Below are 57,671 nucleotides of genomic sequence, written 5' to 3'. Positions count from 1 at the left end.
AGACCGGCACCGGTTCGGTGACGGCCGCGCCGACGCCCTCGTGCTCGGCCTTGATGGATGCCTCCTGCGCGAGGAGCCCGGTCAGCCCTTCGTCGAGGGTCTTCGCGTTGGCCGCGAAGTCCGCGGCGGCCGACGGGTCGGCGGCGGACAGTGCGGTGACCAGCGCGGCGGACACCTTCTGCACGCTGGGCACGTCGTACCAGACGTGCTCGTTGAGCTCGCCGCCGGCCGGGGCGGTCCTCCCGGACACCTCGACCGCGTTGATCACCTCGGCGTCACTGCCCGCGGCGGCCAGCAGGTTGGTCATGAAATCATCGTAGCCACCGCCGTTCTCGATGACGATGGCGGCCTTGGAGACCTGCAGCTGGGTCTGCGCGCTGGCCTCGTAGGAGTGCGGGTCCGCGGACGGGTCGCTGATCACCGAGCTGACCTCGACGTGGTCCCCGCCGATCTGCGCCGCGATGTCGCCCCAGACATTGGTGGAGGCCACCACGGCGATCGTCGTGCCGGTGGCGCCGCCGGTCCCGCTGCCTGCGGCGGAGGTCGTGCCACCGGAGTCCGACGAACCACAGGCGGTCAGGGCGAGGAGGGTGGCAGCCGTCAGCGCGGTCAGCGCGGAGCGTCGGGATGGTGCGTGCACGTGCGGGGTTCCCTTCGGTGCGGTAGCAGGCGCCGCCGCGATCAAGTTGATAACTGTTCTCGTTACCGACTCACGATAGCGCACCGACGGCGAGGTCCTCGACCGGCACCTCGGACACCAGCGGGGCACCCGACGACGGCAGCATCCGGACCCCCCGCCGGTCCCCGGTCAGCAGCACCTCGACCGACCTGCCCGGACCGGCGGCACCACGACCGCCGACCTCGACCCGCATCGTCCGCCCGCGCAGCCGGCCGTGACCGGTACCGACACCCTCCCACCGCCCGATCCCGGTGCGCAGCACCAGGTCCGCACCGGGCCACGGTCCGGCCACCAGGAGTACGGCGCCGCGCTGACGCAACCGGCCGGTCAGCACCCGGAGCCGGGCGGCGCCACCGAAACCGCGCTCCGGCGGCGCCACCGCCAACAGGTCGACGCCGTCCGCCAGCACCGAGAGCACCTGCAGCACATCCGGTCCCGGATCCGGCACCAGGGCGATCCGGTCCAGGTCGACACCGAACTCCGCCGCCGCCTGCAGGCCGATCCCCGGCATCCCGACCAGCGCCGACCAGGCGCCCGGCGGGGCGGCCAACAGGGACAGCAGCAGGCTGGTGGTGCCCCGGCCACCGGAGAGGCTGACCACACCGCCCCGCGGCAGACCACCCCGCGGCAGCACACCGGCCAGCGCCCCGGGTACCGCGAACACCTTGCCGGCACCCTGATCCACACCAGCACCGACCGCGGGAACCTCTGCGACAGCAAGGATCCCGCGATCCCTGTCCGGAACGGCAGCGAGCGCGGGCGGTTCCGGCACCTGCCCCGACCCCGACCGCGGATCCGGCTGGAGATCCGGCTCGGCCCGCAGCGCCGGGCCCACCTTCTCCCGCCCCGGCCCGACCGCCGTCATCCGGCGGCGCAGCTCGTCCAGCACCTGCGCGCGGGTACGCACAGCACCATCGGCGCCCTCGGGCGTGGCCAGCATGTCGAACACGCGTTCGATCCTAGCTCTCACCCCTCCCCCGGTCGACCCCCGTCCGGCCACCGGCAACCGGATCGGCCGTCACCCCTTCGCCAGAGCAACAAAAACCCTGCCGCCTGAGATCGGCACACCACCGGACCACCCCGTTGAGCGCATTGCAAAGAAATGGCACAGCCCGAATGGTCTCCGCACCTGTAGAAACCACTCTTTTCGCTTGTGCTCGTCATCTAAAAGAGGTGGATCGGCGAACCACCGAAGTGGTACGCATCAGCCGGACCGCGTGGGCCATATGTGTAGTTCTCTCCTGTTGCCGCAGTTCACAGGCAACAACGACGAACCGTGACGCTGTGACGGTGCGTAGCCGAACAATGGCGGGAACGACGGGGAATACCGCCATTCGCGATAGGCAACCGGAATGAACTCTGTGTAAGACTCCGTGCTGTGTTCACGGATGCACTCTGCGTGAGCACCATTCATGGGCGGCGGACCTGCAGGAGCATCTGGTGAGAATCGGACAAAAAGCGGCCGGTTTCTTCTTCGGTACTCGTACCTCCGGGACGGCGCCCAGGCGTTCCACCGGGCAGGCCGGCAGGGCGGGGACATCACTGTTCTCGGTGCTGGTGCTGGTCGCCGCCACGCTCACCTTCATGACGGCCACCGCGGTGGTCGCGCCGACACCCGCGAACGCCGCGATCCCCGGTCAGGGCACGCCGTTCGACTGCTACGGCGGCATCATCTACAACACCCAGCAGGGCAACCCGGCGAACAACACCACCACCGGGACGATCAACGCGATCACCACCAGCACGCTGACCGGTGCCACCCCGGTCACGGTGACGACGACGGCGGTCACCACCATCCCGCAGGGCGGCCGGACCAACTCCTTCGGCATCACCCGCGGCGGCTCCTACGGCTACGTGATCGACCAGGTGACCGCAGTCGGGTCGGCCACCACCACGGTGCACCGCTACGACACCACCAGCCAGAGCTGGAGCGTCTACACCGGTACCGCCACCGCCGGTACCGCGGCGCAGAGCTTCGTCGCCGGCGCCGTCGACCCGTTCAGCGGGATCTACTACTACGCCCAGTACCTCAACGGCGTCGCCACCGTCTACGGCTTCAACACCAACACCAACACCGCGATCCCCGGCATCATCGCCACCATCACGCTGCCGATCGCCGGCACCGGCAACGGCGACATGGCGTTCGACCAGGCGGGCAACCTCTACCTGGTCGAGTCGATCGCCCCGTCCGCCGCCGTCGCGGTGGTCAAGGGCCCGCTGCCGTCCACCGGGTCCAGCACCGGCACCGCGCTCACCTCCACCACGCTGCAGACCTACACGGTCGCCACCGGTGTCAACTACAACGGCATCGCCTTCGACAACGTCGGCAACCTGTACGCGCAGTACGCGGACACCACCGCCATCACCACCTCGCTGGTCTCCCTCAATCCGAACACCGGCGCGATCACCGGCGGCCCGAAGCTGGAGAGCATCACCGGCACACTGGGGACCGACATCGCGGCCTGTTCGCTGAACCCGACGCTGAGCGTGGCGGAGAACGTCGTCGCCCGCGCCAACACCGGGGACCAGTTCTCCACCTCGATCACCGGCGGCAGCATCACCGCCAACAACACGGCGACCACCACCGGCACCGCCACCGGCCTGCAGAACGAGATCGCCGGCCCGGTCATCGGTTACAGCGGCACCTCCTACACCGTCGCCCAGACCGCCTCCGGCGGAGGGAATCTCGCCGACTACATCACCACCTACAGCTGTACCGACGCCGCCGCGTCCAACCGCGTGGTGGCCTCCGGGACCGGGTCGTCGTTCACCCTGAACTTCCCGACCCCGGCCACCAACGCCACCGGTCCGTTCGTCACCTGTACGTTCACCAACACCCCGAGACCGACCATCACGGTCACCGCCGCCCTCGGCGGCACCCGGGCCAACACCGGCGACCAGTTCACCACCGCGATCCGCACCGGCGGCGTGTCCGGCACCGTGGTCAACACGACCACCAACTCCACCTCGACGGGCACCGGCAGCACCATCACCGCCGGCACCGGCACCACCGGTGAGTACACCGCAGCCGTCGGCACCACCTACACCATCACCGAGGGTGCTTCCGGCGGAACGAACTTCGCCCAGTACACCCGGCTGATCACCTGTGTCGACGCCAACGGGTTCCAGACCGGGCTGCCGACCAACCAGGCGTACTCCGCGGCGAACGGACTGAACATCACACCGGTGGCCGGCGCGGCGATCTCGTGTGTCATCACCAACACCCCGATCAGCCCGACCATCGTGCTCTCCAAGGTGCTGGGCGGCCCCCGCGCGGTCGCCGGTGACCAGTTCACCGTCGCCATCCGCACCGGCTCGGTCACCGGCACCGTGGTCAACAGCACCGCGAACTCGACCACCACCGGCACCGGCTCCACGGTCACCGCCGGCACCGGCACCACCGGCACCTACACCGCCACGGCGGGCACCACGTACTACCTGACGGAGACCTCGCCGGCGAACTACAACTCGCTGGTCACCTGTACCGACACCAACGGGGTGCAGACCTCCGGCCTGCCGACTGCCGCGGCCCTGGGCACCGGCATCGCGGTCACCCCGGTCGCGGGCGCCGCGCTGAGCTGCACCTTGACGAACACCGGTACCGCGGTGAACCTCTCGCTCGCCAAGACCAACCCGACGCAGCTGGTGGTCGGCACCGCGGCGAACTACACCCTGGCCGTCACCAACAACGGCGGCACCACCGCCACCACCGCGCGCGTCGTCGACGTACTGCCGGCCGGCCTGCAGTACAACTCGGTGGCCGGCACCGGCTGGACCTGTTCCGCCGCCGGCACCGTCGCCGCCGGCCAGACCGTCACCTGCAACTTCACCGGCAGCATCGCCTCCACCGCGACCTCGACGTTCACCATCAACGTCACCCCGCAGGCCGCCGCCGCCGGCACCACGCTGCAGAACCGCGCCGCCGTCGACCCGACCGGCGGCACCTCGCCGGTTGCGCCTGGCACCTGCACCGCCACCGGCACCCCGGCCGGGTGCGCCGTCGCCGCCGCGCAGACCATCGACCTGATCACCGCCACCAACGACACCGCGATCACCGCCCCGGCCACCGCCGTGGTGATCGCCGTGCTGTCGAACGACACCACCAGCAGCGGCTACGCCCTCGTGCCGTCCACGGTCACCGTCACCACCGCCCCGGGCAACGGCACCACCTCGGTGAACGCCACCACCGGTGCGATCACCTACACCCCGAACACGAACTTCTCCGGCGTCGACACCTTCGTCTACCGGGTCTGCGACAACTCGACGCCGACCGCCGTCTGCGCCACCGCGACCGTCACCGTGAACGTGCCCAGCACGGTCACCGCGGTGAACGACACCGCGACCACCCCGCAGAACACCGCCGTCACCACCGCGGTGCTGGCCAACGACACCCGCACGGCCAACGGCGCCCCGCTGAACCCGGCGAGCGTCACCGTCACCAGCGCGCCGGCCAACGGCACGACCAGCGTCAACACCGGCACCGGCGCCATCACCTACACGCCCAACAACGGCTTCACCGGCACGAACACCTACACCTACCGGGTCTGCGACAGCTCCTCCCCCACCCCGGTCTGCGCCACCGCCACCGTCACCGTCACCGTCGGCGCGAACACCGTGACCGCCGTCAACGACTCGGCCACGACCGCGCCGGGCACCGCCGTCTCCATCAACGTCCGGGCCAACGACTCGACCTCGACCGGCCAGCCGCTGGCCAACCCGACCATCACCGTCGCCCCGACCAACGGCACCGCGGTGGTCAACGCCGGTACCGGCGCGGTGACATACACGCCCAACAACGGGTTCTCGGGCACCGACACCTTCCGCTACCAGGTCTGCGACACCTCGAACCCGACCCCGGTCTGCTCGACCGCGCTGGTCACGGTCTCGGTGCCGAACACGGTGACCGCGGTCAACGACACGGTGACCACCCCGCAGAACACCGCCGCCGTCACGAACGTCCTTGCCAACGACACGGTCTCGCCCAACGGCGCCGCGCTGAACCCGGCCAGCGTCACCGTGCAGACCGGCCCGAGCCGCGGCACGACGAGCGTCAACACCACCACCGGCGCCATCACCTACACGCCCAACAACGGCTACACGGGGACCGACACCTACACCTACCGGGTCTGCGACAGCTCCAGCCCGACCCCGGTCTGCTCCACCGCGACGGTGAACATCACCGTCGGCGCCAACACCGTCACCGCGTCGAACGACACCGACACCACGGCCCCGGTCACCCCGGTCACCACCAACGTCCGGGCCAACGACTCCAGCTCGACCGGCCAGCCGCTGGCCAACCCGACGGTGACCGTCGCCCCGGCCCGCGGTTCCACCTCGGTCAACGCCACCACCGGCAACATCACCTACACCCCGGCCTCCGGCTTCTCCGGCACCGACGTCTACACCTACCGGGTCTGCGACACCTCGAACCCGACCCCGGTCTGCGCCACCGCCACCGTCACCATCACCGTGCCGAACACCGTCACCGCGGTGAACGACACATCGACTACCCCGCAGAACACCGCGGTCACCACGCCGGTGCTCGCCAACGACACCATCACCGCCGGCGCCGCCCCGCTGAACCCGTCGAGCGTGACCGTCACCGCCGCCCCGACACGTGGAAACACCGCTGTCAACACTTCGACGGGCGCCATCACCTACACGCCGAACAACGGCTTCACCGGCACCGACGTCTACACCTACCGGGCCTGCGACACCTCCACCCCGACCCCGCTCTGCGCCAACGCGACGGTCACCGTGACCGTCGGCGCGAACACCGTGGTGGCCAACCCGGACAGCGGCACCACCACCCCGGTCACCGCGATCACCACCAACGTCCGGGCCAACGACACCACCTCCACCGGACAGCCTCTCGGCCTCCCCACGGTGACCACGAGCGCCGGTAACGGCACCACCGCCGTCAACGGCACGACGGGCGCCATCACCTACACGCCCAACTCCGGCTTCTCCGGGGTCGACACCTACGGCTACACCGTGTGTGACACCTCGAACCCGACCCCGGTCTGCTCGAGCACCACGGTGACGATCACCGTCCGGAACACGGTGACGGTCAACGACGACATCGTCGCCACCCCGCAGAACACCGCCACCACCACCAACGTGCTGGCCAACGACACGGTGACCACCGGCGGCGCGTCGCTGAACCCGGGCTCGGTGGTCGTCGCGACGGCGGCCGCGCACGGCACCACCACCGTCAACGCCACCACCGGTGCGATCACGTACACCCCGGCGAACGGCTACACCGGGCCGGACAGCTACACCTACACGGTCTGCGACCGCTCCACCCCGACCCCGGTCTGCGGCACGGCGACCGTCAACATCACCGTGGGCGGCAACGTCGTCACCGCCACCCCGGACACCGGCACCACGCCGCCGGTCACCCCGATCACCACCAACGTCCGGGCGAACGACACCTCCTCCACCGGGCAGCCTCTCGCCAACCCGACGGTCACCGCGCAGCCGGCGCACGGGACCGCCTCGGTCAACGCCGGCACCGGCACCATCACCTACACACCGGCCGCCGGCTTCTCCGGCACCGACGTGTACACCTACCAGGTCTGCGACACCTCGAACCCGACCCCGGTCTGCGCGAGCACCACGGTCACCATCACCGTGCCGAACACCGTCACCGCGGTGAACGACAGCTCCACCACCCCGCAGAACACCGCGGTCAGCACCAACGTGCTGGCCAACGACACCATCACCACCGGTGGCGCCCCGCTGAACCCGGCGTCCGTGACCGTCACCAGCGCGCCGGCCTCCGGCACGACGAGCGTCAACACCACCACCGGCGCCATCACCTACACCCCCGCCGCCGGTTTCACCGGCACGGTCACCTACAACTACCGGGTCTGCGACACCTCGGACCCGACCCCGGTCTGCGCCACCGCCACCGTGACCGTCACCGTCGGCGGCAACACGGTCGTGGCGAACCCCGACAATGCCAGTACCGCACCGGGTGTCGCGACCACCGTGAACGTGCTGGCGAACGACACCCGGTCGGCCAACGGCGCGCCGCTGAACCCGGCGAGCATCACCGTGACCACCGCGGCCGGCCACGGCACCACCACCGTCAACACCACGACGGGTGCGATCACCTACACGCCGGCGAACGGCTTCTCCGGCACGGACACCTTCGTCTACCGGGTCTGCGACTCCTCGACGCCGACCCCGGTCTGTGCCTCGGCCACCGTCACCGTCCAGGTGCCGAACACGGTGACCGCGGTCGCCGACTCCGCGACCACCACGCAGAACACCCCGGTGACGCTGAACGCCCCGGCCAACGACACCGTCTCGACCAACGGCGCGCCGCTGAACCTGGCGTCGGTCACCGTCACCGTCCCGGCCCTGCACGGCACCACGGCCGTCAACGCGACCACCGGTGCGATCACCTACACCCCGGCCAACGGCTACGCGGGCACGGACACCTACACCTACCGGATCTGTGACACCTCGACGCCGACCCCGGTCTGCGCCACCGCCGTCGACACCATCACCATCCCGGCCAACGTGGTCACCGCGGTCAACGACTCGTACACCACCCCGCCGGTCACCGCCGTCGCGAACGACGTGCGCGCCAACGACTCCAGCGCCACCGGGCAGCCGCTGGCCAACCCGACGGTGATCACCGCACCGGGCCACGGCAGCACCTCGGTCAACGCCGGCACCGGCGTCATCACCTACACCCCGGCGTCCGGCTTCTCCGGCGTGGACACCTACCAGTACCGGGTCTGCGACACCTCGGCGACCCCGGTCTGCGCGAACGCGACCGTCACCATCACCGTGCCGAACACCGTCACCGCGAACGACGACGTCCGCACCACCCCGCAGAACACCGCGATCTCCGTCCCGGTGCTGGGCAACGACACCATCACCACCGGCGGCGCCCCGCTGAACCCGGCCTCCGTGGCGGTCACCACCGCCGCGACCAACGGCACCACCACCGTCAACACCACCACCGGCGCGATCACCTACACGCCGAACACCAACTTCTCCGGCACCGACACCTTCCGGTACCAGGTCTGCGACACCTCGACGCCGACCCCGCGGTGTGCCACCGCCCTGGTCACGATCACCGTCCCGGCCAACACCATCACCGCCAACCCGGACTCCGGGACCACGCCGCCGGTCACCCCGATCACCACGAACGTGCTCGCCAACGACACCGTCTCCGGTGCCGCACTCAACCCGGCCAGTGTCGCGGTGACCACCGCCCCCGGCCGCGGCACCACCGCGGTCAACACCACGACCGGCGCCATCACCTACACGCCGGCGAACGGGTTCTCGGGCGTGGACACCTACCGCTACCAGGTCTGTGACACCTCCACCCCGACGCCGCTCTGTGCCTCGGCGCTGGTCACCATCACGGTGCCCAACACGGTCACCGCGGTGAACGACACCTCGACCACCGCACAGAACTCGCCGGTGTCGATCCCGGTGCTGACCAACGACACCATCACCACCGGCGGCTCCCCGCTGAACCCGGCCTCCGTGACCGTCACCGCCGCTCCGGCGCACGGCACCACCGCGGTCAACACCACCACCGGTGCCATCACCTTCACCCCGACCACCGGCTACTCCGGCACCGACACCTTCACCTACCGGGTGTGCGACAGCTCCAGCCCGACCCCGGTCTGCGCCACCGCCACGGTCACGGTCACCATCGGGAACAACACCGTGACCGCCAACCCGGACGCCCGCACCACGCAGCCGATCACCGCGACCACCACCAACGTGCTGTCCAACGACACGGTGGCCGCCGGCGGCGCCCCGCTGAACCCGGCCAGCGTCACCGTGATCACCGCTCCCGGCCACGGCACCACCTCGGTCAACACCACCACCGGATCGGTGACGTACACGCCGGCGAACGGCTTCTCGGGCGTCGACACCTACGTCTACCGGGTCTGTGACACCTCCTCGCCGACCCCGCAGTGCGCCACCGCCACCGTCACCATCACCGTGCCGAACACCGTCACCGCGGTGAACGACACCTCGACCACTGCACAGAACACGCCGGTCTCCGTCCCGGTGCTGGGCAACGACACCATCACCAACGGCGGCGCCCCGCTGAACCCGGCGAGCGTCACGGTCACCGCGGCGCCGGCCAACGGCACCACCGCGGTCAACACCACGACCGGCGCCATCACCTACACGCCGAACGCCGGCTTCTCCGGCAACGACTCGTTCACCTACCGGGTCTGCGACGGCTCGACGCCGACCCCGGTCTGCGCCACCGCCACCGTGAACGTCTCCGTCGGCGCGAACACGGTGACCGCGGCGAACGACACCGCCACCACCCTGCCGATCACCCCGGTCACCACCGACGTCCGGGCGAACGACTCCTCCTCCACCGGACAGCCTCTCGCCAACCCGACGGTGACCACCGCCCCGGGCCACGGCACCACCTCGGTGGACGGCGCCACCGGCAACATCACCTACACGCCGGCCTCCGGCTTCTCCGGCGTCGACACCTACGGCTACACCGTGTGCGACACCTCCGCGCCGACCCCGGTCTGTGCCACCGCCACCGTGACGGTCACCGTGCCGAACACGGTGCGGGCCAACGACGACGCCGCCACCACCGCGCAGAACACCGCGGTGCCGGTGAACATCCTGGCCAACGACACCGTGTCCGCCGGCGGCGCGCCGCTGAACCCGGGCACCGTCACGATCCTGACCGCCGCCCTGCACGGCGGGCTCTCGGTGAACACCACCACCGGGGTGACCACCTACACCCCGGCCGGCGGCTACACCGGAGCGGATTCGTTCCGGTACCGGGTGTGTGACACCTCGACCCCGACGCCGACCTGTGCCAACGCCACCGTCCGGATCACCGTCGGCGCGAACACCGTCGTCGCCAACCCGGACAGCTCGACCACCCAGCCGATCACCCCGGTCTCGATCACGGTGAAGGCCAACGACACCACGTCCACCGGCCAGCCGCTGGGCAACCCGACGGTGACCACCACCGCGCCCAACGGCAGCACCTCCGTCAACGGCACCACCGGCGCGATCACCTACACCCCGAACTCGGGCTTCTCCGGGGTCGACACCTTCGGCTACACCATCTGCGACACCTCGAACCCGACCCCGGTCTGCTCGAGCACCACCGTCACGGTGACCGTGCCGAACGTGGTGACGGTCAACGACGACATCGTCGCCACCGCACAGAACGTCGCCACCACCACCAACGTGCTGGCCAACGACACCATCACCACCGGCGGCGCCCCGCTCAACCCGGCCTCGGTGGTCGTGGCGACCGCCGCGGCCCACGGCACCACGTCGGTGAACACCACCACCGGTGCGATCACCTACACGCCGGCCGCCGGCTACACCGGTCCGGACAGCTACACCTACACGGTCTGCGACCGGTCGACCCCGACCCCGGTCTGCGGCACCGCCACGGTGAACATCACCGTCGGCGCGAACACCGTCACCGCGACCCCGGACACCGGCACCACGCAGCCGGCCACCCCGATCACGGTGAACGTCCGGGCGAACGACACCACGTCCACCGGACAGCCTCTCGCCAACCCGACGGTCACCACGCCGCCGGCGCACGGCACCGCGACGGTCAACGCCGGCACCGGCACGATCACCTACACCCCGGCCTCCGGGTTCTCCGGCACCGACGTCTTCAACTACCAGGTCTGTGACACCTCGAACCCGACCCCGGTCTGCGCCTCGACCACCGTCACCGTCACCGTGCCCAACACCGTCACCGCGGTGAACGACACCTCGACGACACCGCAGAACTCCGCGGTGAGCACCAACGTGCTCGGCAACGACACCATCACCGCCGGCGGCGCCCCGCTGAACCCGGCGTCGGTGACCGTCACCGTGCCGCCGGCCTCCGGCACCACCAGCGTCAACACCACGACGGGCGCCATCACCTTCACCCCGGCGACCGGGTTCTCCGGCACGGTGAACTACACCTACCGGGTCTGCGACACCTCGGACCCGACACCGGTCTGCGCCACCGCGACGGTGACCGTCACCGTCGGCAGCAACACCGTCGTCGCCAACCCCGACAACTCCACCACCGAGCCGGGTGTCGCGGTCACCACGAACGTCCTCGCCAACGACACCCGGTCCGCCAACGGTTCTCCGCTGAACCCGGCGAGCGTCACCGTGACCGCTGCGCCGGCGCACGGCACCACGTCGGTCAACACGACGACGGGCGCCATCACCTACACGCCGGCGAACCAGTTCTCCGGCACCGACACCTACACCTACCGGGTCTGCGACTCCTCGACGCCGACCCCGGTCTGTGCCACGGCGACCGTCACCGTCCAGGTGCCGAACGACGTGGAGGCGGCGAACGATGCCGCGACCACCGCCCAGAACACCTCCGTGGTGATCCCGGTGCTGGCCAACGACACCGTCTCGCCGAACGGCTCCCCGCTGAACCCGGGCTCGGTCACCGCGACCACCCCGCTGCACGGCACGGTCACGGTCAACCCGACCACCGGGGCGATCACCTACTCCCCGACCACCGGGTACTCCGGCCCGGACTCGTTCTCCTACACCGTGTGTGACTCCTCGACCCCGACCCCGGTCTGCTCCACGGCACCGGTCTCGGTGTCGGTCGGCACCAACTCGGTGGTCGCGGTCGACGACACCAACACCACCGCACCGATCACCGCCATCACCACGAACGTGCTCGCCAACGACACGATCTCGGCCGGCGGCTCCGCCCTGAACCCGGCGAGCGTCACCGTCACCACCGCGCCCGGGCACGGCACCACCTCGGTCAACCCGGCGAACGGCGCGATCACCTACACGCCGGCGGCGAACTTCTCCGGCGTCGACACCTTCCAGTACCAGGTCTGTGACAGCTCGGCGACGCCGGTCTGCGACATCGCGCTGGTCACGATCACCGTCCCGAGCACGGTGACCGGCGTCGACGACACCGACACCACCCCGCAGAACACGGATGTCACCACGCCGGTCCTGGACAACGACACCGTCACCACCGGCGGCGCCCCGCTCGACCCGGGCTCGGTCACCGTGGTCACCGCGCCGGCCCACGGCACCACGGCGGTGAACCCGAACGGCAGCATCACCTACACCCCTGATGCGAACTACTCCGGCACGGACACCTACGTCTACCGGGTCTGCGACGGCTCCACCCCGACCCCGAACTGCGACCCGAGCACCACCGTCACCATCACCATCGGCGCCAACACGGTGACCGCGGTGAACGACGCACGGACCACGCAGCCGGTCACACCGGTGACCGTCGACGTGCTGACCAACGACACGGTGGCCGGCGGCGGCGCCTCGCTGAACCCGGGCTCCGTCGCGGTCACCCGCGCCGCGGGCCACGGCACCACCACGGTGAACGCCACCAACGGCGACATCACCTACACCCCGGCCAACAACTTCTCCGGGGTCGACACCTTCGACTACCGGGTCTGCGACCGGACCACCCCGACCCCGCTGTGCGCCACCGCCACCGTCACGATCACCGTGCCCAACACCGTGACCGCGCGGGCGGACACCGCCACCATCCGGCAGAACACGCCCACGCCGATCCCGGTGCTGGACAACGACTCGGTGACCCCGGGCGGCGCCCCGCTGAACCCGGCGTCGATCAGCATCCCGACCCCGCCGGCCCACGGCACGGTCTCGGCCAACACCACCACCGGCGTCATCACCTACACCCCGGATCCCGGCTACTCCGGCCCGGACTCGTTCTCCTACACCGTGTGTGACAGCTCCACCCCGACGCCGACCTGCTCCACCGCGGCGATCGTCACCGCGACGGTGGCGGACAACGTGGTGACGGCCACTGATGACACTGCTGACGCCTCCCCTATCACGGCGGTCGTGGTGCCGGTGCTGGGCAACGACACCGTCTCCACCGACGGCGCCCCGCTGAACCCGGCGAGCGTCACGGTCACCACCGCCGCCGGCCACGGCACCACCACGGTCAACCTGACCAACGGGGCGATCACCTACACCCCGGCGAGCGGCTTCTCCGGCGTGGACACGTTCGTCTACCAGGTGTGTGACACCTCGACGACGCCGATCTGCGACACCGCGACCGTCACGGTCACGGTGCCGACCACGGTGAACGCCGTCGACGACAGCGCGACCACCGCGCAGAACACCGCGGTCAGCACCCCGGTGCTGGGCAACGACACCGTCACCACCGGTGCGGCGCCGCTGGCCCCGGCCTCGGTGACCGTCACCAACCCGCCGGCCAACGGCACCACCGCGGTGAACACCACCACCGGGGCGATCACCTACACCCCAACGACCGGGTTCTCCGGCACCGACAGCTACACCTACCGGGTCTGCGACACCTCCACCCCGACCCCCGTCTGCGACACCGCCGTGGTCACCGTGACAGTCGGCAGCAACACCGTCACCGCCACCCCGGACAACGCCGCCACCACCCCGGGCAACCCGGTGACCACCAACGTCCGGGCGAACGACTCCAGCTCCACCGGGCAGCCGCTGGCCAACCCGACGGTCTCCGTCGCGCCCGGGCACGGCACCACCTCGGTCGACCCGACCACCGGCAGCATCACCTACACGCCGAACTCCGGGTTCTCCGGCACCGACACCTACACCTACCGGGTCTGCGACACCTCCCGGCCGACCCCGGTCTGCGCCACCGCGACCGTCACCGTGCAGGTGCCGAACACCGTCACCGCCGTCGACGACGAGGTGGCGACGCCGCAGAACGTCGCCGTCATCACGCCGGTGCTGGGCAACGACACGATCGCGGCCAACGGCGCCCCGCTGAACCCGGCCTCGGTGACGGTCACCGTGGCCCCGGCGAACGGCACCACCACGGTCGACACCTCCACGGGCAACGTGCGGTACGTGCCGGCGACCGGCTTCTCCGGCACCGACACGTTCACCTACCGGGTCTGCGACACCTCCACCCCGACCCCGGTCTGCGACACCGCCGTGGTCACCGTGCAGGTCGGCGGCAACGTGGTCGTGGCCAACCCGGACACCAACACGACCGCGCCGATCACCTCGATCAGCACGGAGGGCCGGGCGAACGACACCTCCTCCACCGGACAGCCTTTCGCCTTCCCGACGATCACCTACCAGCCGGCGCACGGCACGGCCTCCATCGGTGCGGCGACCGGCGTGCTGGTCTACGTCCCGGAGAACGGCTTCTCCGGCGTCGACACCTTCGGCTACCAGGTCTGCGACACCTCGACCCCGGTGCCCTACTGCGACACCTCGACGGTGACCATCACCGTGGTCGACGTCGTCACCGCCAACCCGGATGTCGTGTCCACCCCGCAGAACACCGCGGTGACCACCCCGGTCATCGGCAACGACACCGTGTCGACCGGCGCCTCGCCGGTGAACCCGGCCAGCGTCACCGTGACGGTCCCGGCCGCCCACGGCACCACGTCGGTGAACACCACCACCGGCGCGATCACCTACACCCCGGAGGCCGGCTACTCCGGTCCGGACAGCTACGGCTACCGGGTGTGCGACCGGTCCATCCCGACCCCGGTCTGCGACACCACGACGGTGAGCATCACCGTCGGCGGCAACGTGGTGACCGCCACCGACGACACCGAGATCACCCAGCCGATCACGTCGGTCACCACCAACGTCCGGCTCAACGACACCTCCTCCACCGGGCAGCCACTCGCCAACCCGACGGTGACGGTGCAGCCGGGCCACGGCACCGCCGCGTTGAATGCCGCGGGCAACATCGTGTACACCCCGGCGAACGGCTTCTCCGGGACGGACAGCTACACCTACCAGGTCTGCGACACCTCGGAACCGACGCCGGTCTGCGACACCGCGGTGGTCACCATCTCCGTGCCCACCACGGTCACGGCGATCAACGACGCCGGCACGACCGCGCAGAACACCCCGATCACGCTGACCGTGCTGTCCAACGACGAACACCAGACCGGTGGCGCCGCACTGGATCCCGCCTCGGTGGTGATCACCCGGCAGGCCGAGCACGGCACGCTGGTGGTCAACACCAACGGCACCATCACCTACACCCCGGACCGCGGCTACTCGGGCACGGACAACTACATCTACCGGGTCTGCGACCTGTCCACGCCGACCCCGGTGTGCGACACCGCCGGCGTGGTGATCACCATCAGCGGCAACACGGTGACCGCCAACCCGGACAACGCCAACACCCCGCCGGGTGAGGCCGTCACCACCCCGGTGCTGGCCAACGACTCGGCGGCCACCGGTGGGCAGCCGCTGAACCCGGCGAGCGTCACCGTGACCGCGGCCCCGGGCCACGGCACCACCTCGGTGAACACCACCACCGGCGCGATCACCTACACACCGGCGGCCGGCTTCTCCGGCACGGACAGCTACACCTACCGGGTCTGCGACACCTCCACCCCGACCCCGGCCTGCGCCACGGCGACCGTCACCGTCCAGGTGCCGAACGTCCTCGACATCGAGAACGACAACGCCTCGCCGCGGCAGAACACCCCGGTGCAGATCTTCGTGCTGGGCAACGACTCGGTGTCGCCGAACGGTGCCCCGCTGAACCCGGCGTCGGTCACCTTCACGCCGCCGTCGCACGGTGCGGCCACGGTCGACCCGACCACCGGGATCATCACCTACACCCCGGCCACCGGGTACACCGGTCCGGACTCGTTCACCTACACCGTGTGCGACACCTCCACCCCGACCCCGGTGTGCGGTACCGCCACGATCTCCGTCCTGGTGATCGGCAACGCGGTGACCGCGCGGCCGGACACCGCGAGCACCGCGCAGAACACCCCGGTGACCACGACCGTGCTGTCCAACGACACCGTCTCGGCCGGCGGGCAGCCGCTGGACCCGGCCTCGGTGACGGTCACCACCGCACCGCTGCACGGCACCACCACGGTCAACCCGACCGGCACCATCACCTACACCCCGGCGGCCGGGTTCTCGGGCACGGACACCTACACCTACCGGGTCTGCGACACCTCCACCCCGACCCCGGTCTGCGGGTCCGCGGCGGTGACGGTGAGCGTCGGCACCAACACGGTGAACGCGGTGTCCGACACCGCGTCCACCACCCCGACGACCCCCGTCACCACCCCGGTGCTGGCCAACGACACCACCCCGCCGGGTGGCGCCCCGCTCGACCCGGCGTCGGTCACCGTCACCTCGGCCCCGGCGCACGGCACCACCACGGTCAACACCACGACCGGCGCGGTGACGTACACGCCGGCGACCGGGTTCTCCGGTACCGACAGCTACACCTACCGGGTCTGCGACACCAGCAACCCGACCCCCGTCTGCGACACCGCGATCGTGACGATCACCGTCACCAACACGGTCACCGCCGCGCCCGACAACGGCGGCAGCACGCCGCAGAACACGCCGAAGACCATCGACGTGCTGGCCAACGACACCGTCGCGCCCGGCGGCGCGCCGCTGAACCCGGCGAGCGTCACCGTGCCGACCCCGCCGGCCCACGGCACCGTCACGGTCGACCCGACCACCGGGGCGATCACCTACACCCCGGCCGCCGGTTACAGCGGCACGGACACCTTCACCTACCGGGTCTGCGACACCACCACCCCGACCCCGGTCTGCTCGACCGCCGCGGTGACGATCACCGTCGGCGCGAACACGGTGACGGCGACCGACGACTCGGCGACCACCACGCCGGTCACCCCGGTCACGGTGCAGGTGCTCACCAACGACACGATCACCCCGAACGGTGCGCCGCTGGATCCGTCCTCGGTCACCATCACCTCGACGCCGACCCACGGCACCGTGGCGGTGAACACCACCACCGGTGCGGTGACGTACACGCCGGCGAACGGCTTCTCGGGCAGCGACACCTTCACCTACCGGGTCTGCGACACCAGCAACCCGACGCCGGTCTGCGACACCGCGGTGGTCACCGTCACGGTGGTCAACACGGTCGACGCCGTGGCCGACGAGGTGGCGGTGGCCCAGAACGGCACGGTCACCAGCCCGGTGCTCGGCAACGACCGGGTGTCCGCCGGCGGCGCGCCGCTGGACCCGACCTCGGTGACGATCACCGTGCCGCCGACCCACGGCACCGCCACGGTCAACCCGACCACGGGTGCCGTGACCTACACCCCGACCGCCGGCTACACCGGCGCGGACAGCTACACCTACCGGGTCTGCGACACCTCCGACCCGACCCCGGTGTGCGACACCGCCACGGTGACGATCCAGGTGGGCACCGACGTGGTCGTCGCCAACCCGGACACGGCCACGGTCACCCCGGGCAACCCGGTGACCATCGACGTCCGGGCGAACGACTCCACCTCGACCGGGCAGCCGCTGCAGGTCCCGACCGTCACGGTGGCGCCGGCCCACGGCACCGCCACGGTCGATCCCACCACCGGTGTGGTCACCTACACCCCGGCGGCCGGGTTCTCCGGGACGGACACCTTCACCTACCAGGTCTGCGACACCAGCACCCCGACCCCGGTCTGCGACACCGGCACGGTCACCGTGTCCGTGCCGAACGTCGTTGCGGCGGGCGGTGACTCGGCGACCACCCTGCAGAACGCACCGGTCACCGTGGACGTGCTGGCCAACGACACCGTCTCGCCGAGCGGCGCGCCGCTGAACCCGGCCTCGGTCACCGTCACGGTGGCCCCGGCGCACGGCACCGTGTCGGTGAACCCGACCACCGGCGCGATCACCTACACGCCGGCGTCGAACTACAGCGGTCCGGACAGCTTCACCTACCGGGTCTGCGACACCTCCACGCCGACCCCGGTCTGCTCCACCGCGACCGTCTCGGTGACGGTGTCCGGCAACGGGATCGTGGCCCAGGACGACGCCTCGACCACCATGCCGATGACCGCGGTGGCGATCGACGTGCTGGCGAACGACACGGTCTCGGGCAGCGTGCCGCTGAACCCGGGTTCGGTGACCGTCACGGTGCCGCCGGGCCACGGCAGCACCTCGGTGAACACCACCACCGGTGTGATCACCTACACGCCGGAGGCGAACTTCTCCGGCACCGACACCTTCACCTACCGGGTCTGCGACAGCTCGACCCCGACCCCGGTCTGCGACACCGCCGTGGTCACGGTGACCGTGCCGAACCAGGTGGTGGCGAACGACGACACCGTCGCCACCGGCGAGAACGACGCCGTGGTCATCGATGTGCTCGCCGACGACACCCACATGACCGGTGGCGCACCGCTGGATCCGTCCTCGGTCCGGGTCACCCGGGCGCCCGCGCACGGCTCCATCGAGGTGGAGGCGGCCACCGGCCGGATCACCTACACCCCGACCGCCGGCTACTCCGGCCCGGACTCGTTCGACTACGAGGTGTGCGACACCTCGGAGCCGACCCCGGTGTGCTCGACCGCGACGGTGAACATCACCGTCGGACCGAACACGGTGACCGCGAACGACGACTCCGGCACCACCCCACCGGTGACGCCGATCGTCACCGACGTGCTGGCCAACGACACCGTGACCATCGTCGGCACCCCGCTGAACCCGGCGTCGGTGACCGTGGTGGTGGCGCCGCAGCACGGCACCACGTCGGTGGACCCGGCGACCGGGGCGATCACGTACACGCCGGAGAGCGGCTTCTCGGGTGTGGACACGTACACCTACCAGGTGTGCGACACCACGACGCCGACGCCGATCTGCGCCACTGCGGTCGTGACGATCACCGTGCCGAACACCCTGCGGGCCATCGACGACACGATCGCCACCCCGCAGAACACGGCGATCCGGACGAACGTCCTGGTCAACGACACGGTCTCGACCGGCGGCGCGCCGCTGGACCCGGGCTCGGTGACCATCACCGTGCGCCCGGCCCACGGCACCGTCGCGGTGAACCCGACGACCGGGGTGGTCACCTACACCCCGACCCGGGGGTACACCGGCCCCGACAGCTACACCTACCGGGTCTGCGACACCTCCACCCCGACCCCGGTCTGCGACACCGCGGTGGTCTCGATCACCGTCGGACCGGACGTAGTGGCGGCCTCGCCCGACGCCGCGACCACCCTGCCCGGCACCGCCGTGGTGATCCCGGTGCTCGGCAACGACACCACCACCACGGGTCTGCCGCTGGACCCGGCATCGGTGACCGTCACCGGTGACCCGGAGCACGGCACGGTGACGGTCGACCCGGACACCGGTGCCATCACCTACACCCCGGATGCCGGCTTCACCGGTGAGGACACCTTCACCTACGAGGTCTGCGACACCTCGACGCCGACCCCGGTCTGCGACGAGACCACGGTGACCGTCACGGTGGCCGAGTCCATGCTGTCCCTGGTGAAGACCGCCTCGGTGAGCGACACCAACGCTGACGGGGTGGTGTCGGTGGGCGACACCATCGACTACACCTTCGCCGTCACCAACACCGGCCAGGTGGGGGTGACCGGCGTGACCGTGGTGGACGAGATGATCGGCACGGTCAGCTGCCCGTCCGGTGCGCTCGCCGCCGGCGCGACGATGGAGTGCACCGCCGACAACGGCCACGTCATCACCGCGGCCGACGCCGAGGCCGGTGGGGTCACGAACTCCGCTCTGGTGCAGGCGCAGCCGGTCTGCCCGCCGGGCGCGCAGGACTGCACCGGTGTGCAGTCCGGGACGGTCACGATCATCACGCCGGTCAACACCCAGGACCGGCTGTCGATCGCCAAGTCCGGTGGCTGGACGGATGTCGACGGCGACGGCGGCGCGAGCCCCGGGGACCTGGTCTCCTGGAGCATCGTGGTGACCAACGCCGGTGACACCACCATCTCCGACATCGATGTGGACGACCCGACGGCCGGCACCGTCAGCTGCCCGGCGACCGAACTGGCCGCCGGCGAGCAGATGACCTGCACCGTGGCCGACCACGTGGTCACCGCCGTCGACGTGGCGGCGGGCGAGGTGGGCAACACCGCCCTGGCCTCCGGCACCGGCCCGTCCGGTGACGTGGTCTCGCCCACGGTCACCGCCGTGGTCGACCTGACCGCACCGCCGGCCCCGCCGGGACCGACGCCGCCGGCGCCGAACCCGCCGGTCGGTCCGCAGCCGCCGCTGTCCTACACCGGCCTGCCCGGTCAGGAACTGCTGTGGGTCGGTCTGCTGCTGCTGCTCGCCGGCCTGCCGCTGCTGGTCATCGGACGGCGTCGCCGGAACCGTGGACAGGCAGGGGGCTGAACCTGGGAGACCCGGTCCGTCACCACCTCTCTCGCGACAAGGAGCAGCACCGCATGTCGGCTTCCCGACCGTTGATCGCCGCCCTCGGCCTCGCCGCCGCGGCCGTCCTGACCGCCTGCACCACCAGCACCGCCGGCCCGGCCCCGACCCCCCTGACGACCGCATCGTCGTCAGGGGGATCCGGGACCACCACGCCCACGTCGTCGTCCTCGACGACGACCGGCGGCAGCGATGCGACCTCGAGCAGCAAGGTGACCCCGATCCCGCCGGTCACCGCGCAGCACGAGATCCCGGCGGACAAGGACATCGACGACACCCCGGAGCTCCGGCTCTCGGTGCTGCTCACCGGCTGCGGGAAGACGGACGGGGGGTGGCGCGCGCTGGGCACCGCCGCCAACCCCGGCCGGTCCGCCGCCGACTACACGATCCTGGTCTTCTTCACCGACAAGTACTCGCGGGTCGTCGATTCCGCCGAGACCACGGTGAAGGTCGAGCCGGGCGCGAAGAAGTCGTGGCAGGCCGCCCAGAAGTTCGAGCCGCCCGCCGGGACCCAGTGCGTCCTCCGCGCCGTCTCCGCCTCCTGACCCCCCCTCCCGGCGCGAGGATCAACTTCGCCGACGCGTAGGAAGTTGCCGTCTTTGGGACGGGTGGGACGGTTGTCGCCACCTTCGTACGCGCAGGCGAAGATGATCCTCGCGCGGGGAGGGGTTCAGGAGGCGGGGGTCTCGTCCATCGACCACAGCGTCCACAGCGCGGTCCGCACCCGGCGGGGCTGGGCCAGCACGGTGACCACGGCGCCGGCGACGTCGGACGGCAGCAGGAAGGTGTCCTTCACCGGGTCGCCGGCGACCCGGCCGAGCCCGTCGGCGAACCCGGTGTTGACCGCGGCCGGGGCGATGGTGCTGACCCGGATCCCGCGGTGCCGCAGCTCCCGGTCCAGGGAGATCGCCAGCCCGACCTGACCGTGCTTGGCGGCGGCGTAGACGCTCTCGTTGCCGCCGGCACTGCCCAGGCCGGCCACCGACGCGACGATCACCAGATCACCGCCACCGGGCCGGGTGTCGAAGTGCCGGACCGCTGCGCGCACCGTCCGCACGGTGCCCATCAGGTTGACATCGACGATGGCGTCCAGCATCTCGTCGGCGACGTCGAGTATCCCGCCGAAGGCGCCGATCCCGGCGTTGCACACCGCGGAGTCGAACCGCCCCCACCTGGCCACCGCCGCGTCGACGGCGCGGTCCAGGTCCGCGGCCACCCGGACGTCGGCCTGCTGCACCAGCACCTGGTCGGCGGGCCAGGTCGCGGCGACCGCCGCCGCGGCGGCCGGGTCACGATCCACCAGCACCACCCGGGCGCCGGCCTCCAGCAGCAGGGTGGTGATCGCGGCGCCGATCCCGGCGCCGGCGCCGGTCACCAGCACCACGGTCCCGGTGAGATCCCGTGTCTCGACAGGCAAACGAACACTCCTCGATCGGCAGTGCAACAGCGACGGGCTCAGCGGAGCGAGGCGACCCAGCGGGACAGCACCTCGGCACCGGCGTCACCGGACTTCTCCGGGTGGAACTGGGTCGCGGACAGCGGGCCGTTCTCCACCGCTGCGACGAACCGGTCCCCGCCGTGCTCGGCCCAGGTCACGCTGGGCGGGGTGAACGGCTCGTGCACCTCCAGCTCCCAGCGGCGCACGCCGTAGGAGTGGACGAAGTAGAAGCGGGTGTCCGGGTCGAGACCGTCGAACAGCACGCTCTTCTCGCCCGGCTGCAGGGTGTTCCAGCCCATGTGCGGCACGATCGGGGCCTGCAGTCGCTCCACGGTGCCCGGCCACTCGCCGACCCCCTCGGTGCGCTCGCCGTGCTCGACGCCCTCGGCGAACAGGATCTGCATGCCGACGCAGATGCCCAGCACCGGCCGGGACCCGGCCAGCCGCCGGCCGATGATCCGGTCGCCGCGCACCGCGGTCAGTCCGGCCATGCACGCGGCGTACGCGCCGACCCCGGGGACGACGAGACCGTCGGCGGCCAGGGCCTTGTCGAAGTCGGACGTGACCTCGACCTGCGCGCCGGTGCGGCGCAGTGCCCGCTCCGCCGAGGCCAGGTTGCCGGAGCCGTAGTCGAGGACGACGACGTTCACAGCATCCACAGGATGCCTCCGGCGATGGCGGCGGCGGCGAAGACCCCGCACAACACCGCCGGCGGCCGGGCATCGGCCCGCCACAGCGACACCACGCCGCCGATCAGGAACCCGCCGAGCGCGATCAGCGCGATGGGCAGCCAGTTCACAGCACACCCTTGGTCGACGGCACCCCGGTGAGGCGGGTGTCCGGTTCCACCGCGGCGCGGATCGCGCGGGCGATCGCCTTGTACTGCGCCTCGCAGATGTGGTGCGGGTCCCGGCCGTACAGCACCCGGACGTGCAGGTTGATCCGGGCATGGAAGGACAACGAGTCGAAGACGTGCCGGTTCAGCACCACCGGGTAGTTGTTCCCGACGGTGAAGCCGAGGATGTTCTCCGGCTCGCCGGTGTGCACCGAGTACGGGCGCCCGGACAGGTCGACGGCGGCGTGCGCGAGGGTCTCGTCCATCGGGACGAAGGCGTCGCCGAACCGGCGGATGCCCTTCTTGTCACCCAGCGCCTGACCCAGTGCCTGGCCCAGCACGATCGCGGTGTCCTCCACCGTGTGGTGGGCGTCGATGTCGACGTCACCGGTGGACCGGACGGTCAGGTCGAAGGCACCGTGCACGCCGAACGCCGTGAGCATGTGGTCGTAGAACCGTACGCCGGTGGAGATCTCCACCTGGCCGGTGCCGTCCAGGTCCAGGTCGACCAGCACGGACGACTCGCTGGTGGTCCGCTCGATCCGGGCACGCCTGCTGCTCTGCGTCGACATCGCTTCTCTCTCAGACCTTCTCGACAGATCCCCGGGCGGCCCCGAGGACGGAACGGCTCACCTGCAGGAACCGGTCGTTGTCCGACTCCGTACCGATGGTCGCACGCAGGTACCCGGGAATTCCCACGTCGCGCAGCAGCACACCCTCGTCCAGGTAGCGCTGCCAGGTGGCCGGGGCGTCGTCGAACACCCCGAACAGCACGAAGTTGGCATCCGAGGGCACCACGGTCAGGCCCATCCGGGTCAGTTCGGCGGCCACCCGCTTGCGCTCGCCGACCAGCCGGGCCACCGAACCCAGGGTGTCGTCGCCGTGCCGCAGCGCGGCGATCGCCGCCGCCTGGGTCAGCACCGACAGGTGGTAGGGCAGCCGGACCAGCAGCAGCGCGTCGATCATTGCCGGCGAGGCGGCCAGGTAGCCGAGCCGGCCACCGGCGAAGGCGAACGCCTTGGACATGGTGCGCACCACCACGACCTGCGCCGGGAACTCGTCGATCAGCGCGATCGCGCTGGGCCGCTCGGAGAACTCGGCGTAGGCCTCGTCCACCACCACGATGCCGCGGGCGGCGCCGACCAGCTCGCGGATGTCCGACAGCTCCAGCGACCCGCCGGTGGGGTTGTTCGGGCTGGTCACGAACAGCACGTCCGGGTCGTGCTCGCGGATCACCTGCAGGGCCGCCGGGACGTCGACCGAGAAGTCGGCCAGCCGCGGCGCGGGCAGCCAGGTGGTCCGGGTGCCGGTGGAGATGATCGGGTGCATCGAGTAGGACGGCTCGAAGCCGACGGCCGTCCGCCCCGGACCGCCGAAGGCCTGCAGCAGTTGCTGCAGGATCTCGTTGGAACCGTTGGCGGCCCAGACGTTCTCGGCCAGCAGCGGCACCCCGCTGACCCGCGCCAGGTAGCCGGCGAGCTCACGGCGCAGCTGCACCGCGTCCCGGTCCGGGTAGCGGTTCAGGCCCACCGCGGCCGCGGCCACCGACGCCGCAAGGTCGGCGACCAGCGCCTCCGACGGCGGGAACGGGTTCTCGTTGGTGTTGATCTGCACCGGCACCGCCAGCTGCGGCGCGCCGTAGGGGCTGCGCCCGACCAGGTCCTCGCGCAGCGGCAGGTCGGACAGCTTCGCGCCCGCACCGATGGTCATCGCACACCGTCCGGGAACCGGGCGGACACGGCCTCGCCGTGGGCCGGGAGGTCCTCGGCGGCGGAGAGCGCCAGCACGTGCGGGGCCACCGCCGCCAGGGCCTCCTTCGAGTACTCCACCACCTGCATCTGCTTGAGGAAGGTGGTGGTCGCCAGACCGGAGGAGAACCGGGCGCAGCCGGCCGTCGGCAGCACGTGGTTGGACCCGGCGGCGTAGTCGCCGAGGGACACCGGCGACCAGCGGCCGACGAAGATCGCGCCGGCGTTGCGGATCCGGCGGGCGACCACGGGGGCGTCCGCGGTCTGGATCTCCAGGTGTTCGGCGGCGTAGGCGTCGGCGACCTTGATCGCGTCCTCCAGGTTGGCGCAGACGACGATCGCCGACTGCTGACCGGTCAGCGCCGCGGTCACCCGGTCCCGGTGCCGGGTGCGGACGACCCGGTTGATGACGGCGTCCTCCACCGCGTCGGCCAGCGCCTTGGAGGTGGTGATCAGCACCGACGCGGCCATCGGGTCGTGCTCGGCCTGGGACACCAGGTCGGCGGCGACGTGCTCGGGATCGGCCTTCTCGTCGGCGAGCACCGCGATCTCGGTCGGCCCGGCCTCGGCGTCGATGGACACGATCCCGCGCATCAGCCGCTTCGCGGCGGTGACGTAGACGTTGCCCGGGCCGGTGATGACGTCGACCGGCCGGATCGAGGTGCCGTCGGTGTCGACCGTGCCGTAGCCCAGCATGGCGATCGCCTGGGCGCCGCCCGCGGCGTAGACCTCGGTGACGCCGAGCAGTCCGCACGCGGCCAGCACGGTCGGGTCCGGCCAGCCGGTGGCCTGCTGCGGCGGGGAGGTGACGGCGATGCCGCGGACCCCGGCCACCTGGGCCGGCACCACGTTCATCACGACGCTGGACGGGTACACCGCGAGCCCGCCCGGCACGTACAGGCCGACCCGGCCGACCGGCACCCAGCGCTGGGTGACGATGCCGCCGGGGACGATCTGGGTGACCCGCTCGGTGGGGATCTGCGCCCGGTGACCGACCCGGACCCGGGTGATGGCCTCGTCCAGCGCGGCCCTGACCTCCGGGGCCAGCCCGGCGACGGCGTCGTCGATGACCTGCTGCGGCACCCGCAGGGTGGCCGGGCGGACGCCGTCGAACTTCTCGGTGGCGTCCAGCACCGCCTGCGCCCCGCGCCGCCGGACATCGGAGACCAGCGGTTCGACCTGGTCGATCACCGAGGCGACGTCCGCCGCGGCACGGGGCAGCAGCCCGTTCAGCGATCCCAGGCCCTGCCGCAGGTCGATCCGGCGCAGCATCCAGTTCTCTCCTTCGTTCCGGCTTCCGCGGGGCGACCACCGGCCGCACGCGCGGGCGTCGCCGGGCAGCACTCGGCCCCGCGATCCGGACACCAGCCTAGGACGCCCGCACACCCGGTTCCGCCACGGTGACCGCTCGAGCCCCCGAAGGGCTCAGCCGATGGTGGCGACGGCCACCCCGGCTGCCCCGGCCAGCCGTTCCACCGGCTCACCTCCCGGGGCCCAGATCCCGCTGCCGCCGCAGGCCGGGCCGCCGCCGGTGCCGCCGCAGTACTGGGCCAGCACCGTCCACAGGCCGAGCCGGGCGGCGGTGGTCATCTGGGACTCCAGCCGCGACTCCGCGCCGATCAGGAACAGCGCGCCGACCAGGTACGCCTCGGCGCCGGCGTGCGCGGCGGCGGCCGGGTGGCGCTCGTCGGCCGCGTCGGCGCACACCGACAGCGCGAGCCGGTGTCCGCCGATCGTGATCCGGCCGGCCGGGCCGCCGGTGCCGAACAGGCCCAGTTCCATCGGGGTGAGGTGCTGCTTGGAGTAGGCGTGGCCGACCCGGCCCTGCGGGTCGATGTGCAGCACGCCGATCTGCGGCAGGCCCGCGGCCCCGTCCGGCCCGGACACCGGCGCCCCGACGAACGCGTGCAGTCGCGCCGCGGTGCAGTCGGCGACCAGCGGCGCCAGCGCCGGGTGGTCGGCGTCCACCCGGATCCGGTGCAGGTCGATGATCTCCGGCTCGTAGCCGGTCAGCGACAGCTCCGGGAAGACCACCAGCTGCGCGCCGCGGTCGGCGGCGGCGGCCAGCAGTTCCCGGTGCTCGGCCACCGCAGCGGCGACGTCGCCGCCGTGCGAGTGCAGCTGCGCGGCGGCCACCGTCAACGGGGCGGGCGCGGCGGTGGAACCAGAGCGGCCGGACGGGAGTGCCATGCCCTGATCCAACCGCACCCTCCGGTGATCCACACGTGGGATCACCGGCACAGTGGGATCAGAACTTCTGCAGGTCCATCCCGAGATCGAGGACCGCCGCCGAGTGCGTCAGCCCGCCGACGGCCAGGAAGTCGACGCCGGTCCGGGCGTAGTCGGCCGCCACGTCCAGGGTCAGCCCGCCGGACGATTCCAGCCGGACCCCGGGATGACCGGACCGCACCAGTCGCACCGCGGCCGCGGTGTCGGCGACGGAGAAGTTGTCCAGCAGGATCAGTTCCGCGCCGACGGCCAGCGCCTCGGTCAGCTGGTCCGGGGTGTCCACCTCGACCTCGAGGGTGATGTCCGGCCGCAGCGCGCGCACCGCGGCCACCGCGGCGGTCACCGAACCGGCGGCCTCCACGTGGTTGTCCTTGATCAGCGCTGCGTCGCCGAGGCTCATCCGGTGGTTGACCCCGCCGCCGCAGCGGACCGCGTACTTCTCCAGGGCGCGCAGCCCGGGCAGTGTCTTGCGGGTGTCCCGGATGCGGGTGCCGGTGCCCGCCACCGCATCCACCCAGGTCCGGGTGGCGGTGGCGATCCCGGACAGGTGCCCGATCAGGTTGAGCGCGGTCCGCTCCGCGGACAGCAGCGCCGGCACCGGGCCGGACACCACCAGCGCCGGGACCCCGGGGCGCAGCACGGAGCCGTCGGCGGCCACCGACTCGACGACCAGCGTGTCGCCGAGCACCGCGTCCAGGGCGGCCAGTGCCACCGGGGCGCCCGCCAGCACGCCGGGTACCCGCGGGGTGATCGACGCCCGGCCGCGGGTGCCGGCCGGCACCGTCGCGGTGGTGGTCACGTCGGGCCCGTCGGCGAAGTCCTCCGCCAGGGCCCGGTCGATCACCGCGGCGACCGCGGCGGCGTCCAGCCCCGCGGCCAGCAGCGCTGCTGCGGTGGCCGCGGAGAAGGCCGCCGGATCAGCGACCGGGCGGTCCAGTGCCGGGGCGCTCATGCCGGGACCTCCTGCTGCCGCACGGCTCTCGCCCGGGTGACGAGCCCGGCCCCACCCAGCTCGACCAGCACCGAGGTGGACCAGGCATCGCTGCGCTCGGGGAAGTCGGTGCGCACGTGGCAGCCGCGGCTCTCCTCCCGGGCCGCCGCCGCGGCGAGCAGCGCCGCCGATGCCATCCGCAGGTTCGCCGCCTCGACCGTCTCCCGGGTCGCCGCAAGGCCCGCCGGCACGGTGCCGTCGCCGGTCGGGTCGCCCAGCACGGTCGCCGTGGCCAGCCCGAGACCGTCGGCGTCCCGGCCGATCCCGGCCCGCGCGCTCATCACCAGCTGGCGCAGGCCGCGGTCGGCCGGGTCGACCAGGGTCGGCGCCGGCACCGTCCCGTCGTTCTCGTCCGGGGTCGGCGACCCCGCGGGGTCCCGGCCGATGGCCGCCGCCGCCCGCTCCCCCAGGACCAGGCCCTCCAGCAGGGAGTTGGAGGCGAGCCGGTTGGCACCGTGCAGCCCGGTCCGGGCCACCTCGCCGACGGCAAACAGGCCGGGGACGGTCGTGCGGCCGTCGAGATCGGTGAGCACGCCACCGCAGTGGTAGTGCGCGGCCGGCGCCACCGGGATCGGCTGGGCGGTCGGATCCACCCCGGATGCCAGGCAGGCGGCGTACACGGTCGGGAAGCGGCGGCGGAAGGTGGCCGCCGGGATCCGGGTGGCGTCCAGGAAGACGTGGTCGTCGATGCCACCGGGCGCCTGGGCCAGCCGGCGGGTGACGGCCAGCGAGACCACGTCCCGCGGGGCGAGGTCCTCCATCGGGTGCACCCCGGTCATCACCCGGGCGCCGGCACCGTCGATCAGCACCGCACCCTCGCCGCGCACCGCCTCGGTGACCAGCGGACGGTGACCGCGATCGGCCCCGCCGCTCCACAGCACGGTCGGGTGGAACTGGAAGAACTCGACGTCGGCCAGCGCCGCGCCGGCCCGCAGCGCCACCGCGAGGCCGTCGCCGGTGGCCACCGACGGGTTGGTGGTGACGGCGTAGAGGTGCCCGGCGCCGCCGGTGGCCAGCACCACCGAGCCGGCACGGACCGCGCCGACGGTGCCGTCCGGACCGAGCACGCTGACCCCGCAGGCCCGGCCGTCGGCCCGGCGCAGCACGTCCAGGACCACGTGGTCGGCCAGCACCGTCGGCAGGCCGCCGGCGGCCAGCAGCGCGCGCTCGATCTCCGCCCCGGTGGCGTCACCGCCGGCGTGGATGACCCGGCGGGCGGAGTGGCCGCCCTCCCGGGTGCGCAGCAGACCGTCCGGCCCGGCGTCGAACGTCGCACCACGGGCCCGCAGCCGGCGGATCGCCGCCGGTCCCTGCTCGATGACCATCGCCACGGCGGCCGGATCACTCAGGCCACCGCCGGCGACCAGGGTGTCCTCGATGTGCGCGCCGATGCTGTCGCCCGGGTCGCGCTCGTCGGTGACGACCGCGACACCGCCCTGCGCCCACTGGGTCCCGGCCTCCTCCGGGGCGCCCTTGGTCAGCAGCAGCACCGACCGGCCGGCCGCGGTGAGGTCCAGCGCGGCGGTCAGCCCTGCCACACCGGTGCCGACCACCACCACGTCCGTGGTGGCCTCCCAGGCCACCGGCACCCGGCCGGCGGTCACTCCCCGCCTCCGGGATTGCCGATCTCGATCATCCGCTGCACCGCGCCGCGGGCCTTCGCCGCCGTCTCCGGATCGACGTCGACCTCGTCGCGCAATTCCAGGAGCGAGCGCTCCAGCTTCTCCGGGGTGATCATCTTCATGTACTTGCAGGACGCCCGCTCGTTGACCGGCAGGAACTCGACACCCGGTGCGGCACGCCGCAACTGGTGGATCATGCCGATCTCGGTGGCGACCAGCACCTGCCGCGAGGTGGACCGCGCGGCGGCGGTCACCATGTCGCCGGTGGACAGGATCTTCACCCGATCCTCCGGCACGGCGCCCGCGCCGGCCAGGTACAGCGCGCTGGTGGCGCAGCCACACTCCGGGTGGATGTACAGCTCGGCGTCCGGGTGGCCCTCGGCCTGGGCGCGCAGCTGGTCACCGTTGATGCCGGCGTGCACGTGGCACTCGCCGCCCCAGACCTGGATGTTGTCCCGGCCCAGCATCCGGCGCACGTGGGCACCGAGGAACTGGTCCGGGCCGAACAGCACGGGGGTGTCGGCCGGGATCGAGGCCACCACCTCGACGGCGTTGGAGCTGGTGCAGCAGATGTCCGTCTCGGCCTTCACCGCGGCGGTGGTGTTGACGTACGACACCACCATCGCGCCGGGGTTCTCGGCCTTCCAGGTGCGCAGTTCCTCCGCGGTCAGCGAGTCGGCCAGCGAGCAGCCGGCGGCGGCGTCCGGGATCAGCACCCGCTTGTCGGGCGACAGGATCTTGGCCGTCTCGGCCATGAAGTGCACGCCGCAGAAGATGATCGTCGACTGCGTGGCGGTGGCGGCGACCCGGGACAGCGCGAGCGAGTCACCGACGTGGTGCGCGACGTCCTGGATCTCCGGCAGCTGGTAGTTGTGCGCGAGGATGACCGCGTCGCGCTCCTCCGCCAGGGCATGGATGCGTTCGGCCCATCGGGTCCAACCCTCGCGAGAGCTCAGGTCTGTGGTGATGGCACTGGTCATGACTCGCTCCGATCGCTGGGTGGGCGCTCGCCTGGCGGTGGCGTCCCCGAGGTTTTCGACTTAGGATCGAAAACATGCCCCATCGTAGCAGGTCGTCATCCGGTGGTCATCCGGCCGACACATCGGTCGAGGTGCTGGCCGCCGTGTTCACCGTCCGGGCCCCGGTCGCCGCGCCCGGCGGCGTGCCGGAGGTGCACGTGCTGCTGTGGCAGCGGGCGCTGGACCCGGACGCCGGCCGCTGGGCGCTGCCCGGCGGGACGGTGCTGCCGGACGAGGACGTCGACTCCTCCGCCGCCCGGCAGCTGGCGGCCAAGGTCGATCTCACCCGGGTCGCCCATCTCGAGCAGATCGGCGTGTTCTCCGACCCGGACCGGGTGCCGGACGCCCGGGTGGTGGCCACCGGCTTCCTCGGCCTGGTCCCGCTGGACGCCGACCCGGTGCTGCCGCCGGACACCGCCTGGCACCCGGTGTCCCGGCTGCCGGACACCGCGCTGGACCACGGAGCGATCGTCGGCCGGGCGGCGGACCGGCTGCGCGCCAAGCTCTCCTATACCAACATCGCCTTCGCCCTGGCGCCGGCCGAGTTCACCGTCGCCGAGCTGCGCCGCATCTACTCCGCGGCCCTCGGGCACGATGTGGACCCGACCAACCTGCAGCGGGTGCTCACCCGGCGCGGCATGCTCGCGCCCACCGGCACGACAGCCGCACCGGGCCCGTCCGGCGGCAGACCTGCTGCGCTGCACCGCTTCACGATCTCCGATCTGCGGGTGACCGACCCCTTCGCGGCCTTCCGCCCGCCGGAACGCTGAGCCCGCGCCGGCGAGCCCTCAGGATCCGGACTGCCGCGCGAGCGCAGGGACCCGGGACCGGACCGGCGCCTCCGGTGTCCGGAGCGCACCGAGCAGCTCCCTGGCCACGGCATCGTTCTGCCGGAAACCGGGGCTGTTGTACCCGGGCCGGGCGAAGCCGGCCGAACCCGCGGATCCGGACACCGACGGCCCCAGCAGGTAGCGACGCGGGTGGACCGTTCCGTCGGCGCGGATCGCCCGACAGTGCTTGTCGGCCAGCAGCTGTCCGCTGCCGAGCGGTACGCCGTCCTCGTCCCGCAGGTCCTCCGCGGCCAGCTCGCCGGAGGCGAGCAGGCCCCGGATCACCGGGTCGGACGCCGCCTTCACATCCGGCGCCGGCAGGAACGCGTCGATGAACGCCCGCGCCCGCACCACTGCTCCCCCGGCCGGCGAGTGGGCGACGAAAGCGGCACTGTGCTCGTCCGCCTCGTCCAGCTCGACCTGCAGGTCCGGCCCCAGGAAGCGCACGATCCCGGCCCGGTGCAGGGCGAGCAGCTCGCGGAGTCGTTGCGGTGGCGGCCCGCTGGCCAGGAACGAGAACAGGCCGTGGAACGTCCCTTCGACGTTGCGCACCCGGTCCTGCGGCGAGATCCGCTGCGACACCACCGCTTCGGCGAGCACCATGTAGACCGAGAGCAGCGCGTCGAACACCGCCGCGTCCTGGCTGAAGTGCGCGTCGGCGCGGCGCACCAGGTCCGCCTCGATGTACCCGACGAGCACGTCCTGCAGCTCCCCGTCCGAGACCGGACCGCTCCGGCCGAGCGCGCCGAGCGGCCTGTCGATCCGGTCGATGTCGAACCGGTCCTCCTCCTCGGGCACCACCGCCGCTGCAGTCGCGAGGAACCCGGGATCCCGCACGTCGGGCGTCCGGTCGACCAACTGCAGGAAGTCGTCCCAGGTGCCGGACGTCCGCTCCGGGTGCGCCGCGAACAGCTCGCGGTAGTGCGCGTACGCCAGCTCCTTGACCAGCAGTGGCCACACCACGGTCCGGTAGTCGACCGGGCTGCCGTGCGCGGCCAGCGCCGGCGTGGTGAGGTAGCGGGTCGGGGTCGGGCCGGACTCACGCAGGTAGCCGAGCTTGGAGTGGTAGGGCACCCCGCGGCGGGATCCCACGTGCAGCACCGGTTCCCGGCCACTGGGCAGGTACGTCAACCGCTCCTCCGTGCGGTCGAACCGCCCACCACGCCCCTCGCACACCAACACCATGAGGTCGATGAACGCCAGGCCGAACCCGCGGACCACGACGTCCTCGCCGGCCCGCAGTCCCGACAGGTCGATGTCGGCGGTGTACCCCGGCGGGATGCAGGTCAGCCCGTGCCGGGCGGCGCCGGCCAGCAGGTCGGCCTGTGCCGGGGTGGCCGTACGATCCAGGAAACCCTGTGCCAGCACCACGATGTCGGCCCGAAGGACGGTCCCGTCGGCGAGCGCCACCTCCTGCGCACCGGACCGGTCGGTCACCGAGACCGCGGAGGTCAGGTGCTCGACGACCCGGACGTCGCCCGGCAGCCCGGCGATCACGCCACGGTGCACCCAGCCGAGGTACTGCGACTGCACGTCCCGCCCGGCGAAGTCGTCCGGGCCGAGATCCGTTCGCTCACCGACGAACTCACGGCCGAATCCGGGTATCCACTCGGCGAGCGACGGCCCTGGGACCACCGGCCCCTGCATCGACACCGAGGAGTCGGTGAACATCGTGACGTCCCGGGTGATCGAGTTCATCCAGAGCAGCGGCGACTGGTGCTGCCGCCAGATCCGTCCGCCGCCCGCCGGGTGCGGATCGACGACGTGCAGGATCATCGGTCGTCCCGGGAACCCGGGCAGGTTGGCGGCCAACCGCTCCAGCACCGAGACCGTGCGCGGCCCACCACCGACGAAGACGATCGACGCACTCGCCTCCGGCGACACGGTCACCGCGCCGCACCGACCGGCACCGGCTGCGCGGCATGCGGATCCGTGCCGGGGACCGGCGGCCAGGCGACCAGTCCGGCGCCGGGGACGAGCTCCTTGCCGAACGCGTGCGCACCGACGGACTCCGGCTCCGCGTCCAGGTCGAACCGCGGCAGGTAGTCCGCGGCCAGGTACAGCTCCTTCGCCTCCGGCTGGCGGGGCCCGGTGGTCAGATGCACACGCTCGTAGCCCAGGTCGGCCGCCGCCTTCTCCAGCTGGGCCATCAACCGGACGGCCAGGCCACGCCGCCGGTGCTTCAGCGAGGTCCAGACCCGCTTCACCTCCGCGGTCCGCGGGTCGTACCGCCGGATCGCCCCGCCGGCGATGATCTCGTCGCCCTCGGCCAGGAGCACGAAAGTGCCGCGGGGGCGGACGAAGTCGGCCGGCGGCACCTCGACCAGCGTGGTCTCCGGGGTGTACGCGGCGTACCGAGTGATGTACTCGACCTTCAGGTCGGCGAGCAGGCCGGCCAGCCTCGGGTCGTCCGGCCCGACCAGCAGCACCCGCAGATCGGCGGCGCCGGCAACCGGCGAGACCCGCGCCCGGTCGACCCGGGGTGCCGGCAGCGCGGGCGCCGGACGGCCGTCCAACAGGGCCAGGAAGCCGTCGGTGACGTCCGCCACCGGTCCGGCGGCGGCCGGGTCCAGCACGAGACCGCCGTCCTCGTACCGCCGCAGCTGCGCCGACGACACGAACCAACCGGCGGCCACGGGCGCGGCGCCCATCGACTGCAGCACCGGCCGCAGGGCGTAGTCCAGAACCAGCACGTGCGCCGGCGAACCACCGGTGACCAGCGGGAGCACCGGGCGACCGGCCAGGGCGAACTGCGGCAACAGGTCGAGGAAGGTCTTCAGCAGTCCGGAGAAGGACGCCTTGAACACCGGGGTGGAGACCACGATGCCGTCGGCGGACGCGACGGCCGCGACCGCGGCCGCGATCTGCGGATCGCTGCTGTCGCCGGCCAGCAGGGCGTCGGCGGGCAGGTCCCGGGGGTGGATCGTGACCACGGTGTGCCCGGCGACCTCGAGCCGGAGTTCGACGTGCCGCAGCAGGGCCTGCGAGGTGGAAGTGGGTGACGGGCTGCCGGAGATCGCGACGACGGTGGCCATGACGGGTCCTTCTGGAATGCGGTCGATCCGTGCCACGTGCTGCGGCCGGATCGCTGACGGGTGCTGACGAGGGGACGCCGGGAGGTCGGGACGGACCGCCCGGACCGGGTCAGGAACGACAGAGATCGCTGCTGGTGCGCAGCAGATCGATGTGCCGACGCAGGAAGGGACGATTACCCGAGGGTGCGTGCACGTCGGTCGTCCTTCCCTGCCCGGGAGCCGTCGCTGCGACGTGACTCCGCACTTGCCGTCCCGATCGGGAGGGCCAGGTCCTCATCCGGAGCACCCCACCGCGGAGGAGGGTTGCCGCCCAGCGAGCCGGAGCTTCGCGCTGGAACTCATGACCTTCCCTCACGGTAACCAGCTGCCCGACAAGGGTCAAGCAGGCTCCCGGCCCCGGTCCTCGGCCGACCTGTGTACCCTGCCCGCAGGTGATGAGTGTCAGCGACAGGCCCTGGCGTGCTGACCGGCAACCCTCGCATGCTGTGGGGTGCCCCAGGTGAACACCAGGTCCCGGCACCGTGCCGGGGCAACCAGCAGGTGGCGACGCCCACCACGAGGAGGAGCACGCCGTGCGGACTTCCGTGACCCCGATGCTCCTGGTGAGCCGTCGGCACATCGACCTGCAGCGAGTGCACAGCGCACTCTGTCCGGCCTGACCGCATCCGGCCACTCCCTCCGCTGCTTCCGGGTTCACGCGCACCCGGATGCAGCGCCCCGATGAGAAAGCCTCTCCATGACGTTCTTCCTGTCCGTCGCGCTGACCGGTGCCGGCGCCCACCCCGGAGCCTGGCGCTCCCCCGCTGCCCGCCCCGGTGAGCTGACCTCGGCCCGCTACTGGACCGATCTGGTGCTGTCGGCGGAGCGTGCGCACCTCGACTTCGTCACGCTGGAGGACGGTTTCGGCCGCGATCCGCAGCGGCCGTCCGAGGTCGGACTGCGCCTGGACGCCACACTGCTGGCGGCCCGGATCGCTCCGTCCACCGGCCGCATCGGCATCGTGCCCGCCGCCGTGACCTCGCAGACCGAGCCGTTCCACCTGTCCAAGGCGATCGCCACCCTGGACTACGTCTCCAGCGGCAGAGCCGGTGTGCTGCCGCAGATCTCGATCGCCGACCAGGACTACGCCCTGGTCGGCCGGCGCGCGCCGCTGCCTCCCGCCGACGCCTGGGCGGAGGCCGCCGACTGGGTCGAGGTGGTGCGCCGGCTCTGGGACAGCTGGGAGGACGACGCCGAGATCCGGGACGTGGCGACCGGGCGGTTCGTGGACATCGACAAGCTGCACTACGTCGACTTCGCCGGGCCGTACTTCTCCGTGCGCGGACCCTCCATCACGCCGCGGCCGCCGCAGGGCCAACCGGTGGTGGTGGTCGCTGCCGGCCGCGAAGCCGGCGACGGTGCCATCGGTGTCGCCGCCGCACAGGCCGATGTGGCGATTCTCACCGATCCGCTCGCGGACCCGGATGCCGCCACGGCGCTCGCCGAACTGGACGGGTTGCGTGCCGCCACCGGCGGCGCCGCGCAGCGCCGGCTCACCGATCTGGTGGTGTTCCTCGACGACCGGGACACCACCGGCGCCGACCGACTCGCCGAGCTGGACGACCGGCACGGCGCATCCGCCGCGACCGGTACGGCCGTGTTCTCCGGCTCTCCAACGGATCTCGCCGCCCTGCTGGTGCACCGGCAGCAGGCCGGTTACGACGGCGTCCGGCTGTGGCCGGGCGTCCTGCCGACCGATCTCGAGGTGATCGTGCACGCCCTGGTACCGGAACTGCGCCGACTCGGCCTGCGCGAGACCGAGTACCTCAGCGAGTCGCTCCGCGACCGCCTCGACCTCCCGGTCGCCCCCAACCGTTACGCAGCAGTCTCTTCGGACATCGGAGCCCTCGCATGACCCCCCGCAAGCAGGTCCACCTGGCCGCGCACTTCCCCGGAGTCAACAACACGACGGTCTGGAGCGATCCCCAGTCGGGCAGCCAGATCGAGTTCGACTCCTTCGTCAGGTTCGCCCAGATCGCCGAACAGGCCAAGTTCGACTTCCTCTTCCTGGCCGAGGGTCTGCGGCTGCGGGAGCAGAACGGGAAGATCTACGACCTGGACGTGGTGGGCCGGCCGGACACCTTCACCATCCTGTCCGCGCTGGCCGCGGTCACCGAGCGGATCGGCCTGACCGGCACCATCAACTCCACCTTCAACGAACCGTTCGAGGTGGCACGGCAGTTCGCCACTCTCGATCATCTCTCCGACGGTCGCGCCGCGTGGAACGTGGTGACCTCCTGGGATGCCTTCACCGGCGAGAACTTCCGCCGTGGTGGCTATCTCGCGGAAGGTGACCGCTACGCGCGGGCGGAGTCGTTCCTGCACGCCACCCAGCGCCTGTTCGACTCGTGGCCGGACGGCGCCGTGGTGGCCGACGCAGCGGCCGGCCGGTTCCTGGCCGACGACCGGGCGGGTGAGTTCTCGATCCACGACGACTTCTTCGACATCGACGGACACTTCGACGTCCCACGCTCCCCGCAGGGCCGCCCGGTGATCTTCCAGGCCGGTGACTCCGATGCGGGCCGCGAGTTCGCCGCCGCCTCCGCCGATGCCATCTTCTCCCGGCACGGCACCCTCGAGGCCGGGCAGGCCTTCTACTCCGACGTCAAGGGCCGCCTGGCGAAGTACGGCCGCGCCCACGCGGACCTGCTGGTGCTGCCGGCGGCCACCTTCACCATCGGCGAGACCGAGAGCGAGGCGCAGGATCTCGCACGGCACGTGCGGAGCCAGCAGGTCAGCGGGCAGAGCGCACTGCGGCTGGCCGAGCAGCTGTGGAACGTCGACCTCAGCGACCGCGACCCGGACGGACCGCTGCCCGAGTTCGACCCGGTGCCGGGCGAGAACACCCTGGCCAAGGGCCGGGCGAGCGTGCGGATGAACCGGGATCCGATCGAGGTCTCCCGGCAGTGGCGGGCGCTCGCCGAGGCGAAAGGCCTGTCGTTGCGGGAGACGGTCATCGAGACCAGCTCCCGGCAGAACTTCATCGGCACCCCGGAGTCGGTGGCCGAGACCATCGACTCCTACGTCCAGGCCGATGCCTCCGACGGGTTCATCCTGGTCCCGCACCTGGTGCCGGGCGGGCTCGCCGAGTTCGCGGACACCGTCGTGCCGCTGCTGCAGGAACGTGGCGTCTACCGGACCGAGTACGAGGGCACGACCCTCCGAGACCACCTGGGCATCTCGGTGCCGCAGCGGTCCGAGGGCGCGAGCCTGGTGTCGTAGGAGCGACCGGTGTCCTAGGACCGCCGGGTGTCCTGGGACCGCCGGGGCCGGGCTCAGGACCTCTCGTACGGGATCCTGTGCCCGGCCTCGATCGCCACCGGCAGCCGGTTCCCCGCCGGCGGCAGCGGGCAGGTCGCGAGATCGGTGTAGGCGCAGGGCAGATTGGACGCCCGGTTGAAATCGATCAACACGGCGCCGTTCTCGTCCGGAGCTGCGATCTGAACGGACCGGTTCGCCGCGTAGGTGGTCACGCCGGAGGTGGCATCGGTGAACAGGGCCATGAAGCTCCCGGGGGTCGCCCCGTTGAAGACGGTCAACCCGAGAGTCTCACCGGAGAGCTCGAACTCGACCCGCCCGGGCGCGTCGTACACGTGCTGCAGACCCTCGACCGAGGCCCCGACCGTGGTCGGTCGCGGCTCGTCGAAGGGCACGAACCGCCCGGTCACGGCCCACCGCGGATCCGGCGCGAACGCCGGGGTGCCGTGATAGGCCACCCGCAGGTCGTTGTCGGGATGCCGTGGCCGCAGGATGTCGTACCCACCGCGCCTGGCGATCTCCAGCACGACATCACCCCACACCGCGTTGATCCCGCCGCGCTCCGGGATGGGATCGAACCGGTGCTCACCGGTGATCACGACCCCGTCCACCTCGAGCCGGTCCTCCGGGTCCAACCGCACCAGCACGCCCTCGGCGGCGGTCGACCAGACACCGGGGGCATCGGCGAACCGCTCCGGCTCCGCGGTGAGGAAGTGCAGCGAGGTGATGGCCAGGAACCCGTGCGGATCGGCCAACCGCGCCTCCTGTGCGGCGTGCCATTCCTGCCAGGCGGCGGTGAAACCGTCGACGCCCCGGTCGTCCGTCGAGGCGATACCGACTGCGGTGCTGCTCATGTGGCAAGTCTACGCTGGTGCCATGTCCGACACCGCTCCCGCACTTGACCTCTCCCTCGACGACGCCGGCGCCCTGGCACCGCTGGTCTCCGCGCAGGAGGCCGCCGACCGCATCGCCGCCGGGGCCTTCCTCGTCGACACTCGTTCCGAAGCCGGACGTTCGGCGAACGGCGAGGTCCCCGGCGCGACCGTGATCGACCGCTTCCAGGTCGACGCCCTCTTCGACGCGGACTCCCCCACCCGTCTCCCCCAGGTCACCGGCCCGGACACCCCGATCGTGGTCCTCTGCGGTTCGGTCCGCGGCTCCGGCCCGGTGGCCGCGGCCCTGATCGCGAAGGGCTTCACCGACGTGGTGCACGTCGAGGGCGGTTTCCCGGCCTGGAAGGACGCCGGACTCCCTGCCGACCCTCCGGTCGCGCCGCAGGGCTGAACCGCGGCTCAGTCGAAGTACCCCGCCACGTCCACCGCGCCGCCGGCGTCGACGAAGTCCCGGCCGACGGCGGATCGCAGGGCGGGATCGGACAGGTAGTCGAGTGCGGTCAGTGCGAGGCCGATCGCGCCGTGGACCGCCGCTGCGTCGCCGGCGGCGGATCCCGCCGCCGCCTCGAACTCGCGGGTGTGCAGGGCAACCTCCGGCGGGCTGACCGCGATCATCGGGTGGATGCCGGGGATCCGGACGCTGACGTTGCCGAAATCTGTGGATGCGGCGAGGATCTCCGGCACCACGCCACCCGCCAGGGCGGTCCGGCCGAGCGCTTCCTGGTGCACCGCCCAGCGGGCGGCCAGCGGGCCGTTCGTCCGGACCGGCAGGCTGAACGGCACCGGGTCCCAGGTGAGTTCGGCGCGGGTGCCGGTGGCCAGCGCGATACCGCGGGCGATGTCCTCGAGCCGCTCGGAGAGGTCCTTCAGGGTGGCCGGATCGGCGGAGCGCACGTAGTACTCCACCGTGGCCCGCTCCGGCACGACACTGGGCCGGTCGCCGCCCTCGAGCACGATGCCGTGCACCCGGTCGCTGGGCGGGATGTGTTGCCGCAGCAGCCCGATCGCCTGGTAGTTCAGCACCACCGCATCCAGTGCGTTGCGCCCCAGGAACGGGCTCGCCGACGCGTGCGCGGCGGTCCCGTGGTAGGTCACCCGCAGCTGGCGGCGGCCCAGGAACGGGTGGTCGACCACGTCGTACCCGAAGCCGTGCACCATGATTGCGGCGTCCACCGCGTCGAAGAATCCGGTGCGGGCCAGGATCTCCTTGCCGGAGTTGCCCTCCTCCGCGGGTGTGCCCAGCAGCAGCACACGCCCGGGCAGACGCAGCCCGGCGGCGACCGCCCGGTGCAACCCGAGGAACGCACCGACCGCGGCAGCGGCGATCAGGTTGTGACCGCAGGCGTGGCCGATCTGCGGAAGCGCGTCGTACTCGGCCAGGATCGCGACGGTGGGCCCGCGATCCGGGTCCGGTGCGCCGTCGTCGGGACCCTCGGCGGTCAGGCCGGCCCGGAAGGCGGTGTCCAGGTCGTGCCATCCGACGGCGGCGGGGATGCCGTGCCGTCCGAGCAGGGCCGTGATGATGGCCACCGAGCGGTGCTCCCGGAACGCCTCCTCGGGATGCGCATGGATCTCCCGGCCCAGTGCCACGATCTCTTCCCGACCCGACTCCGTCGCGGCTCGCACGGCCTCCACCGTTGCGGCTCCGGCCCCGGCGAACGGGGAATCCAGTGGCGTGAACGCTGCCCGCTTGCGGTCCGTCGTGCGACCCAGCGCATCCAGGAAGGCGGTGCTGATCGGACGCGGTCCCCCGGTGCCGTCCGTCATTGCGGGACCGGGAGAGTGTTCGGCGCCTGGAAGCACATACCTGGCAACCTATCTCATAGTGACAGGGTGAACCGATTCACTCCTCGGATGCTTGCACGGGCCCGGTACAGGTCCTACTGTCGGGGTAGGTGACGAGTTCCAGCCACTGGCCCGGCAGGCTGGACGGCAACCCTTCGACTCGATGGGGTGCCCCGGGATCACACCTGGCACGGCGTCGGAGCGATGCCGGGCAAGCGACGTCGACGGAAGGACCCGAACCGTGTCCGGTTCGCTGGAGATGACCACCCTGCACGCGGTGCTGCGCCGCGAGATCGACCTCTGCGTCACCGCCGGCGCGCTCTGTCGCTCCTGACATCCCCAGCCACCAGCCCGGCCGGGGCGACCTGTCGTCGCCGCGCGGCCGGGATCACCGACCCCGGAGGTCTCATGTCCACCCATATCCACCTCGGCCTCGCCCTCGACGGCGCCGGTTGGCATCCCGCCGCGTGGCGTGAGCCGACATCACGTCCGGCAGAACTTTTCTCGGCCGGCTACTGGACGGATCTCATCTCCACCGCGGAACGCGGAACGCTGGATCTGGTCACCATCGAGGACTCACTGACCCTGCAGTACGACCGGGTCGACCGGGAGGACGACCGGACCGACGTGGTGCGCGGCCGGCTGGACGCCCTGCTCATCGCGGCCCGCGTCGCGCCGGTCACCCGGCACATCGGCCTGGTGCCGGTGGTGACCACCACGCACACCGAGCCGTTCCACGTCTCCAAGGCCCTCGCCACCCTCGACCACACCTCCCGGGGCCGGGCGGGATGGCAGGTGCGCACCGGCGGTTTCGGCCGTGAGGCCGCCCAGTTCGGCCGTCGGGAGATCCCGGCGCTGGACCTGGAGGCACTGGAGCCCGGCGAGCTGCCCGCCTTCCTGGTCGACCTGTTCGACGAGGCCGGCGAGGCCATCGACGTGGTCCGCCGGTTGTGGGACAGCTGGGAGGACGACGCCGAGATCCGCGATGTCGAGCACCGCCGCTTCATCGACCGCGAGAAGGTGCACCACATCGATTTCGTGGGCAGCGGGTTCAGCGTCCGGGGACCGTCGATCACCCCCCGGTCGCCGCAGGGCCAGCCGGTGATCAGCCTGCTGGCGCACCGGCGCGTGCCCTACCTGCTGGCCGCGGCGCACGCGGACCTGGTGTTCGTCACCCCGACCGACGACGAGCGCGCCCGCGGGATCCTCGCCGAGGTCGGCGACGCGGTCGTGCAGGCCCGGCAGTCGCCCGAGCCGCTGCAGGTCTGGGCGGACGTAGTGGTGTTCCTCGACGGTCCGGACGAGTCGGGTGCGGACCGGCTGCGGCGCCTGGACGGCCGCGTACCACTGGAGACCGAGACGCTGGTGTTCGCCGGGTCGGCCGCCGACCTGGCCGACCGGTTGCAGAGCTGGAACACACTGGGATATCACGGATTCCGACTTCGACCCGGCGTCGCCACCGATGACGTCCCGCGGATCGCGGACGATCTGGTGCCCGAGCTGCGTCGCCGCGGGCAGCACCGCGAGACCTACCCCGACACCAATCTGCGCGGGCTGATCGGCCTGCCCACCTCCGTGCCCAACCGGTACGCCACCGCCTGACAAGGACCACTGACGATGAGCACACGCAAGCAGATCATCCTGGGCGCCTACCTGGGCGGCGTCAACCACCACACCGCGTGGTGGGACGAGCGGGCCGGCAGCCAGATCGACTTCAGCACCTTCGAGCACACCGCACGCACCGCCGAGCGCGGCAAGTTCGACTTCTTCTTCCTGGCCGAGGGTCTCGCGCTGCGGGAGCGGGCGGGCCAGGTCTTCGACCAGGACATCGTCGGCCGCCCGGACACCCTGCCGGTGCTGGCGTCGATCGCCGCGGTCACCACCCACCTCGGTCTGGCCGGCACCATCAACGCCACCTTCAACGAGCCGTACGAGCTCGCCCGGCAGTTCGCGTCGCTGGACCACCTCTCCGGCGGGCGGGCGGCCTGGAACGTGGTCACCTCGTTCGACGCGTTCACCGGCCAGAACTTCCGGCGCGGCGGGTTCCTGGACCGTGCGCAGCGGTACGAACGGGCCGAGGAGTTCATCGCCACCGTGCGGGAGCTCTGGGACTCCTGGGACGAGGGCGACCTGGTCGCGGACAAGGAGACCGGTACGTTCCTGCGCCGGTCCGACGCCGGCAGCTTCCGGCACGCCGGCCCGCAGTTCGACATCCACGGCCGGTTCACCGTCCCGCGCAGCCCGCAGGGCCGGCCGGTGCTGCTGCAGGCCGGGGTGTCACCGCAGGGTCGCGACTTCGCGGCGGCCAACGCCGACGCGATCTTCTCGCCCTACGGCCAGTTGCCGGAGGCGGCCGACTTCTACCGGGACGTCAAGGCCCGAGTGGTCGCCGCCGGCCGGAGCGCGGACGATGTCAAGATCCTGCCGTCGGCCGGCTTCGTCATCGGCGACACCGCGGCGGAGGCCCGGGAGAAGTACGAGGAGGTGCGCCGCGGTCAGGTCACCGGGCAGACGGCGTTGATCCTCCTGGAGCAGGTCTGGAACCGGGACCTGTCCGCCTACGACCCGGAAGGCCCGCTGCCGGACGTGGAGCCGGACGCGGACGCCCCACAGATCATCCAGGGCAAGGCCTTCACCTTCCAGGATCGCTTCGAGACCGTCGCGAAGTGGCGGCAGGTGGCCGAGACGAAGAACCTGAACCTCCGCGAGCTGGTCATCGATCAGTTCGAGCGCGGTCCGTTCGTCGGTACCGCCTCCGAGATCGCGGCCCAGATTGATGATTTCGTGCAGAACGACGGTTCGGATGGGTTGATCATCGGGTCGCACCTGGTGCCGTGGGGCCTCGACGACTTCGTCGATCAGGTGGTGCCCTTGCTGCAGGAGCGCGGTTCGCTCCGTGCGGACTACACCGGCTCCACCCTCCGGAACAACCTGGGACTGCCCGCGGTGCGGTCCACCGAGTTGGTCTGAGGCGGTCGGGTAGATGACCCGGTACGGGTCCGTGCTGGACACCATCGGCCGCACCCCGCTGATCCGGCTCCGGCGGGTGACCGAGGGGATCGACGCCGAGGTGTACCTCAAGGCCGAGCAGTTCAACCCGGGCACGTCGGTCAAGGACCGGACGGCGCTGTGGCTGGTCGACGACGCCGTGCGGTCCGGTGCGCTGGGCCCCGGTGGCACCATCGTCGAAGCAACCTCCGGCAACACCGGTATCGGCCTCGCCCAGGTGGCCGCCGCCCGCGGCTACCGGCTCGTCGCCGTCATCTCCGACCGGATCTCGGTCGAGAAACGGCTCACCCTGCTCGCCTACGGGGCCGAGGTGGTGTTCGGCACCGCGGGTGTGCCCCGGGAGGATCCGACCTCCGTGCACTCGACCGCGGTGCGACTGGCCGCGGAGATCCCCGGCGCGTGGCGCGCGGACCAGTACGACAATCCGGCCAACCCGCGGGCGCACCGTGAGCGCACCGGACCCGAGATCTGGGACGACACCGAGGGCAGGGTCACGCATTTCGTCGCCGGCATCGGGACCGGCGGTACCATCACCGGCGCCGGCGGGTACCTGCGGGAGGTCTCCGGCGGGACGGTCACGGTGATCGGGGCCGATCCGGTCAGCTCCTCCTACGGCGGTGGCGACGGGAGCCCGTTCCTGGTCGAGGCGTCCGGCCACTACCGCCATCCGGACACCGCGGAGGATGTCTGGCCGCTGTCGTACGACACCGGCGTGGTGGACCGGATCGAGCGCATCGGTGACCGCCAGTCGGTGCTGACCGTCAGGGATCTCGCACGCCGCGAGGGCATCCTGGTCGGCGGTTCGACCGGCCTCGCCGTCGCCGCCGCCCTGCGGGTGGCCCGCGACCTGCCACGTGACGCCGTGGTGGTCGCACTGGGGCCCGATTCCGGCCGGGCGTACCTGTCCAAGTACCACTCGGACGACTGGTTGCGCACCAACGGTTTCCTGGAGGACGGGACCGGACCTCTGGTGTGCGACGCCGCTCCGGCCGACGCGGCGACGTTCCCCGCACTCGACCACACCTCAACCGTCGGCGAGGCGCTGCTCTGGCTGGCCGACCGGACCGGACCGGCCGCGGTGCGACTCGCCCGACCCACCGATGATCTCGCGCCCGCCCTGGCCGAGATCCTCGGCACGGTCCGTGCGGAACAGCTGTTACTGCTGCCGGATCGCTCCGTCACACTCGACGCCGTCCTGGACCAGGTGCCACCGGCGCTCGGGGTCGGGGAGAGCGCGGCAACCGCGGTGCGCAGGCTGCGGGAGCTGGGTCAGGACCATGGCCTGGTCGTCCGCGACGGGCGCTTCGCCGGCCTCGTCACGGTCGAGGGCCTGCTCCGGGCCGGCAGCGCAGTCCCTGTCCCCCACCGACCGGTCGCCGCCCTGCACCTGTCCTGATCCGCGCCCCTCCGTTGCACCGACGACCTCACGAACGGATCCATCACCATGCCCGCCCTGCCCCTGTTGCATCCCCGCGTCATTGCCGAGGAGCCGGCATCCTCTGCCGAGGAGCTGTTTTCGCCGTCGACACCGGGCCGGTTGCCGGCCGCCATCCGCTCGGCGATCGCCTACCGGATCACCCTGCGCGCCGACCGCCCCGATCTCGCCGGCCCGTATCGCGACCGGATCAACGACACCCTCGCCGCCACGTTCACCCGGAAACCCACCGACCCCGGCCGCCTACCCCCGATCATCACTGCCCTGCTGGGGGTTGCCGACGCGCCCCGGCACGGGTTCCGCGCCGCCGCCGGTGCGCTACGCGTCGAGCACGGGTTCACCCATCGCGACCTGACAGACCTCGAGAACGTCGTCTCGTTCGTCCGGGACCAGATCGACCCGGCCCGGGCCTGACCCCCGGGAGCTCAGGCGCTGCGCACCAGGTTGGGTCGGGCGGGCAGCTCCAGGCGCTCGCGCAGGGTCGATCCGGCGCCCGGTCCCCGCACCACGCCGCGGTCGCGCAGGGCGGCCACCAGATCGGGCAGATGGTCGATCAGGCCGGCGTCGCCGCGGCCGTCGAGCAGGATGTAGCCGTCGACCGCTCCACGCCGGAACCGCCCGGCGAGTTCGTCGGCCACCTGTTCGACAGTGCCCGGCACCACCCAGTTCCCGCCGCTGCGCGCCTCGGCCCGCAGCACGGAGAGCACAGTGGCCCCCGGTGCCAGCGCCACTTCGCGCAGTCGTTCGAAGCGTGTGCGCCGGCCCTTGACCTGTTCCGCCTCCGGCAGCAGGTGCACCGGGAAAGGATCCGCGAGGTCGTGACCGGAGAGGTCGATGTGACCCATCATGGCCTCGATCATCGCCCGGCCGCGGACCACGTCCACCGCCTCGTCCAGCTCGTCGGCCAGCGCGACCGCCTCGGCATGCGTCCGGCCGATGATGGGGCGCACCCCTGGAGTCAGCCGGATGTCGTCCGCGGCACGGCCCGCCGCGACCGCGCCACGCCGCAGGTCCTCGCGCATCTCGCGAGATCCGTCCTCGGTGGGCTGCGGGGTGAAGACGACCTCGGCGAACCGGGAGGCGAGAGCACGCCCGGCCGGGGACGATCCGGCCTGCACCAGCACCGGATGTCCTTGCGGCGAGCGCGGGAAGCTCAGCGCGCCGTGCACGGAGAAGAACTCCCCGTCGTGGGCCACCTCACGGATCCGGTCCGGCCGGAAGGTGGGTGGTGTTCCCGCGGTGAGGGCATCGTCCGCCCAGCAGTCCCAGAGTTCGGTGACCAGACCGACGTACTCCGCTGCCCGCCGGTACCGGTCGTCGTGTGCGGGCAGGGATGTCCCGAACTTCTCCTCACCCCCGGCCGAGGTCACGATGTTCCATCCGGCCCGGCCGCCGGACACGTGGTCCATCGAGGCGAGGTGCCGGGCCGTCTGGAACGGGTGGGTGAAGGTCGTCGAGATCGTCGCGACCAGGCCGATCCGCTTCGTTTCGCGGGACAGGGCGGACAGCAGCGTCAGCGGTTCCAGGGGCGGGGAAGGCGGTGCCGTGCCTGTGGTGCGGGACGCCCGGAACTCGTAGTTGTCGGCCACCAGCAGGAAGTCCAGACCGGCCTCCTCCGCGGCCCGGGCGTCGTCGACGAAGCCGGCCAGGGGTTCACGACCGCTGCCGTGGACCGGCGTTCCGGCCCCGAGCATGATGCCCAGGGCGAGACCGGACCTGCCGGTTTGCCCGGTCACGCCACTCCCGTCGCGGTGGTGACGGCGACATCCGGTACCCGGCCGAGGTCGTCCCACACCGGGGTGAAACCGTATGTAGGGACGGTCGGAACCGGAAGCTGCAACTTGTCCCGCAGGGTGCCGGCGGCGTACTCGCCCTGCACCAGACCACGCTCCTGCAGCAACGGCACCACTCGGTCGACGAAGTCCTGCAGGCCGTCCGGCAGCACCATCGGATGGACGCTGAGTCCGTCCAGAGCACCGGCCCGGAACCAGATCTCGATGTCCTCGGCGATCTCCGCCGGGCTGCCGACCACCGTTCGGTGCCCTGAGCTCTCGGTCTCCGGGCCGTACACACGATGCAGCACCTGACGCAGGCTCGGCCCGGGGAGTTCGCGCAACGAATCGGCCATCTCGTCCTCGGCACCGATGCGCTCCGCCGGGAAGCGGTCGTCGAGGTCGACGCCGCCGAGGTCCGCCTGCAGCCGCACCTCCAGCTGGGGGACGCGGCGCTGCAACGAGTTCAGCGCCTGCAGGTCCCGGAGTCGGTTCTCCGCATCCTGCCGGTTCTCCCCCACCACGGGCACGAACCCGGGCAGCACCCGGACGTCATCGGGCTCCCGGCCGTACCTGACCGCCGCGTCACGGACCGCTGCACGATAACGCCGCGCGCCGTCCAGGTCGATCTGCCGGGTGTAGACGATGTCGGCATGGCGCCCGGCCAGATCGATCCCGGACGGGGACCCACCGGCCTGCGCGAGCAGCGGAACGGTCTGCGGGCTGCGCGGCATGGTCAACGGTCCGCGGACCGAGACGAAATCGCCGTGGTGCCGGACCTGCCGGATGGCGTCCCGGTCCAGCAGCCGGTCGGCGCTGCGGTCGGCGACCACCGCATCCGGCCCCCAGGCCACCCAGAGTTTCTTGACGGCCTGCAGGTAGTCGTCCGCCATCCGGTAGCGCAGGTCGTGCTCGGGCAGCTCGCGTCCGTAGTTGTCCGCCGCCGCCTGCGAGGTGCTGGTGACGACGTTCCAGCCGGCCCGGCCACGACTCAGATGGTCGATGGACGCGAGCTGCCGGGCCACCGTGTAGGGCTCGCTGAAGGTCGTCGAATGGGTCGCCACCACGCCCAGGTGCTCCGTGTGCGCCGCGATCGCGGTGATCAGGATGAGTGGGTCGAGGGGCCACAGCAACGACATGTCCGGGTCCGGGGTCAACGACAGGGCATCGGCGAGGAAGAGGGTGTCGAAGCGCCCTCGTTCCAGGGTCCGGCCGAGATCGACCCAGTAGTCCAGGGTGGTCACGTCCCGGACGTCGGCCGACGTCGTCCGCCAGGCGGCGGTGTGCCCGCCGGTCTGCCCCCGGAGCACGGCATTGAGCAGCAGGCGCCGGGTCATCGTGCCACCGCCAACTGGCGACGCCGTAGTCCGGGCAGCGGCACCAGGCCGAGATGTTCGCGCAGGGTGCTGGTCTCGTACTCCTGCCGGAACAGCCCGCGCTCCTGCAGGATCGGGATCACCTCGTCCACGAAGCGTCCGAAGCCGCGCGGGGAGTACGGCGGGATGACGTTGAAACCGTCGACCGCCCGCTCCACGAACCAGGTTCCGATCTGATCGGCGATCTGCTCGGCGCTGCCGATCAGCGAGAGGTGGCCGTTGGTGGCGACCTCCAGGTGCATCATCTGCCGCACCGTCCAGCGGCGTTCCAGCGCCAGCTCGCGGTAGACCGCGAACCGGCTGCGGCGGCCCTGCACCTCGTCGACCTCGGGCAGGAGCTCCGGAGGCACGGTCTCGTCCAGGGAGAGCCCGGTCAGGTCGACACCGCCCAGCTGACCGGACAGGATGGCCAGCCCGGCATCGCTGTCGGCGAGTGCGAGCAGGTCTGCCTGGATCTGCCGGGCCTCCTGCTCGGTGTCGCCGACGATCGGCACCAGGCCGGGCAGCACCTTGATCTCGTCCGGGTGCCGCCCGGCGGCCGCCACCTGCTTCCGCAGGCCGGCGTAGAACTCCTGCGCGGGACCGAGCTCCCGCTGCGCGGTGAAGACCGCATCGGCATGCCGGGCGGCCACCCCCTGTCCCTCGTCCGAGGATCCGGCCTGCACGATCAACGGCCGCCCCTGGGGGCTGCGCGGCACGTTCAGCGGGCCGGCGACATCGTAGAACTCGCCGTGGTGGTCGACCGGCCGTACCAGGTGCGGGTCGGCGAACCGCCCCGACGCCCGGTCCACCACCACCGACTCCGGGTCCCAGCTGTCCCAGAGGGCCTTCAGCACCGTGACGAACTCGTCGCCCCGGCGGTACCGGTCGGAGTGGTTCGGCAGCGGCTGGTCGCCGTAGTTCTGCGCACCGGCACTGGAGGTGACCAGGTTCCATCCCGCCCGGCCGCCGCTGACGTGGTCCAGGGTGGCGAGCTGGCGGGCCAGGGTGTACGGCAGACTGAAGGTCGTCGACGCCGTGCCGATCAGGCCGATGTGCGTGGTCACCTGCGACGCCGCGGCCAGGAACACCAGCGGTTCCAGGGAGCCGAAAGGCGCACTCGCCGCCAGCGCGTTGCGGTCCACCGCCACGCCGTCGGCGAGGAAGAACGCGTCGAACTTCCCGCGCTCCGCGGTCCGGGCCACCTCCAGCAGCGGCTGCCAGCCCGGGTAGTCGTCGGCCCGGCTGTCCGGCCGCCGCCAGGCGCCCTTGTGCAGGCCGGCCCCGCCCGCGCTGACACCGAAGTGCAGCGTGCGTCCCTGTGGCTTCATGTCTGATCTCCTCGGTTTCTGGGCGACGCGGATCAGGAGGAGGCCTGGACCCAGGTGTCGTAGAGCCGCAGCCGCGAGGACGCGTCGAGCCGTAGCCCCTGAACCCCGTCCCGAGTGGCGTAGATCTGCAGCTGCGAGCCGTAGGGGATGTCGTAGCCCTGGGTGATGATCTCCTTCTGGATCTCCGCCACGATCGCCCAACGCTTCTCGGTGTCCACCTCGGCCTTCTGCGCGAGGATCTTGTCGTCCAGCGGGCTCTCGGTCAGGTGGGCCGCGCTGTTCGGCTGCCCGCCGGACCAGAAGTCACGGCGCAGTGTGTCCGGATCCGCCCGGGTCAGGCCGGAGAACGTGTAGTCCCAGTCGCCGGCCGAGCGGACCTTGAACGACTGCGAGGACTCCGGGATCTCGATCTCGACCCCGATGCCGACCTCCTTGAGCTGGTTCTGGGTCAGCTCGGCCGCAGACTTGGTGGCCTCGCTGGACAGCAGCTTGAGCACCAGCTTCGTCCCGTCCTTCTCCCGGATGCCGTCGGCACCGACCGTCCAGCCGGCTCCGTCCAGCAGGGCCTTGGCACCCTCGGGGTCGTACACCAGGTCGGCACTCAGGTCGGTGTACCCGGGAGTGGTCGGCGAGAGGACGCTGGAGGGAACGGCGTACCGCGCGTTGAAAAGGGTGGCGTTGAACTCGTCCCGATCGATCGCCTTCTGGAATGCCTGGCGCACAGCCTCTTCGGCGACGAGCGGGCGGAAAGTGTTGGCGAACAACGACTGCACGTTCCCTGGGTTCGCACGGGAGGTCAGGGTGAACCCGGCCTGCTCGAGCGCGTCCTGGTCCTGCACCGCGGGCTGGAAGATGCCGTCGAACTCGGCGGACTGCAGTCCGCCGGCGCGCACACCGGTCTCCTTGACGATCGGCAGTACGACGGTCTCGACATAGGCCTCGCCCTGGTGCTCGGCGGCCGCGGACGGCCAGGCGTAGCCGGCGCGCCGGGTCAGCACCACCTGGGAGGTCAGATCGTACTTCGACAGCACGAACGGTCCGGACCCGACGAGCTCGCCCTGGCACCGCTCGTCGGCGGTCAGCTTGTTGGTGGCGGGCGACAGGATGCCCAGCGTCGCGGTGGCCGCGGCCTGCAGGAACGGCACGTTCGGGGTCTTGAAGGTGACCTTCGCGGTGCTGTCGTCGACCACATCGGTGCCGACATAGTCCGCCAGGTAGCTGGAGCCGAGGAACGACGCGGCGCCGAGATCGATGATGCCGTCGAAGTTCGCCTTGACCGCGGCGGCGTCCAGCGGGGTGCCGTCACTGAAGGTCACGCCGTCTCGCAGATGGAAGGTGAACTCCGTGGCGTCGTCGCTGATCTCCCACTTCTCGGCGAGCGCGGGCACGATCTCCCCGGTCTCGAAGTCCTGGTCCACGAGGGTGTCGGTGAACTGGGCGCCGAGCGAGAGCGTGTTGGTCAGCGACGTCTGGGCAGGGTCGATGCAGGTCGGATCGCCGTCGAGGGCGAGGGTCAGCGTCCCACCGGAGACCGGTTGCCCGGCGGCCGCCGACGAGCCGGAACTCGTTCCGGCACCGGCGTTCTGGGCGGTGGCACCGGCGGTGCTGCCGCAGGCGGCGAGCACGGCGGCCAGGGCTGCGCCTGCGGTGATCGTGCCGACGGATCGGAGCTGCCGCCGTCGGTGGTGCGTGGGGTTCACTGGAGTCCTTCTCGGGTGAGCTGGTGAGGGATGGTGGAGATCCGGCCGCGCGGGATGGCGGCCAGCAGGTCCTGGGTGTAGCTGTGCTGCGGGGCGGAGAAGAGCTGCTCCGTCGGCCCCTGCTCGACGATGCGCCCCTCCCGCATGACCGCGACCTGGTCGGCGAGTTGCCGGACGACCGAGAGATCGTGCGAGATGAACAGGTACGTGAGCCCGTGTGCGGCCCGGAGATCCACCAGCAGCTGGAGGATCTGGGCCTGGATGGAGGCGTCCAGTGCCGACACCGGCTCGTCCAGGATCAGCAGCTCGGGTCGCAGGGCGAGTGCTCTGGCGATCGCCACCCGCTGGCGCTGCCCGCCGGAGAGGGCGGCAGGGAGCCGCTCGGCGACGGACGCGGGCAGAGCGACCTGCTCGAGCAGATCGCGGACGTCGGCGGCCCGGCTGGTGGCCGAGCCGATCTCGAAGGCACGCAACGGTTCCGAGATGATCCGGCCCACCGCGAGCCGGGGATCCAGTGAAGCATAGGGGCTCTGGTACACGAACTGCACCTGGCGTCGCCAGGCCCGCAACTTCTCGCCCCGGACCCGGGTGATGTCCTCGCCGCGGTACCGGACGGTGCCGGCAGTCGGGTCCGCCAGACGCCCGAGCAGGCGCGCCGTCGTCGACTTCCCGGATCCGGACTCCCCGACGAGTGCCGTCGTCCGACCGGCACGCAGCTCGACGTCGACGCCGTCGACGGCCACCAGCTGCGCGCGACGTGAACCAGGTAGCGGGAACGACTTGGTCAGACCCTCGCCGGCCAGCAGGATCTCCGGCGGATCGGACTTCTTGCCCAGGTCGCCCGCCGCCCGCTCCACCACCCGCGCGGAGGGGGCGAGCACGGTCGGGTTGATACCCGGCGACGCCGCGAGCAGCGTCCGGGTGTATTCGTCGGCGGGCGCGGCGAGCAGCGCTGCCGGGGTACCGGTCTCCACGACCCGGCCGTGCCGCATCACCACGATCCGGTCGGCCCGCTCCGCGGCGACGCCGAGGTCGTGGGTGATGAACAGGACGGCCGTCCCGTGTTCCCGGCGCATCGCATCGAGCAGGTCGAGAACCCTTCGCTGCACAGTGACGTCGAGCGCGCTGGTCGGCTCGTCGGCGATCACCAGCTCGGGCAGGCAGGCCCAGGCATTGGCCAGCAGCACGCGCTGGCGCATCCCGCCGGAGAGCTCGTGCGGGTACTGCTGCGCCCGGGACGCCGGATCCGGAAGTCCGACCTCGGCCAGCAGCTCGACCGCGCGTGCCGCCGCCGCCCGCCGACCGGCCCCGGTGTGCAGCCGCAACGTCTCCGCCACCTGTGCGCCGACACGCATCACCGGATTCAGCGAGACCAACGGATCCTGCGGCACCAGCCCCACCCGGCTGCCACGGATGTCCCGCAGCCGGCGTTCGCCGGCCGAGGTGATGTCGTCGTCACCCAGGACGATCCGCCCGCCGGTCACCCGCCCGGTCTCGGGCAGCAGTCCGAGCACCGCGTGCGCGGTGGTCGACTTGCCCGATCCCGATTCGCCCACGACGGCGACGAACTCGCCCGGCGCGACCGAGATGTCGACGCCGCGCACCGCGTCGACGCTGTTGTCGTCCTCCCCGTAGCTGACCCGCAGGTCCTTGAGCTCGAGCACCGGGCGGCTCATCGGTGCACCCCGCGGCGCTCCAGGTCGCGACCGATGCGGTTGGCGGCTAGCACGACGGCGACCACCACCAGACCGGGCAGGGTGGTCAGCCACCAGGCCCCGGCCAGGTAGTTGCGTCCCTCGGAGACGAGCTGCCCCCACTCCGGGGCCGGTGGTTGCGCGCCGAAACCGAGGAAGCTCAACGACGAGATCGACAGGATCGCGGTGCCGAACTCCAGGGTCGCCAGTGCGAGCACCGGGCCGGCGGCGTTCGGCAGCACGTGCTCGCCGAGCACGCCGTACCACTTGCGGCCGAGAGCGCCTGCAGCTTCGACGAACTCGCTCGACCGGATGCGCAGCACCTCGGACCGCATCAGGCGGGCGAACGAGGCGACGATCCCGACTCCGACGGCGATCGCCACGTTGATGGTGCCGAAGCCCAGCGCGACCACCACCGTCAACGAGAGCAGCAGCCCGGGAACGGCCAGCAGCACATCGACGACCCGCATCAGCAGGCTGTCGGTGCGGCCGCCGGCCCACCCGGCCCAGAGCCCGATGGCCGAGCCGAACACCAGGCCGATGGCCACGGCCAGCACAGTGGCCTGCAAGGACAGCGCCGAGCCGTGCACCACCCGGGCGAACAGGTCGCGGCCGATGTAGTCGGTGCCGAACCAGTGCGCACCGGACGGGGCCTGCAACTTGTCGACGGGATTGCCGGCCAGCGGATCCTGATGGGCGAACACCCCCGGCAGGAAAGCCCACCCCACCACCAGCGCAATCACGGCCCAGGACAGCCAGACCCCCACCCGCGCCGTCCACCGGCGGCTGCGCCGCGGCCGGGTGCGGCGTGGCGGTGCGGTTCCGACGGCCGAACCGTCGACGAGATCGACCGTCTCGACGGCCAGCACGCTAGACATCTGCGGTCTCCTTCTTCTCCGGGGTCGTGGTCACCGCAGGTCGCCGACGGGAACGGCGGACGGCGATCCGTGGGTCGATGAGCGGGTAGAGCAGGTCGACCAGCAGATTGACCACCACGAAGATGGCGGCGGCCAGCACGACCAGGGTCTGCACCACCGGGGTGTCCTGGGCGGCGACCGCGGTCTGGGTCAACTTGCCGATCCCGACACGGGAGAAGACGGTCTCGACCACCACGGCGCCGCCGAGCAGGTTGCCGGCGCAGATCCCCACCATGGTGAGTGCCGGGATGACGGCATTGGGCAGCGCGTGCCGGAACAGCACCCTGGAGGTGGAGGCGCCCCGGGCCCGCGCGGTGTCGACGTACGGCTGGCGCACCGCGTGACGCAGGCTCCGGGCCAGCACCTGTGCGACGTAGGCCGCATTCGGCAGGGCGAGGGCGATCGCCGGCAGCACCATGCTCTCGATGCCCTTGTTGCCCAGCGAGGGGAACCAGCCCAGTCGGAAGGAGAACAATTGCAGCAGCAGCAGTCCGGACCAGAACGTCGGGACGGCGACACCGAGCGAGGGCAGCGACAGCAGCGCCTGCTGCAGCCACCGGGTACGCAGCCGGGAGGCCAGCATGGCCACACCCACCCCGAGCAGCAGGGCCAGCAGCAGGGCCGCCCCGGCCAGGGCCAGGGTCTGCGGCAATGCCTGGCGCAGGGACTCGCTCACCGGCGTGCCGGTGGCGATCGAGTTGCCGAGATCACCCCGAACGAACCGGGACAGCAGCGAGAAGTACTGCACCCACAGGGGTTGGTCCAGTCCGTACTCGGCCCGCAGCGCGTCGAGCTCGTCCTGGGACGACACTCCCCCGTCGCCGCCCGCGGCGAGCCGGATCTCGACCGGATCACTCGGCAGCAGGAAAAGGATGACGAAGGTGACGGTGTAGGCGGCCCACAGCACGAACAGTGCCTGCAGGAGTCTGGTCACCAGGTAGCGGGTCATGGCAACGCCAACAGACTTGGGATCGGATGCACAGCAGCAACTTTCGGATAGGAGGAGAGCGGCCCGCAGGTAGCGCCCGGGCAGGGCGCCACCTGCGGTGCAGCGGTGGTGCGGTGTGCCGGTTCAGTGCAGGTCGCGGGCGATCTGCAGCGCGATCTCCTGGGACACCTGTCGGTGCTCGAACTCGAGCAACCGCCGGACCTCGTCCGAAGTGCCGGACAGATCCGGACCTCCGGCATCGACCCGCTCGGCCCAGGCGCGCAGCTGCCGGTCGCGGTCCACCCAGTGCGCTCTCTCGGACTCGCTGCGGGACCGCGATGCCGCTTCCCCGTAGCGGCGCCGCAGCCGTCGGTAGCCGGAACTGCCGGTCAACCGGCGGTTCGCCTCGCGCAGGGGCGTGTCAGTGGAACTGCCGTAGGGAAAACTGTCGTGAAAGGATCTGCTGTGCAGCATGTTCGACTCCGGTCGGGACAGCGGCGCCTCCCGTTGGTACGGGATCGCCGTCGGGCTGTCGCTTCCCCGGGGGTGCGGGGTTGCGCTGACGAGTGGTGCTCGTCAGCGACAACAGAAGGCACTCTGCGTCCGTCCCAGGTCGATGTGGCGGCGGCGGGACCAGGTGCCGGCGACATGCCCTGCGGCGGCACGGTGCTCGTCCACGAGGACTCCTGACGGTTCGCGGCGTACGGCGCTCTCGGCTGTGCTTGCACGGACCGGCTCTTCCGGTCCGCACCCGGTCGTCACCTGGAGCACCCCGCCACATCCGTGAGGGTTGCCGTCCAGCAAGCCAGGGCTTGTCGCTGGAACTCGTGACCGAAATCGACCGTATATCAGTACTTCTCCGGCGCGCAAGTACCAACGTGTGGTGAAACGGTTCACCTGCAAGGGATTGCGAGCCGAACCACACCGATGGCCATCGCCCGGCCGGGCCACCGCGGTGATCCGGTGTCGGCCGACCACAACAGCACGGAGGTGTTGACCGACCAGGCACGTGCGGTGGAGCGGTCCGGTTGGCAGGGTGCACTGATCGGGACCGGGTGGGGGCGCCCGGACACCTTCACGGTCGCAACCGCGCTCGCCGCCCGCACCGATACCTTCGAACCGCTGATCGCCACCCGACCGGGATACTGGCAACCGGCTCACTTCGCCTCTGCCGCAGCCACGTTGGACGAACTGACCGGCGGGCGTGTCCGGGTCAACGTGATCTCCGGCAAGGACGACGCGGGTCGCCGCCGCGGAGGCCGACGTGCAGTTGTTCTGGGGCGAACCACTGGCCGCCGTGGCGGACAGGATCGACACACTTCGCTCGCTGCAGGTCGATGTCGGACGGGTGCACCGGCCGTTGGCGTTCGGCCTGCGCGTGACCACGGTCGTGCGCGACACGACGGAGGAGGCCTGGGCGGTGGCCCGGGCGCGTGTGGCGGCGATGGCGCTGTCGCCGACCTCGAGCGGGGGGTGGGCGGAAGCCGTTGGCCAGCAGCGGCTCCGCCGGCTCGCCGACCGCTCGGAGGTGGTGGACGAGTACCTGTACACCGCGCCCGCGCTGGCCGGCGGCATCGGCGCGGGCGCCTCGTGGCTCGTCGGGTCGCCCGACGACGTGGCCGGCGCCCTGTGCCGCTACGCCGATCTCGGCATCAGCACCTTCATCCTCTCGGACACGCCGTACCGTGACGAGATCACCCGTCAGGGAAGTGATCTGCTGCCCTTGCTCCGGGGTCTCCGGTAGGTGTCCGCCGGAGATCGCCGGACGGGGGCGCCGCGGGTTCCGCCGATCCCGCGGCGCCGTGCGGCCACCGTCCCGCCTGTGCCCTGGGCGGCCGCAGACCGGCATCGCACTCGAAGTCGATGCCGGACGTGTTCCGTCGGGTGCGCAGGATGGCCTGACATCCGATGCAGAACAGGGGATATCAAGTTCGGAAGGTCACCAGGACGGCGTCGCTCCGTCGTGATGCCGCACGGGCCGGAACGCTTCGGGCCACAAAGGGCCCGGCAGGGTCAGGACCGACAGCCGGCGCTGTGCACGCGGCCGAGATCGACATGACGGCGGCGGACAGCACACCAGGCCCAGATGCCCAGCGGTACTTGGTGCGTCACGTCGGATCCCCTCGATCGGCTGTGCTGACCCTGACGATCCGTCCGGGCCGTGTCCTCACCTGGGGCACCCCGCCACAGCGTGAGGGTTGCCGTCCAGCAAGCCAGGGCTTGTCGCTGGAACTCTTGACAGCAGGACCGTACAACAGTGTCGCGAAGATCGTCAACCAGCAGGCCGCTGAAACGGTTCACCGGCAACGGATCTCGCTGGATCGGTCAGCCCGGCCGGGATGCAGATGCCTTGCGGCGTGTGGCGAAGCGCCGGTAGCGGAAGGCGGTGAGGTCGTGGCCGGTGTCCTTGCCGAGGGCGAGGTGGGCGCCGATGTTGCCGGTGACGGGTCCGATGGCCATGCCGTGGCCCGACATGCCGGCCAGGAAAGTGAGACCGGGGACGTCCTCGATGGTGTCCAGGACCGGGAGGGCGTCGGGGGTGGTGTCCAGGATGCCGGTCCAGGCATGTTCGATCTTCACGCTGCTGGTGGCGGGGATCGCACGGTGCAGGGCTTTCAGCGCCCGGGTGAGTTCGCTGCGATCGGGTGGGTACCAGCGCATGGTGTCCGGGATGTGTGTGGCGGTGCCGGTCAGGTCGGGGCGGATGCGGGTGGCGTGCCGGTTGGCGCGCAGGTGCCGGCGGACGTCGGGGTCGGCCAGCGCGCCGGGTGCCAGGTGGACGGTGTCGCGGCCGATGAGGCCGGTGCCCAGGACGATGCGGCCGTCCTCCCGTTGCCATGCGGTGAACTCGGAGTGCTGCAGCACCGGGGCGAACAGGCCGGGGGTCGCGGGGGTGGTGCGGCCCAGGGTGACGGAGCGCTGTTGGAAAGGGATGTCGACTCCGACCGTGC

The 57,671-nt window shown here is 71.5% G+C and carries 36 protein-coding genes, 1 pseudogene and 5 riboswitches (1 of these 42 running past the window's edge); of the genes and pseudogenes, 12 read left to right on the top strand and 25 right to left on the bottom strand.

Features of this window, described 5'->3' with window-relative positions; all coding sequences use genetic code 11:
- Positions 1 to 640 carry the 5' portion of a metal ABC transporter solute-binding protein, Zn/Mn family gene (locus GIS00_RS22205; protein WP_322098298.1) on the bottom strand. The gene continues 311 nt to the left of window position 1, outside the view, so the window shows 640 of its 951 coding nt (coding positions 1-640); its start codon is at positions 638 to 640; its stop codon lies off the left edge, out of view.
- A 70-nt stretch (positions 641 to 710) separates the two neighbouring features.
- The gene (locus tag GIS00_RS22200) at positions 711 to 1,628 is read right to left on the bottom strand and encodes a hypothetical protein (RefSeq protein ID WP_154770667.1); all 918 of its coding nucleotides are present in this window, start codon (positions 1,626 to 1,628) and stop codon (positions 711 to 713) included.
- A 491-nt stretch (positions 1,629 to 2,119) separates the two neighbouring features.
- Between GIS00_RS22200 and GIS00_RS22195 the strand changes: the two genes are divergently transcribed.
- A complete protein-coding gene (locus tag GIS00_RS22195) occupies positions 2,120 to 20,818 on the top strand; it encodes an Ig-like domain-containing protein (RefSeq protein WP_154770666.1) in 18,699 nt (6,232 codons plus the stop codon).
- Positions 20,819 to 20,871: 53 nt separating this feature from the next.
- Positions 20,872 to 21,402: a hypothetical protein gene (locus tag GIS00_RS22190; protein ID WP_154770665.1), complete on the top strand. Its 531-nt coding sequence runs from the start codon at positions 20,872 to 20,874 to the stop codon at positions 21,400 to 21,402.
- Positions 21,403 to 21,527: 125 nt separating this feature from the next.
- Here the strand turns inward: GIS00_RS22190 and GIS00_RS22185 are convergent, their stop codons facing one another.
- The 10 genes from GIS00_RS22185 to nadA form a co-directional block, all read right to left on the bottom strand.
- Positions 21,528 to 22,274, bottom strand: a complete 747-nt coding sequence (locus tag GIS00_RS22185) for an SDR family oxidoreductase (RefSeq protein ID WP_154770664.1) — start codon at positions 22,272 to 22,274, stop codon at positions 21,528 to 21,530.
- Positions 22,275 to 22,312: 38 nt separating this feature from the next.
- Positions 22,313 to 22,945, bottom strand: a complete 633-nt coding sequence (gene hisH / locus GIS00_RS22180) for an imidazole glycerol phosphate synthase subunit HisH (RefSeq protein WP_407666909.1) — start codon at positions 22,943 to 22,945, stop codon at positions 22,313 to 22,315.
- A complete protein-coding gene (locus GIS00_RS28005) occupies positions 22,942 to 23,094 on the bottom strand; it encodes a hypothetical protein (protein ID WP_230314066.1) in 153 nt (50 codons plus the stop codon). The genes hisH and GIS00_RS28005 overlap by 4 nt, the downstream gene beginning before the upstream one ends.
- A complete protein-coding gene (gene hisB, locus GIS00_RS22175) occupies positions 23,091 to 23,702 on the bottom strand; it encodes an imidazoleglycerol-phosphate dehydratase HisB (protein ID WP_154770663.1) in 612 nt (203 codons plus the stop codon). Before hisB ends, GIS00_RS28005 begins: the two co-directional genes overlap by 4 nt.
- A gap of 10 nt (positions 23,703 to 23,712) precedes the next feature.
- A complete protein-coding gene (locus GIS00_RS22170; protein WP_154770662.1) occupies positions 23,713 to 24,840 on the bottom strand; it encodes a histidinol-phosphate transaminase in 1,128 nt (375 codons plus the stop codon).
- Positions 24,837 to 26,150 carry a histidinol dehydrogenase gene (hisD, locus tag GIS00_RS22165; protein ID WP_154770661.1) on the bottom strand — a complete coding sequence of 438 codons (1,314 nt, stop codon included), beginning with the start codon at positions 26,148 to 26,150 and terminating at the stop codon, positions 24,837 to 24,839. Before hisD ends, GIS00_RS22170 begins: the two co-directional genes overlap by 4 nt.
- A gap of 153 nt (positions 26,151 to 26,303) precedes the next feature.
- The gene (locus tag GIS00_RS22160; protein ID WP_154770660.1) at positions 26,304 to 27,068 is read right to left on the bottom strand and encodes a carbon-nitrogen hydrolase family protein; all 765 of its coding nucleotides are present in this window, start codon (positions 27,066 to 27,068) and stop codon (positions 26,304 to 26,306) included.
- Between the two features lie 58 nt (positions 27,069 to 27,126).
- Positions 27,127 to 28,059 carry a carboxylating nicotinate-nucleotide diphosphorylase gene (gene nadC / locus GIS00_RS22155; protein WP_154770659.1) on the bottom strand — a complete coding sequence of 311 codons (933 nt, stop codon included), beginning with the start codon at positions 28,057 to 28,059 and terminating at the stop codon, positions 27,127 to 27,129.
- Positions 28,056 to 29,702 carry an L-aspartate oxidase gene (locus GIS00_RS22150; protein WP_322098296.1) on the bottom strand — a complete coding sequence of 549 codons (1,647 nt, stop codon included), beginning with the start codon at positions 29,700 to 29,702 and terminating at the stop codon, positions 28,056 to 28,058. The genes nadC and GIS00_RS22150 overlap by 4 nt, the downstream gene beginning before the upstream one ends.
- Complete coding sequence (gene nadA / locus GIS00_RS22145; protein WP_154770658.1) at positions 29,699 to 30,700, bottom strand: quinolinate synthase NadA; 1,002 nt, start codon at positions 30,698 to 30,700, stop codon at positions 29,699 to 29,701. Before nadA ends, GIS00_RS22150 begins: the two co-directional genes overlap by 4 nt.
- A 74-nt stretch (positions 30,701 to 30,774) precedes the next feature.
- Between nadA and GIS00_RS22140 the strand changes: the two genes are divergently transcribed.
- Positions 30,775 to 31,509, top strand: a complete 735-nt coding sequence (locus GIS00_RS22140) for an NUDIX hydrolase (RefSeq protein WP_154770657.1) — start codon at positions 30,775 to 30,777, stop codon at positions 31,507 to 31,509.
- A gap of 18 nt (positions 31,510 to 31,527) precedes the next feature.
- Here the strand turns inward: GIS00_RS22140 and GIS00_RS22135 are convergent, their stop codons facing one another.
- Both GIS00_RS22135 and ssuE read right to left on the bottom strand, forming a co-directional pair.
- Positions 31,528 to 33,459 (bottom strand): FAD/NAD(P)-binding protein, encoded by a 1,932-nt coding sequence (locus GIS00_RS22135; RefSeq protein WP_322098295.1) that lies wholly within the window; start codon positions 33,457 to 33,459, stop codon positions 31,528 to 31,530.
- Positions 33,456 to 34,604, bottom strand: a complete 1,149-nt coding sequence (gene ssuE, locus GIS00_RS22130) for an NADPH-dependent FMN reductase (protein ID WP_154770656.1) — start codon at positions 34,602 to 34,604, stop codon at positions 33,456 to 33,458. The genes GIS00_RS22135 and ssuE overlap by 4 nt, the downstream gene beginning before the upstream one ends.
- A gap of 235 nt (positions 34,605 to 34,839) precedes the next feature.
- A riboswitch (SAM riboswitch) is annotated at positions 34,840 to 34,950 on the bottom strand.
- Positions 34,951 to 35,034: 84 nt separating this feature from the next.
- Positions 35,035 to 35,146, top strand: a riboswitch (SAM riboswitch).
- 51 nt (positions 35,147 to 35,197) lie between these two features.
- On the opposite strand from ssuE, the gene GIS00_RS29425 reads away from it, so the two are divergent.
- The 3 genes from GIS00_RS29425 to GIS00_RS22120 all read left to right on the top strand — a co-directional run bounded on the left by GIS00_RS29425 (position 35,198) and on the right by GIS00_RS22120 (position 37,865).
- Positions 35,198 to 35,263 (top strand): putative leader peptide, encoded by a 66-nt coding sequence (locus GIS00_RS29425; RefSeq protein ID WP_407666911.1) that lies wholly within the window; start codon positions 35,198 to 35,200, stop codon positions 35,261 to 35,263.
- Between the two features lie 77 nt (positions 35,264 to 35,340).
- Positions 35,341 to 36,498, top strand: coding sequence for an LLM class flavin-dependent oxidoreductase (locus GIS00_RS22125; RefSeq protein WP_154770655.1), 1,158 nt, complete (start codon positions 35,341 to 35,343; stop codon positions 36,496 to 36,498).
- Positions 36,495 to 37,865 (top strand): NtaA/DmoA family FMN-dependent monooxygenase, encoded by a 1,371-nt coding sequence (locus GIS00_RS22120; protein ID WP_154770654.1) that lies wholly within the window; start codon positions 36,495 to 36,497, stop codon positions 37,863 to 37,865. The genes GIS00_RS22125 and GIS00_RS22120 overlap by 4 nt, the downstream gene beginning before the upstream one ends.
- 53 nt (positions 37,866 to 37,918) lie before the next feature.
- Here the strand turns inward: GIS00_RS22120 and GIS00_RS22115 are convergent, their stop codons facing one another.
- Complete coding sequence (locus tag GIS00_RS22115) at positions 37,919 to 38,755, bottom strand: DUF1684 domain-containing protein (RefSeq protein WP_154770653.1); 837 nt, start codon at positions 38,753 to 38,755, stop codon at positions 37,919 to 37,921.
- A gap of 22 nt (positions 38,756 to 38,777) precedes the next feature.
- Here GIS00_RS22115 and GIS00_RS22110 point away from each other — a divergent pair, with 22 nt between their 5' ends.
- Positions 38,778 to 39,185 (top strand): rhodanese-like domain-containing protein, encoded by a 408-nt coding sequence (locus tag GIS00_RS22110; protein ID WP_154770652.1) that lies wholly within the window; start codon positions 38,778 to 38,780, stop codon positions 39,183 to 39,185.
- Between the two features lie 8 nt (positions 39,186 to 39,193).
- Here the strand turns inward: GIS00_RS22110 and GIS00_RS22105 are convergent, their stop codons facing one another.
- The gene (locus GIS00_RS22105) at positions 39,194 to 40,561 is read right to left on the bottom strand and encodes a M20 family metallopeptidase (RefSeq protein ID WP_154770651.1); all 1,368 of its coding nucleotides are present in this window, start codon (positions 40,559 to 40,561) and stop codon (positions 39,194 to 39,196) included.
- Between the two features lie 127 nt (positions 40,562 to 40,688).
- Positions 40,689 to 40,803: riboswitch (SAM riboswitch) on the top strand.
- 184 nt (positions 40,804 to 40,987) lie between these two features.
- On the opposite strand from GIS00_RS22105, the gene GIS00_RS22100 reads away from it, so the two are divergent.
- From GIS00_RS22100 to GIS00_RS22085, 4 genes are read left to right on the top strand one after another with little or no spacing between them, the layout of a single operon-like run.
- Positions 40,988 to 42,181 (top strand): LLM class flavin-dependent oxidoreductase, encoded by a 1,194-nt coding sequence (locus GIS00_RS22100; protein ID WP_154770650.1) that lies wholly within the window; start codon positions 40,988 to 40,990, stop codon positions 42,179 to 42,181.
- Positions 42,182 to 42,196: 15 nt separating this feature from the next.
- On the top strand, positions 42,197 to 43,549 hold the full coding sequence (locus tag GIS00_RS22095; protein WP_154770649.1) for an NtaA/DmoA family FMN-dependent monooxygenase: 1,353 nt from the start codon (positions 42,197 to 42,199) through the stop codon (positions 43,547 to 43,549).
- A gap of 13 nt (positions 43,550 to 43,562) precedes the next feature.
- Positions 43,563 to 44,984, top strand: a complete 1,422-nt coding sequence (locus GIS00_RS22090) for a pyridoxal-phosphate dependent enzyme (RefSeq protein ID WP_154770648.1) — start codon at positions 43,563 to 43,565, stop codon at positions 44,982 to 44,984.
- Between the two features lie 48 nt (positions 44,985 to 45,032).
- The gene (locus GIS00_RS22085; RefSeq protein ID WP_154770647.1) at positions 45,033 to 45,437 is read left to right on the top strand and encodes a hypothetical protein; all 405 of its coding nucleotides are present in this window, start codon (positions 45,033 to 45,035) and stop codon (positions 45,435 to 45,437) included.
- A gap of 11 nt (positions 45,438 to 45,448) precedes the next feature.
- On the opposite strand, the gene GIS00_RS22080 is transcribed toward GIS00_RS22085, so the two are convergent.
- The 8 genes from GIS00_RS22080 to GIS00_RS22045 all read right to left on the bottom strand — a co-directional run bounded on the left by GIS00_RS22080 (position 45,449) and on the right by GIS00_RS22045 (position 55,113).
- Entirely contained in the window at positions 45,449 to 46,759 is a 1,311-nt protein-coding gene (locus tag GIS00_RS22080; protein WP_154770646.1) for an NtaA/DmoA family FMN-dependent monooxygenase, read from the bottom strand.
- Positions 46,756 to 48,132: an NtaA/DmoA family FMN-dependent monooxygenase gene (locus GIS00_RS22075; RefSeq protein WP_154770645.1), complete on the bottom strand. Its 1,377-nt coding sequence runs from the start codon at positions 48,130 to 48,132 to the stop codon at positions 46,756 to 46,758. Before GIS00_RS22075 ends, GIS00_RS22080 begins: the two co-directional genes overlap by 4 nt.
- A complete protein-coding gene (locus GIS00_RS22070; protein ID WP_154770644.1) occupies positions 48,129 to 49,481 on the bottom strand; it encodes an LLM class flavin-dependent oxidoreductase in 1,353 nt (450 codons plus the stop codon). Before GIS00_RS22070 ends, GIS00_RS22075 begins: the two co-directional genes overlap by 4 nt.
- Positions 49,482 to 49,513: 32 nt before the next feature.
- The gene (locus tag GIS00_RS22065) at positions 49,514 to 51,181 is read right to left on the bottom strand and encodes an ABC transporter substrate-binding protein (RefSeq protein WP_154770643.1); all 1,668 of its coding nucleotides are present in this window, start codon (positions 51,179 to 51,181) and stop codon (positions 49,514 to 49,516) included.
- A complete protein-coding gene (locus tag GIS00_RS22060; protein ID WP_154770642.1) occupies positions 51,178 to 52,857 on the bottom strand; it encodes a dipeptide ABC transporter ATP-binding protein in 1,680 nt (559 codons plus the stop codon). Before GIS00_RS22060 ends, GIS00_RS22065 begins: the two co-directional genes overlap by 4 nt.
- A complete protein-coding gene (locus tag GIS00_RS22055; RefSeq protein WP_154770641.1) occupies positions 52,854 to 53,753 on the bottom strand; it encodes an ABC transporter permease in 900 nt (299 codons plus the stop codon). Before GIS00_RS22055 ends, GIS00_RS22060 begins: the two co-directional genes overlap by 4 nt.
- Entirely contained in the window at positions 53,746 to 54,741 is a 996-nt protein-coding gene (locus GIS00_RS22050; protein ID WP_154770640.1) for an ABC transporter permease, read from the bottom strand. Before GIS00_RS22050 ends, GIS00_RS22055 begins: the two co-directional genes overlap by 8 nt.
- A 123-nt stretch (positions 54,742 to 54,864) precedes the next feature.
- A complete protein-coding gene (locus GIS00_RS22045) occupies positions 54,865 to 55,113 on the bottom strand; it encodes a hypothetical protein (protein WP_154770639.1) in 249 nt (82 codons plus the stop codon).
- A gap of 320 nt (positions 55,114 to 55,433) precedes the next feature.
- A riboswitch (SAM riboswitch) is annotated at positions 55,434 to 55,553 on the bottom strand.
- Positions 55,554 to 55,647: 94 nt separating this feature from the next.
- Between GIS00_RS22045 and GIS00_RS29420 the strand changes: the two are divergent.
- Positions 55,648 to 56,464, top strand: a pseudogene (locus tag GIS00_RS29420) (LLM class flavin-dependent oxidoreductase).
- A gap of 384 nt (positions 56,465 to 56,848) precedes the next feature.
- A riboswitch (SAM riboswitch) is annotated at positions 56,849 to 56,961 on the bottom strand.
- A gap of 84 nt (positions 56,962 to 57,045) precedes the next feature.
- On the opposite strand, the gene GIS00_RS22035 reads toward GIS00_RS29420, so the two are convergent.
- Positions 57,046 to 57,671, bottom strand: a 626-nt coding sequence (locus GIS00_RS22035; RefSeq protein WP_154770638.1) for an NAD(P)/FAD-dependent oxidoreductase, incomplete at its 5' end; no start/stop codon positions are given.

The organism is Nakamurella alba, assembly GCF_009707545.1.
Classification (GTDB): Bacteria; Actinomycetota; Actinomycetes; order Mycobacteriales; family Nakamurellaceae; genus Nakamurella; species Nakamurella alba.
This window is presented reverse-complemented; position numbering and strand designations above follow the sequence as displayed.

Excerpts from the sequence above, each read along its gene's own strand:
- GIS00_RS22120 (WP_154770654.1), top strand. The coding sequence starts at position 36,495 with ATGACCCCCCGCAAGCAGGTCCACCTGGCCGCGCACTTCCCCGGAGTC.
- GIS00_RS22115 (WP_154770653.1), bottom strand. The coding sequence starts at position 38,755 with ATGAGCAGCACCGCAGTCGGTATCGCCTCGACGGACGACCGGGGCGTC.
- GIS00_RS22110 (WP_154770652.1), top strand. The coding sequence starts at position 38,778 with ATGTCCGACACCGCTCCCGCACTTGACCTCTCCCTCGACGACGCCGGC.
- hisD (WP_154770661.1), bottom strand. The coding sequence starts at position 26,150 with ATGCTGCGCCGGATCGACCTGCGGCAGGGCCTGGGATCGCTGAACGGG.
- nadC (WP_154770659.1), bottom strand. The coding sequence starts at position 28,059 with ATGAGCGCCCCGGCACTGGACCGCCCGGTCGCTGATCCGGCGGCCTTC.
- GIS00_RS22105 (WP_154770651.1), bottom strand. The coding sequence starts at position 40,561 with ATGACGGACGGCACCGGGGGACCGCGTCCGATCAGCACCGCCTTCCTG.
- hisB (WP_154770663.1), bottom strand. The coding sequence starts at position 23,702 with ATGTCGACGCAGAGCAGCAGGCGTGCCCGGATCGAGCGGACCACCAGC.
- GIS00_RS22075 (WP_154770645.1), bottom strand. The coding sequence starts at position 48,132 with ATGACCCGGCGCCTGCTGCTCAATGCCGTGCTCCGGGGGCAGACCGGC.
- GIS00_RS22055 (WP_154770641.1), bottom strand. The coding sequence starts at position 53,753 with ATGTCTAGCGTGCTGGCCGTCGAGACGGTCGATCTCGTCGACGGTTCG.
- GIS00_RS22160 (WP_154770660.1), bottom strand. The coding sequence starts at position 27,068 with ATGGCACTCCCGTCCGGCCGCTCTGGTTCCACCGCCGCGCCCGCCCCG.
- ssuE (WP_154770656.1), bottom strand. The coding sequence starts at position 34,604 with ATGGCCACCGTCGTCGCGATCTCCGGCAGCCCGTCACCCACTTCCACC.
- GIS00_RS22050 (WP_154770640.1), bottom strand. The coding sequence starts at position 54,741 with ATGACCCGCTACCTGGTGACCAGACTCCTGCAGGCACTGTTCGTGCTG.
- GIS00_RS22125 (WP_154770655.1), top strand. The coding sequence starts at position 35,341 with ATGACGTTCTTCCTGTCCGTCGCGCTGACCGGTGCCGGCGCCCACCCC.
- nadA (WP_154770658.1), bottom strand. The coding sequence starts at position 30,700 with ATGACCAGTGCCATCACCACAGACCTGAGCTCTCGCGAGGGTTGGACC.
- GIS00_RS22170 (WP_154770662.1), bottom strand. The coding sequence starts at position 24,840 with ATGACCATCGGTGCGGGCGCGAAGCTGTCCGACCTGCCGCTGCGCGAG.
- GIS00_RS22140 (WP_154770657.1), top strand. The coding sequence starts at position 30,775 with ATGCCCCATCGTAGCAGGTCGTCATCCGGTGGTCATCCGGCCGACACA.
- GIS00_RS22070 (WP_154770644.1), bottom strand. The coding sequence starts at position 49,481 with ATGAAGCCACAGGGACGCACGCTGCACTTCGGTGTCAGCGCGGGCGGG.
- GIS00_RS22100 (WP_154770650.1), top strand. The coding sequence starts at position 40,988 with ATGTCCACCCATATCCACCTCGGCCTCGCCCTCGACGGCGCCGGTTGG.
- GIS00_RS22190 (WP_154770665.1), top strand. The coding sequence starts at position 20,872 with ATGTCGGCTTCCCGACCGTTGATCGCCGCCCTCGGCCTCGCCGCCGCG.
- GIS00_RS22095 (WP_154770649.1), top strand. The coding sequence starts at position 42,197 with ATGAGCACACGCAAGCAGATCATCCTGGGCGCCTACCTGGGCGGCGTC.
- GIS00_RS22085 (WP_154770647.1), top strand. The coding sequence starts at position 45,033 with ATGCCCGCCCTGCCCCTGTTGCATCCCCGCGTCATTGCCGAGGAGCCG.
- GIS00_RS22060 (WP_154770642.1), bottom strand. The coding sequence starts at position 52,857 with ATGAGCCGCCCGGTGCTCGAGCTCAAGGACCTGCGGGTCAGCTACGGG.
- GIS00_RS22090 (WP_154770648.1), top strand. The coding sequence starts at position 43,563 with ATGACCCGGTACGGGTCCGTGCTGGACACCATCGGCCGCACCCCGCTG.